This window comes from Streptomyces sennicomposti, from assembly GCF_019890635.1.
GTDB classification, from domain to species: domain Bacteria; phylum Actinomycetota; class Actinomycetes; order Streptomycetales; family Streptomycetaceae; genus Streptomyces; species Streptomyces sennicomposti.
The window spans coordinates 1-57,201 of the sequence record NZ_JAIOAB010000009.1; the positions used below are offsets into that span (position 1 = coordinate 1).

Annotated in this window: 47 protein-coding genes and 4 tRNA genes (1 of these 51 only partly in view); 24 read left to right on the forward strand and 27 right to left on the reverse strand. The window is 74.1% G+C overall.

Annotated features, from left to right (window positions below; translation table 11 throughout):
* Positions 1-81 precede the first annotated feature (81 nt).
* Positions 82-807, reverse strand: a complete 726-nt coding sequence (locus K7787_RS07765; protein WP_169438324.1) for a GAF and ANTAR domain-containing protein — start codon at positions 805-807, stop codon at positions 82-84.
* A 177-nt stretch (positions 808-984) separates the two neighbouring features.
* On the opposite strand from K7787_RS07765, the gene K7787_RS07770 reads away from it, so the two are divergent.
* On the forward strand, positions 985-1,461 hold the full coding sequence (locus K7787_RS07770) for a PPOX class F420-dependent oxidoreductase (RefSeq protein WP_223000946.1): 477 nt from the start codon (positions 985-987) through the stop codon (positions 1,459-1,461).
* 90 nt (positions 1,462-1,551) lie between these two features.
* On the opposite strand, the gene K7787_RS07775 is transcribed toward K7787_RS07770, so the two are convergent.
* The 8 genes from K7787_RS07775 to K7787_RS07810 all read right to left on the reverse strand — a co-directional run bounded on the left by K7787_RS07775 (position 1,552) and on the right by K7787_RS07810 (position 10,625).
* Positions 1,552-2,316 (reverse strand): TetR/AcrR family transcriptional regulator, encoded by a 765-nt coding sequence (locus K7787_RS07775; protein ID WP_223000947.1) that lies wholly within the window; start codon positions 2,314-2,316, stop codon positions 1,552-1,554.
* 223 nt (positions 2,317-2,539) lie between these two features.
* Entirely contained in the window at positions 2,540-4,957 is a 2,418-nt protein-coding gene (locus K7787_RS07780; RefSeq protein ID WP_223000948.1) for a glycosyltransferase family 39 protein, read from the reverse strand.
* Positions 4,954-6,585, reverse strand: coding sequence for a glycosyltransferase (locus K7787_RS07785; protein WP_223000949.1), 1,632 nt, complete (start codon positions 6,583-6,585; stop codon positions 4,954-4,956). Before K7787_RS07785 ends, K7787_RS07780 begins: the two co-directional genes overlap by 4 nt.
* A 14-nt stretch (positions 6,586-6,599) precedes the next feature.
* Positions 6,600-8,225 carry a sensor histidine kinase gene (locus tag K7787_RS07790; RefSeq protein ID WP_223000950.1) on the reverse strand — a complete coding sequence of 542 codons (1,626 nt, stop codon included), beginning with the start codon at positions 8,223-8,225 and terminating at the stop codon, positions 6,600-6,602.
* Positions 8,222-8,962 carry a response regulator transcription factor gene (locus tag K7787_RS07795; RefSeq protein WP_043261802.1) on the reverse strand — a complete coding sequence of 247 codons (741 nt, stop codon included), beginning with the start codon at positions 8,960-8,962 and terminating at the stop codon, positions 8,222-8,224. Before K7787_RS07795 ends, K7787_RS07790 begins: the two co-directional genes overlap by 4 nt.
* Before the next feature lie 170 nt (positions 8,963-9,132).
* Positions 9,133-10,017 carry a DUF2797 domain-containing protein gene (locus K7787_RS07800; RefSeq protein WP_223000951.1) on the reverse strand — a complete coding sequence of 295 codons (885 nt, stop codon included), beginning with the start codon at positions 10,015-10,017 and terminating at the stop codon, positions 9,133-9,135.
* Positions 10,018-10,157: 140 nt separating this feature from the next.
* Positions 10,158-10,230: transfer RNA gene (locus K7787_RS07805), tRNA-Arg, on the reverse strand.
* Between the two features lie 304 nt (positions 10,231-10,534).
* Positions 10,535-10,625, reverse strand: a tRNA-Ser gene (locus K7787_RS07810).
* 173 nt (positions 10,626-10,798) lie between these two features.
* Between K7787_RS07810 and K7787_RS07815 the strand changes: the two genes are divergently transcribed.
* Positions 10,799-11,371 (forward strand): SSI family serine proteinase inhibitor, encoded by a 573-nt coding sequence (locus K7787_RS07815; protein WP_247720670.1) that lies wholly within the window; start codon positions 10,799-10,801, stop codon positions 11,369-11,371.
* 332 nt (positions 11,372-11,703) lie between these two features.
* Positions 11,704-16,497: a response regulator gene (locus tag K7787_RS07820; RefSeq protein ID WP_308036307.1), complete on the forward strand. Its 4,794-nt coding sequence runs from the start codon at positions 11,704-11,706 to the stop codon at positions 16,495-16,497.
* 66 nt (positions 16,498-16,563) lie between these two features.
* Here the strand turns inward: K7787_RS07820 and K7787_RS07825 are convergent, their stop codons facing one another.
* Positions 16,564-17,142, reverse strand: coding sequence for a TetR/AcrR family transcriptional regulator (locus K7787_RS07825; RefSeq protein ID WP_043261033.1), 579 nt, complete (start codon positions 17,140-17,142; stop codon positions 16,564-16,566).
* A gap of 130 nt (positions 17,143-17,272) precedes the next feature.
* On the opposite strand from K7787_RS07825, the gene K7787_RS07830 reads away from it, so the two are divergent.
* A complete protein-coding gene (locus tag K7787_RS07830) occupies positions 17,273-18,523 on the forward strand; it encodes an MFS transporter (RefSeq protein WP_223000952.1) in 1,251 nt (416 codons plus the stop codon).
* 137 nt (positions 18,524-18,660) lie between these two features.
* On the opposite strand, the gene K7787_RS07835 is transcribed toward K7787_RS07830, so the two are convergent.
* The 3 genes from K7787_RS07835 to K7787_RS07845 form a co-directional block, all read right to left on the reverse strand.
* Positions 18,661-20,316, reverse strand: coding sequence for a long-chain fatty acid--CoA ligase (locus K7787_RS07835; protein ID WP_223000953.1), 1,656 nt, complete (start codon positions 20,314-20,316; stop codon positions 18,661-18,663).
* Between the two features lie 170 nt (positions 20,317-20,486).
* Positions 20,487-21,044, reverse strand: coding sequence for a SigE family RNA polymerase sigma factor (locus tag K7787_RS07840; protein ID WP_223000954.1), 558 nt, complete (start codon positions 21,042-21,044; stop codon positions 20,487-20,489).
* Between the two features lie 430 nt (positions 21,045-21,474).
* Positions 21,475-21,786, reverse strand: coding sequence for a hypothetical protein (locus K7787_RS07845; protein WP_009189485.1), 312 nt, complete (start codon positions 21,784-21,786; stop codon positions 21,475-21,477).
* 397 nt (positions 21,787-22,183) lie between these two features.
* Here K7787_RS07845 and K7787_RS07850 point away from each other — a divergent pair, with 397 nt between their 5' ends.
* Positions 22,184-23,059 (forward strand): bifunctional DNA primase/polymerase, encoded by an 876-nt coding sequence (locus K7787_RS07850; RefSeq protein ID WP_223000955.1) that lies wholly within the window; start codon positions 22,184-22,186, stop codon positions 23,057-23,059.
* 104 nt (positions 23,060-23,163) lie between these two features.
* Here the strand turns inward: K7787_RS07850 and K7787_RS07855 are convergent.
* Together K7787_RS07855 and K7787_RS07860 are read right to left on the reverse strand one after the other, a co-directional pair.
* Positions 23,164-23,250: transfer RNA gene (locus tag K7787_RS07855), tRNA-Ser, on the reverse strand.
* Between the two features lie 218 nt (positions 23,251-23,468).
* On the reverse strand, positions 23,469-25,235 hold the full coding sequence (locus tag K7787_RS07860) for a S1C family serine protease (RefSeq protein ID WP_223000956.1): 1,767 nt from the start codon (positions 25,233-25,235) through the stop codon (positions 23,469-23,471).
* Between the two features lie 259 nt (positions 25,236-25,494).
* On the opposite strand from K7787_RS07860, the gene K7787_RS07865 reads away from it, so the two are divergent.
* From K7787_RS07865 to K7787_RS07875, 3 genes are all read left to right on the forward strand, one after another.
* A complete protein-coding gene (locus tag K7787_RS07865; RefSeq protein ID WP_009189488.1) occupies positions 25,495-26,322 on the forward strand; it encodes a glycerophosphodiester phosphodiesterase in 828 nt (275 codons plus the stop codon).
* Positions 26,323-26,547: 225 nt separating this feature from the next.
* Complete coding sequence (locus tag K7787_RS07870) at positions 26,548-27,099, forward strand: ATP-binding protein (RefSeq protein WP_372456622.1); 552 nt, start codon at positions 26,548-26,550, stop codon at positions 27,097-27,099.
* A gap of 337 nt (positions 27,100-27,436) precedes the next feature.
* Positions 27,437-28,402 (forward strand): DUF5926 family protein, encoded by a 966-nt coding sequence (locus K7787_RS07875; RefSeq protein ID WP_169438254.1) that lies wholly within the window; start codon positions 27,437-27,439, stop codon positions 28,400-28,402.
* Between the two features lie 427 nt (positions 28,403-28,829).
* Here the strand turns inward: K7787_RS07875 and K7787_RS07880 are convergent, their stop codons facing one another.
* Both K7787_RS07880 and K7787_RS07885 read right to left on the reverse strand, forming a co-directional pair.
* On the reverse strand, positions 28,830-29,708 hold the full coding sequence (locus K7787_RS07880) for a hypothetical protein (protein WP_247720671.1): 879 nt from the start codon (positions 29,706-29,708) through the stop codon (positions 28,830-28,832).
* A gap of 55 nt (positions 29,709-29,763) precedes the next feature.
* Positions 29,764-30,429, reverse strand: coding sequence for a bifunctional DNA primase/polymerase (locus K7787_RS07885; protein ID WP_009189492.1), 666 nt, complete (start codon positions 30,427-30,429; stop codon positions 29,764-29,766).
* 501 nt (positions 30,430-30,930) lie between these two features.
* Here K7787_RS07885 and K7787_RS07890 point away from each other — a divergent pair.
* The 3 genes from K7787_RS07890 to pdxR all read left to right on the forward strand — a co-directional run bounded on the left by K7787_RS07890 (position 30,931) and on the right by pdxR (position 35,554).
* Positions 30,931-32,478, forward strand: coding sequence for a PP2C family protein-serine/threonine phosphatase (locus K7787_RS07890; protein WP_009189493.1), 1,548 nt, complete (start codon positions 30,931-30,933; stop codon positions 32,476-32,478).
* 166 nt (positions 32,479-32,644) lie between these two features.
* Positions 32,645-34,105 (forward strand): aminopeptidase P family protein, encoded by a 1,461-nt coding sequence (locus K7787_RS07895; RefSeq protein WP_223000957.1) that lies wholly within the window; start codon positions 32,645-32,647, stop codon positions 34,103-34,105.
* A gap of 84 nt (positions 34,106-34,189) precedes the next feature.
* On the forward strand, positions 34,190-35,554 hold the full coding sequence (pdxR, locus tag K7787_RS07900; RefSeq protein ID WP_169438327.1) for a MocR-like pyridoxine biosynthesis transcription factor PdxR: 1,365 nt from the start codon (positions 34,190-34,192) through the stop codon (positions 35,552-35,554).
* Positions 35,555-35,581: 27 nt separating this feature from the next.
* Here the strand turns inward: pdxR and K7787_RS07905 are convergent, their stop codons facing one another.
* The gene (locus tag K7787_RS07905) at positions 35,582-36,028 is read right to left on the reverse strand and encodes an ATP-binding protein (RefSeq protein ID WP_043261038.1); all 447 of its coding nucleotides are present in this window, start codon (positions 36,026-36,028) and stop codon (positions 35,582-35,584) included.
* Between the two features lie 248 nt (positions 36,029-36,276).
* Here K7787_RS07905 and K7787_RS07910 point away from each other — a divergent pair, with 248 nt between their 5' ends.
* The 9 genes from K7787_RS07910 (at position 36,277) to K7787_RS07950 (ending at position 46,488) form a co-directional block, all read left to right on the forward strand.
* Positions 36,277-37,170, forward strand: coding sequence for a hypothetical protein (locus tag K7787_RS07910; RefSeq protein ID WP_223000958.1), 894 nt, complete (start codon positions 36,277-36,279; stop codon positions 37,168-37,170).
* A gap of 184 nt (positions 37,171-37,354) precedes the next feature.
* Complete coding sequence (locus K7787_RS07915) at positions 37,355-38,098, forward strand: YcnI family copper-binding membrane protein (RefSeq protein WP_164394477.1); 744 nt, start codon at positions 37,355-37,357, stop codon at positions 38,096-38,098.
* A gap of 89 nt (positions 38,099-38,187) precedes the next feature.
* Positions 38,188-38,838: an SCO family protein gene (locus K7787_RS07920; protein WP_009189499.1), complete on the forward strand. Its 651-nt coding sequence runs from the start codon at positions 38,188-38,190 to the stop codon at positions 38,836-38,838.
* Positions 38,835-39,317, forward strand: a complete 483-nt coding sequence (locus K7787_RS07925) for a copper chaperone PCu(A)C (RefSeq protein WP_223000959.1) — start codon at positions 38,835-38,837, stop codon at positions 39,315-39,317. The genes K7787_RS07920 and K7787_RS07925 overlap by 4 nt, the downstream gene beginning before the upstream one ends.
* A 13-nt stretch (positions 39,318-39,330) precedes the next feature.
* On the forward strand, positions 39,331-41,295 hold the full coding sequence (locus K7787_RS07930) for a copper resistance CopC/CopD family protein (protein WP_223000960.1): 1,965 nt from the start codon (positions 39,331-39,333) through the stop codon (positions 41,293-41,295).
* Between the two features lie 6 nt (positions 41,296-41,301).
* Positions 41,302-42,606 carry an iron uptake transporter deferrochelatase/peroxidase subunit gene (gene efeB, locus K7787_RS07935; RefSeq protein ID WP_223000961.1) on the forward strand — a complete coding sequence of 435 codons (1,305 nt, stop codon included), beginning with the start codon at positions 41,302-41,304 and terminating at the stop codon, positions 42,604-42,606.
* Positions 42,607-42,801: 195 nt separating this feature from the next.
* Positions 42,802-43,734, forward strand: coding sequence for a prephenate dehydratase (pheA, locus tag K7787_RS07940; RefSeq protein WP_009189504.1), 933 nt, complete (start codon positions 42,802-42,804; stop codon positions 43,732-43,734).
* A 640-nt stretch (positions 43,735-44,374) separates the two neighbouring features.
* On the forward strand, positions 44,375-45,652 hold the full coding sequence (gene serS, locus K7787_RS07945; protein WP_009189505.1) for a serine--tRNA ligase: 1,278 nt from the start codon (positions 44,375-44,377) through the stop codon (positions 45,650-45,652).
* The gene (locus K7787_RS07950; RefSeq protein ID WP_009189506.1) at positions 45,649-46,488 is read left to right on the forward strand and encodes an HAD family hydrolase; all 840 of its coding nucleotides are present in this window, start codon (positions 45,649-45,651) and stop codon (positions 46,486-46,488) included. Before serS ends, K7787_RS07950 begins: the two co-directional genes overlap by 4 nt.
* A gap of 327 nt (positions 46,489-46,815) precedes the next feature.
* Here K7787_RS07950 and K7787_RS07955 read toward each other — a convergent pair.
* The 6 genes from K7787_RS07955 to K7787_RS07980 all read right to left on the reverse strand — a co-directional run bounded on the left by K7787_RS07955 (position 46,816) and on the right by K7787_RS07980 (position 51,207).
* A tRNA-Ser gene (locus tag K7787_RS07955) sits at positions 46,816-46,900 on the reverse strand.
* A gap of 267 nt (positions 46,901-47,167) precedes the next feature.
* The gene (locus tag K7787_RS07960; RefSeq protein ID WP_050790841.1) at positions 47,168-47,404 is read right to left on the reverse strand and encodes an SGM_3592 family protein; all 237 of its coding nucleotides are present in this window, start codon (positions 47,402-47,404) and stop codon (positions 47,168-47,170) included.
* A gap of 200 nt (positions 47,405-47,604) precedes the next feature.
* Positions 47,605-48,324: an ABC transporter permease subunit gene (locus K7787_RS07965; protein ID WP_009189509.1), complete on the reverse strand. Its 720-nt coding sequence runs from the start codon at positions 48,322-48,324 to the stop codon at positions 47,605-47,607.
* 9 nt (positions 48,325-48,333) lie between these two features.
* On the reverse strand, positions 48,334-49,245 hold the full coding sequence (locus K7787_RS07970) for an ABC transporter ATP-binding protein (protein ID WP_019981365.1): 912 nt from the start codon (positions 49,243-49,245) through the stop codon (positions 48,334-48,336).
* Positions 49,242-50,159, reverse strand: coding sequence for an ABC transporter permease (locus K7787_RS07975; protein WP_009189511.1), 918 nt, complete (start codon positions 50,157-50,159; stop codon positions 49,242-49,244). The genes K7787_RS07970 and K7787_RS07975 overlap by 4 nt, the downstream gene beginning before the upstream one ends.
* Positions 50,149-51,207, reverse strand: a complete 1,059-nt coding sequence (locus K7787_RS07980) for an ABC transporter ATP-binding protein (protein ID WP_223000988.1) — start codon at positions 51,205-51,207, stop codon at positions 50,149-50,151. The genes K7787_RS07975 and K7787_RS07980 overlap by 11 nt, the downstream gene beginning before the upstream one ends.
* Positions 51,208-51,516: 309 nt before the next feature.
* Here K7787_RS07980 and K7787_RS07985 point away from each other — a divergent pair, with 309 nt between their 5' ends.
* Together K7787_RS07985 and K7787_RS07990 are read left to right on the forward strand one after the other, a co-directional pair.
* The gene (locus K7787_RS07985) at positions 51,517-52,065 is read left to right on the forward strand and encodes an RNA 2'-phosphotransferase (RefSeq protein ID WP_164391664.1); all 549 of its coding nucleotides are present in this window, start codon (positions 51,517-51,519) and stop codon (positions 52,063-52,065) included.
* A 26-nt stretch (positions 52,066-52,091) separates the two neighbouring features.
* Entirely contained in the window at positions 52,092-52,553 is a 462-nt protein-coding gene (locus K7787_RS07990; RefSeq protein WP_164391657.1) for a hypothetical protein, read from the forward strand.
* 66 nt (positions 52,554-52,619) lie between these two features.
* Here K7787_RS07990 and K7787_RS07995 read toward each other — a convergent pair whose 3' ends face one another.
* Both K7787_RS07995 and K7787_RS08000 read right to left on the reverse strand, forming a co-directional pair.
* Positions 52,620-53,528 (reverse strand): DNA-3-methyladenine glycosylase family protein, encoded by a 909-nt coding sequence (locus tag K7787_RS07995; protein ID WP_223000962.1) that lies wholly within the window; start codon positions 53,526-53,528, stop codon positions 52,620-52,622.
* Between the two features lie 70 nt (positions 53,529-53,598).
* Positions 53,599-54,177: a TIGR03086 family metal-binding protein gene (locus K7787_RS08000; protein ID WP_164391654.1), complete on the reverse strand. Its 579-nt coding sequence runs from the start codon at positions 54,175-54,177 to the stop codon at positions 53,599-53,601.
* 125 nt (positions 54,178-54,302) lie between these two features.
* Here K7787_RS08000 and K7787_RS08005 point away from each other — a divergent pair, with 125 nt between their 5' ends.
* Positions 54,303-55,295, forward strand: coding sequence for a helix-turn-helix transcriptional regulator (locus K7787_RS08005; protein WP_223000963.1), 993 nt, complete (start codon positions 54,303-54,305; stop codon positions 55,293-55,295).
* Between the two features lie 115 nt (positions 55,296-55,410).
* On the opposite strand, the gene K7787_RS08010 is transcribed toward K7787_RS08005, so the two are convergent.
* Positions 55,411-56,313: an LLM class flavin-dependent oxidoreductase gene (locus K7787_RS08010; RefSeq protein ID WP_009189518.1), complete on the reverse strand. Its 903-nt coding sequence runs from the start codon at positions 56,311-56,313 to the stop codon at positions 55,411-55,413.
* Between the two features lie 201 nt (positions 56,314-56,514).
* Between K7787_RS08010 and K7787_RS08015 the strand changes: the two genes are divergently transcribed.
* Positions 56,515-57,201, forward strand: partial view of an HAD-IIB family hydrolase gene (locus tag K7787_RS08015; RefSeq protein WP_197073779.1) — the 5' portion only. The gene runs 240 nt beyond the window's last position; the window shows 687 of its 927 coding nt (coding positions 1-687); its start codon is at positions 56,515-56,517; its stop codon lies beyond the right edge, outside the window.

Below are 57,201 nucleotides of genomic sequence, written 5' to 3' on the forward strand. Positions count from 1 at the left end.
GCGACCGGGAACGGAACGGAACGAGGGCAGGTCCGCGTCTCGCGGGCCTGCCCTCGTCGTGTCCCGAGGCGTGTCACGCGGTCAGGTGGCGTTCCGCTTCGCGTCGACGATCCGGCGGGCGATGTCGCGCAGTTTGACGTTCTCCCGCTGCGAGGTGCGCACCAGGCTGTCGAACGCCTCGGCCGCGTCGATGTCCTTGCGCTCCATGAGGATGCCGGTGGCCTGGCCGATCAGGTCCCGGGTGCGCATCGCCTCGGTGAGCTGCTCGCGCACGGTCGCCGAGTCCAGGGCGAGGCTCACGTGCGCGGTGAACAGCCGGCCGATGCGGGTGGCGTCGGCGTCGAAGGCGCGCGGCTTGCCGGCGTAGGCGGTGAGCACGGTCAGCCGCCGCTTCTCGGCGCGCAGCCGCAGCGCGAGCGCGGAGCGCAGCCCCGCGTCGGCCAGCGACCGGCCGCCCTCCTCCGTCTCACTGTCCGTCAGCCGGACCACGGGCGCGTGCCAGAGCTGGTCCCAGCAGGACGCCTGCGCATGCGCGCCGTCGGCTTCCTCCACGGTGCGTACGACCTCGTCGGTCCGGGCGATGCTGCGGCGGTGGCCGTCGCGTTCCAGCACGGAGATGCCCGCGTGCTCCGCCCCCGGCAGCAGTTGCACCGCGAGGCGCACGGCGACCTGCAGGGTGCTGTCCGGAGTGGTGGTGTCGTGCAGTTGCTGGGCGGCCGCCGTCAGGGCTTCGGGCAGCTCGATGTCCCCCAGAAAATGGGGCAATTCAGAAAAGTCGGACGCAGGCACCACGAACCTCTTCGGCATGCACGGCGCTGAGGCCATGCGCAGGAGAGCTCCGCAGCACATTCCCGACTGCGAGCACAGGACGAACAGAACCTTATCTCGTCCGTCCGCGCGATTTACGCCTGGTAGACGGTCGGCTTGCGCCCCGGCGAACCGACATGGCACGGCTGTGTGAGGCGGTCGGTCTACGCTGCGGGCATGGCACCGAACATCGCGAGCAACACCCGCGTCTCGCGGGACGAACTGCTGGACTTCGTACGGCCCCGCCACCGCGCCCTGCTGCTGACCCGCCGCGCCGACGGCGGCCCGCAGGCCTCGCCGCTGACCTGCGGCGTGGACGACTCCGGGCGGATCGTCGTCTCCACCTACCCGGAGCGCGCCAAGACCCGTAACGCCAAGCGTGACGCGCGGGTCAGCCTGGTCGTGCTGAGCGACGAGTGGAACGGGCCGTGGGTGCAGATCGACGGCACCGCCGAGGTGATCGACGCGCCGGACTCGGTGGAGCCGCTCGTCGAGTACTACCGCAACATCGCCGGCGAGCACCCCGACTGGGACGAGTACCGCGGGGCCATGATCAAGCAGGGCAAGTCGATCATCCGGATCACCCCGGAGCGCTGGGGCCCGGTGGCCACCGGCGGCTTCCCGGCGCGCCTGGTGAACGACGAGGAGGCGTAGGCCCCTTCGGCCCCGGGCCGCCGCTCGGCCCCGGCTGATGGCCGCCCAGCCCCGGGCGGCGACCGGTCGCCGGCCGTCCTGAGCGAGCGGTCAGCCGCGGGCCGCCATCGCCTCGATGCCCGCGACCAGCAGGTCCAGGGCGAAGGCGAAGTCGCGGTCGAGGATCTCCGCCACCGTGTCGCCGCCCCGGGCCGCCACGAGGTCCCGGGACTCCTCGATCACCCCGGCGGTCTGCGGGTCCCGGCGCACCGACTCCAGGGTCTGCCGGTAGTACTCGTCCGGCGTCAGCCCCGAGTCGGCGATCCGGCCGAAGAAGTGGCCCTCGATCGTGCCGTAGCCGTAGACGAACTGGAAGACGGCCGAGATGGCACCCGTGATGCCGTGCGCGGGCAGCCCGGTACGGCGGACCACGCGCCGCACCTCGCGCGAGTAGGCAAGGGCGTTCGGGCCGATGTTCGGGTAGCGGCCGACGAGCGGCGGCAGCCAGGGGTGGCGCACCAGCAGCGCCCGGTAGCCGACGGCCAGCCCGCGCAGCTCCTCGCGCCAGTCCTCGCCGGTGTCCGGGCGGGGCGGCGGCAGCTCGCCGAAGACGGCGTCGAGGGCGAGTTCGAGCAGGTCGTCCTTGGTGTCGACGTACCAGTAGACGGACATCGCCGTGACGTTCAGCTCGGCGGCGAGCCGGCGCATCGAGAACCGGTTCAGCCCCTCGGCGTCCAGCAGCCGCACCGTGGCCTCGGTGATCCGCGCCCGGTCGAGCCCGGACGGCTGCCCGCCGCCGCGTCCGCCCCGGCGCTCCTTGCCCGCCAGCCAGACACTGCGGCGCGCCGCGCCCTCGGCCCCGGCCGTCCTCACCATGGCGCACCTTCCTCGACTTCCCGAACCGGCGGACCTGCGAAGGGGCCCGTACCCGGGCGACCGCCTCCCCGCCATGGAGTGTGCCCGCTCCGGCCGGTACGGCAACAAGGTCGTCCCGGGGAGAGGGGAGGCGGGCGGAACGCGGGCGGGCGGGACGCGGGGAGGCGGCGGCCGGATCGGCCACCGCCTCCGTGGGCGCCGCGGTCGGTGCGGCGCGGGGCCGTCAGCTGCCGGTCACCGGCTGGGTGAGGTCGTAGAAGGTGGCCGAACCGGCCGTCACCTTCTTGAAGTTCTTCTCCACCCATGAGGTGATCTGCGCGGACGTGCCGTTGCCGCTGCCGCCCATGCCGCCTCCCATGCCGCCGCCCGAGACGAAGTAGTGGATCTTGCCCTGCTCCACGTACTTCTTGAACTGCGCGAGGGTCGGGGCCGGGTCGGTGCCGTTGAAGCCGCCGATCGCCATCACCGGGTCGCCGGTGGCGAGCTGGTAGCTGGCCGCGTTCTGGGAGCCGATGGAGGCGGCGACCCATGTGTACTTCGACGCGTCCTGCTCCAGCAGCTTCTTGGCCGCGGAGCCGACCTGGGCGCCGTCGAGCAGGCCGCCCATGCCGCCGCCGCCCATACCGCCGGTGCGGCCGCGCTCGCCGCCGGTCCAGCCGCCGCCGGGGAGGCCGGTGCCGCCGTTCTGCTGCCCCTGGCCGGTGCCGCCGTTCTGCTGGCCCTGGCCGTTCTGGCCCGGCGTGCCGCCGCCGGGGAAGCCTCCGGTGCCGCCACCCGGGAAGCCGCCGGTGCCGCCTCCGCCGGGGAGGCCGTTGCCGTTCTGCTGCCCCTGGCCGTTCTGCCGGCTCTGGCCGTTGGCGCCGCCGCCTCCGGGGAAGCCGCCGCCCATGCCGCGACCGCCGCCGCCGAAGCCCATCCGGCTCGCGCCCGCCGGTCCGGCCGTCGGGATGGACCCGGTGTGCGCGGTGTTCACCGTGCTCAGCGTGTACGCGGTCGGACCGGCCAGGCAGGTCACCAGGGCCGCGGCCACCGTGGCGAGCGCGAGCCGGCGGCCGAGCCGCCCCGCGAAGACCAGACCCAGGGCCGCGGTCAGCCCGCCCACCAGCACCAGCCACTTCAGCCAGGGCAGGTAGTCGGAGGTGCGGTTCAGCAGGACGTAGCCCCAGGCCGCGGTCGCCGTGACCGCGGCGGCCAGGGCGAGCGACGCCCACAGCCGGGAGCGCCGGGCCCACAGGGCGGTCGCGCCCATGCCGACGACGGCGGCGAGGTAGGGCGCGAGGGCCACCGTGTAGTACTGGTGGAAGATGCCCGCCATGTAGCTGAAGACGGCCGCCGTCATCACCAGCGAGCCGCCCCAGGCGAGGAAGGACGCGCGGGCCAGGTCGGTGCGCGCCGCCTTCCGGGTGAGCACCAGCCCGGCGACGAGCAGGATCAGCGCGGCCGGCAGCAGCCACGAGATCTGGCTGCCGATCTCGGAGTTGAACATCCGGTCCCAGCCGGTCTCGCCCCACTGGCCCGTGCCGCCGCCCCCGCCGCCACCGCCGCCCACGCTGCCGGTCTCGTCGCCGTTGATCCGGCCGAGGCCGTTGTAGCCGAAGGTCAGCTCCAGGAAGCTGTTGTTCTGCGAACCGCCGATGTACGGCCGCGAGGACGCGGGCCACAGCTCGACGATCGCCACCCACCAGCCGCCGGAGACGACGATCGCCGCCGTCGCGAGCGCGAGCTGCCCCAGCCGCTTCTTCAGCCGCACGGGCGCGCAGACGCCGTAGAGCAGGGCCAGCGGGGGCAGGATCAGGAAGGCCTGCAACGTCTTGGTGAGGAAGGCGAAGCCGACGGCGACGCCCGCCCACACCAGCCACTTGGTGCGGCCGTCCTCCAGGCCCCGGACGACGAGGTACACGGTCAGCGCCATCAGCAGCGCGAGCAGCGCGTCCGGGTTGTTGAACCGGAACATCAGCGCCGCGACCGGCGTGAGCGCGAGCACCGCGCCCGCGATCAGTCCGGCGGCCGGGCTGAACCGGCGGCGTACGGACGCGTAGACCACGGCGACCGTGAGGACGGCCATGATCACCTCGGGGACGAGGATCGCCCACGAGCTGAGCCCGAAGATCCGCACCGACAGGGCCATCGGCCACAGCGCGGCCGGGGGCTTGTCGACGGTGATGGCGTTGCCTGCGTCCAGCGAGCCGAAGAAGAACGCCTTCCAGGACGTGCTGCCCGCCTGTACGGCCGCCGAGTAGAAGGAGTTGGCGTAGCCGGACGCGCTGAGGTCGTAGAGGTACAGGAGCCCGGTGGCGAGCAGCAGGGCGAGGAAGGCGGGGCGCACCCAGCGCGGGTCCTCGGGCCGGCCGCGCCAGAGGCGGCGCGCGAAGGGCTGCTTCGGCTCGCCGGCTCCGGGGGCGGGGGCGGTTGCGGGCGGGGGCGCGACTCCGGGGGCGTGCGCCGGGGGCGGCGGGACGGCGGGGGCCGCGGGGGCGATGGTGGCCGTGGCCGCCGTAGCCGCCGTGGCCGCCGTGGCCGCCGTCGTGGCCGTGGTCGTCGTCGTGGTCGGGGCCGGGGTCGGGGGAGCGGTCGGAGGCGGACCCCAGGACGAGGGCCCCGCGCCTTCCTTCCGGCCCGTCCGGTCGTGCTCAGTGGTCATCGGGAGTCCTTCGCTTCGGTGTCGTTCGGACGCACCGGCCGCAGTCGCGTGGTCGCGTCCCCCCGGGTGCGTCCGGCGCCGTCACCGACGCGGAACGGGGTGGTGTCGTAGGCGGCGGTGTCGCGGCCGGAGGTGCCGTGGACGGAGGTGTCGTAGGAGCCGCCGTGCGGGGCGTCGTACGAGGTGCGGGCCGGGGCGTCGTACGCGGTGCGGGCCGGGGTGTCGTACGAGGTGCGCGGGGGTGTGGGGCGCTGCGGGAGCGGGCCGGGGACCGGGGACGGGCGGCCGCCGTCGCCGCTCGTGACGTACACCCGTGCGGACGACCCGCGTACGTCGCCGTCGGCGCCGGAGGTACCGGTGGTACCGGAGGCCGGGGCGGGCGGGGGCGGCTGGCGGTCGGGGAAGACCCAGGCCCGGAAGAGCAGGAAGCGCAGCACGGTCGCCGCGAGGTTGGCCGCCACCAGCACCGCGAGTTCGGTGGAGTGCGCCGGGCTGCTGGTGGCCGCGTTCAGGGCGGCCAGCGAGCCGCTGGTCAGGACGAGGCCGATGCCGAAGACGACGAGTCCCTGCGCCTGGTGGCGCACGGCGCCGCCCCGGCCGCGCACCCCGAAGGTCAGCCGCCGGTTGGCGGCGGTGTTGGCGACCGCCGAGACCAGCAGGGCCGCCGCGTTGGCGGTCTGGGAGCCGGCGAACTGCCGGAAGAGGCTGTAGAGCAGCAGATAGAAGAGGGTGGACAGGACGCCGACGACGCAGAACCCGACGAGCTGGCGGGCCAGTCCCCCCGGCACGTCCTGGATCTCGCGGTCGCGCGGGTCGTCGCCGAACGGCCGGGCCAGCCGGTCCAGCGGCAGCGAGCCGGTGGCCAGCGCCTTGCCGACCCGCCACACGCCCTTCAGGTCGTCGGTCGCCGTCCTGACGATGTGCACCGTGGAGTCCGGGTCGTCGACCCAGTCCACCGGCACCTCGTGGATGCGGAGCCCGGCCCGCTCGGCCAGCACCAGCATCTCGGTGTCGAAGAACCAGCCGGTGTCCTCCACCAGCGGCAGCAGCGCCTGGGCGACATCGCGCCGGATCGCCTTGAAGCCGCACTGCGCGTCGGAGAAGCGGGCCTGGAGCGAGCCGCGCAGGATGAGGTTGTAGGTGCGGGAGATGAACTCGCGCTTGGCCCCGCGCACCACCCGCGAACTGCGCGCGAGCCGCGAGCCGATGGCCAGGTCGGAGTGGCCGGAGATCAGCGGCGCCACCAGCGGCAGCAGCGCGTTGAGGTCGGTGGACAGGTCCACGTCCATATAGGCGAGGACCGGCGCCTCGGAGGCGGACCAGACGGTCCGCAGGGCGCGGCCCCGGCCCTTCTGCTCCAGCCGGAAGCTGTCCACCTCGGGCAGCTCGGCCGCCAGCCGGGCGGCCACCTGCGGGGTGCCGTCCGTGGAGGCGTTGTCCGCGACGGTGATGCGGAACGCGTACGGGAAGGTGCGCGCGAGGTGCTCGTGCAGCCGCAGCACGCACGGCCCGAGGTCCTTCTCCTCGTTGTAGACGGGGATCACTACGTCCAGGACAGGCGTACCGGCGTCGCCGGCCGGGAGGTGCTCCCGCGCCGGCAGGGTGCCGGGAGAAGAGTCGGTTCGCATGTCCCTGACTCTCCTCAACTGCCCTGTCGCACCGGTGTGGTGACGCTGTGGCGTGCCTGTGAGTGGGGTTGTGGAAGAGCCTGTGCGCGAACCTTGGTGCGGGCGTCCGGCTCCGGATGGAGGGCGGGCAGGTGGACCGTGAACACGGTCCGGCCGGGTTCGCTGTCGACGGTGACGGCGCCGCCGTGCGCGGTCGCCACGGCCTGCACGATGGCCAGGCCCAGCCCGGTGGAGCCGGTGGCGCGCGAGCGCGCCGAGTCGCCCCGGGCGAACCGTTCGAACACGCGCGGCAGCAGCTCGGCCGGGATGCCCGGCCCGTCGTCCTGGACGTCCACGCACAGCCACGGCCCGGCGTGCCGCACGCGCGCGGTGACGGTCGTGCCGGGCGGGGTGTGGGTGCGGGCGTTGGCGAGCAGGTTGACGAGCACCTGCTGGAGCCGGGCCGCGTCGGCCGAGACGAGGGCGGGTTCGTCGGGCAGGTCCAGCCGCCAGTTGTGGTCCCGCCCGGCGGCCCGCGCGTCGCTGACGGTGTCGACGACGAGCGGGACGAGGTCGGTGTGCTCGAACCGCAGCGGCCGGCCCGCGTCCAGCCGGGCGAGCAGCAGCAGGTCCTCGACGAGCAGCGTCATCCGCCCCGCCTCGGACTCGATGCGGCCGAGCGCGTGCCGGGTGTCCGGGCCGACCTCCTCGCGGCCGCGCCGGGTCAGCTCGGCGTAGCCGCGGATGGAGGCGAGCGGGGTGCGCAGCTCGTGGCTGGCGTCCGCGACGAACTGCCGTACCCGGGTCTCGCTCTGCTGCCGGGCGTGCAGCGCGCCGTGGATGTGGTCGAGCATGCGGTTGAGCGCGGCGCCGACCTGGCCGACCTCGGTGTGCGGGTCGGTCTCCGGCTCCGGGACGCGCTCGCTGAGGTTCACCTCGCCGGTGTGCAGGGGCAGTTCGGAGACGCGGGTGGCGGTGGCGGCGACGCGGCGCAGCGGGCGCAGGGCGACGCCGACGATGGCGGCGCCGGCCAGCAGGGCGGCGACGAGTCCGGCGGTGGTGACGCTGATCTCGACCAGGATCAGGGTGGTGACGGTGTTCTCGACGTCGGCGGTGGGGACGGCCACGTAGTAGGTGCCGTTGGGGCCGGACACGTACTGGACGCGGTAGCCGCCGAGGCCGGGGACGTCCACCGTGTGCTTGCGGTAGTCGCGCGGGACCGTGTCGAGCACGCCGAGCTGGGTGCCGGTGAGCGGCTTGGCGTCCATCACGGGGACGTTGTTGTCGCCGTTGACCTTGGTGCCGACCTCGGCGTCGGTGACGGTGCCGTTGTCGACCTTCGCGACGATCGTCTCCTCCGGCTGCGGGCCCCGGGTGACGAACTCGACCAGGTCGACGCTGCTGCCCTGCCGCTGGGGCGTCAGGCCGCCGCCCGTGCGGCCGTCCGGCGGCCGTGGGCCGCCCGCCGCCCGCATGGCGACCTCCGTGAGCCGGCCGTCCAGCTGCTCGTAGAGGTGGGAGCGCAGGGCGAGCGTCGTCACGGCGCCGATCACCGAGCAGACCACGGCGATCAGCACCACGGACGCGACGACGAGCCGCGTCCGCAGCGTGCGCGGCTTGGGGGCTCGCCGCTGCGTGCGCGACCGTCGCCGCCCGCTCATGAGACCGCGGGCTTGATCAGGTAGCCGGCGCCGCGCCGGGTGTGGATCATCGGCTCCCGCCCGGCGTCGATCTTGCGCCGCAGGTAGGAGATGTACAGCTCGACGACGTTGGCCTGCCCGCCGAAGTCGTACGACCAGACGCGGTCCAGGATCTGCGCCTTGCTGAGCACGCGCCGCGGGTTGCGCATGAGGAAGCGGAGCAGTTCGAACTCGGTGGCGGTGAGGTGGATGTCCTGCCCGCCGCGCGAGACCTCGTGGCTGTCCTCGTCCAGGGTGAGGTCGCCGACGACCAGCACGGACTCGGAGCGCCGGTCGGCGGCGCCGGCGCGCCGGATCAGTCCGCGCAGCCGGGCGACGACCTCCTCCAGGCTGAACGGCTTGGTGACGTAGTCGTCCCCGCCCGCCGTGAGCCCGGCGATCCGGTCCTCCACGGCGTCCTTGGCGGTCAGGAACAGCACGGGCACGTCGGGCAGCTCGCGGCGCAGCCGGCCGAGGACGGTGAGGCCGTCCATGTCGGGCAGCATCATGTCGAGGACGACGGCGTCGGGCCGGAACTCGCGCGCGGTCTGCACGGCGCCCTGGCCGTCCCCCGCGCTGCGGATCTGCCAGCCCTCGTAGCGCAGGGCCATGGACAGCAGTTCGGTGATCGACAGCTCGTCGTCCACCACAAGCACCCGGACGGGGCTCCCGTCCGGCCTCAGCAGTTCGGTGCGCCCCTGGGGCGAGGTCGTGGTCATGGTGGACACCTTGTCGGCGCCCTCTGAGAACACGCTTGCACTAATCTGTGATTTCCCTGAGAAACGCACAGGCGCCTCTCAGGGAACACCTGGGAACGGGGCGGCCGGTGACGGGGCGGCATCTGCCGGGCGGCCGGGGGGACGGGGGGCGGGGGCCCGGGGGGACGGCCTCAGAACAACCCGTCCTGCACGTCCCGCGCCGCCTCGAACTCCCGCACCGGCAACGTGAGTCCGCCGCCCTCCGCCGCCCACGGACCGAGCCCCCACCCGGTCATGAGCCGGGTGTCGAGCACGACGATCCCGCCCCGGTCCCCCACCGCGAGATGCAGATCGGGCCCGGCGGCGGCGACCAGCTCCCCGCTGACGCCCCCGCCCGCGACCAGCTCGCTCACCGCGCCGACGGGAGCGGGCAGCCCCGCGAGGCCGAACACGTCCAGGTGGTCGACGGGCCGGAACGGCGCCCGCTCCAGCGACTCCGGCCAGCCGGTCAGCGCGGTCGCCCGCCCGTGCAGTTCCCGGATCTCGGCGGCCCGCTCCGCCGCACCCGCCGGCAGCGCGGACCGGACGGCGCGCTTCAGGGCGTAGGGGATCCGGTCGGGCACGCCGAGCGCGGCGCGCAGCAGCTCCTCCGTCCGCCGGGCCGCCATCAACGGCCCGGCGCCGAGCCAGCTGAAGCAGACGGCGCCCTGTTCGAGCAGCCGCGCCGGGCCCCGTTCGACCGCGGTGATCCCCACCTTGGCCATCCCGGGCCCGAACCAGGCGAGATACACGCGGTACGGCCGCGGGTCGTCCGCCATCGTGTCGGCGGCCACCGAGTGCGCGCGGTCCAGCCGCGCGCACTCCTCGCACCGCGCCCCCGTACTCCGGCCCGGCACCGGGGCCCGTACGGGACACGCGTGCCCCCGCGCCCCCACGCACGCCCGCGCACCCCCTTCGGCGACCCGGAAGGCCACCCGCTTGCCCCACGGCAGCGCACTGGTCCGCCCGTCCCGCCACACCAGCACGGGCCCGTCCACGGACCACCGCAACCCCGAGCACTCCCACACCTGCGCCATCACCCCGACCCTACGAGCCCCCACCGACAACACGGGCCCTCACGTCGCGGCCGGACATCGCCACAGCACGCGGAACCACAGAAACGCAGAAACGCAGAAACACCAGAGGCCCCGGATCTCTCCGGGGCCTCTGGCCTGTGTGCACTCGGCAGGATTCGAACCTGCAACCTTCTGATCCGTAGTCAGATGCTCTATCCGTTAAGCTACGAGTGCTTGTTCTGTTTTTCGTCTTCGCTCCCGGTCCTTTCGGCCCGCTCGCGGCGACAGGAAGAACATTACATGACTGCCGCCGTCATGTGAAATCCATTCCCCCCATCCGGCCTGACCTGCGGAAACGTCGTTCGGGGGTGGGGTGCGCGCCGGGGGTCGGGGAGCGGGCCCGGGGGCGTCGGGTGGCGGAAAGTGACGGGGGCCACGCAGCACCCGGACGCGGGCGGGAGAGGGCGGTGCCGGGGGCGCGGCCGGCCGGGAAACGCCGAAGCCCCGGTCCTGGGACCGGGGCTTCGGGGATCTTGCGCGGAGGCGGAGGGATTTGAACCCTCGATGGGCTTTAAGGCCCAAACCGCATTAGCAGTGCGGCGCCATAGACCGGACTAGGCGACGCCTCCAGCACAACCGCTCACGCGAGCGCGCGATCGGTGCGTGCAGATGATGACACAGACTTGCGGGGTGCCACCAATCGCCACCCACGGTACTAGGCGGTCGGGGCCCAGGGCAAAGCCCTTGTCCCGCTGTGTCGGCCCCGGCGCAACCTCCGGTGCTCTGCCGCGTTGGTCCGGACATGGTGCAGGTCAGCTCTTCTTCGTCGTCGTCCGCTTCCGTCTCGTCGTCCGTCTCGTCGTCCGTCTCGCCGTCCGTCGCCTCGTCCGCCTCTGCGTCCGCTGCCTCCGTCCCCTCCGTCTCCCCGGTGCGGCTCCTGGTCCGGGCCGTCGTCTCCGCCGGGGCGTGCGCCGCGCTCACCGCGCTGTTCGCCGGGACGGCCGCCGCCGGGGTCGGGGCGCCGCCGCCCGTCCGGGACGAGGACCGGGCCGGTGATCACCTCACCGTCACGGTGCGGGACGCGGGCGACGGCCGGGACGGGACGTACGAGCTGTCCTGCCACCCCGCGCACGGCAGCCATCCCGATGCGCGGGGCGCGTGCGCGGCGCTCGACCGCGACACGCGCTGGGGGCGTGACACCTTCGCGCCCGTGCCCGACGGCACCGTCTGCACCCTCCAGTACGGCGGCCCGGCCACCGCCCGGGTCACCGGTATCTGGGCCGGGCGTCCCGTCGACGCCCTCTACACCCGCGGCAACGGCTGCGAGATCGCGCGCTGGAAGCGGCTTGTGCCCCTCCTGCCCGACCTCGGGTGATCCGCCGGGCGCCGACCTCGGGTGATCCGCCGTGCAGGGGCTCCGGGGATCCGCCGCGGGGGGGGCTCCGGTGACCCCCGTCCTCCGGCTCCGGCGCCCCCGTCCTCCCGTCCCGGTGGCCCCCGTCCTCCGGTTCCGGTGGTCCGCGGAGCGCGCCCCGTGCGAGGGCGGGGCGGCGCGGGGCCGGCGTCACCTCGTCGTGCGACCTCCCTCTCATCCGCCGTCGCGAGCGCAACCCCAGCGCTTAGACTCCTTCGCGTGACACGCTGCGGGCCGGTTGGCAAGATGGCCCCCGCGGTCGGCAAGGTGCGGTAACAGGGAGGAAGCGTCTCGTGAGCAGCAGGCCATCCCGAGGCGCTGCTCGCCTCGCTGCCATACTCGACGCGCTGCCCGACGCCTTGGTGCTGGTCAACGCCAACGGCACGGTCGTCAACGCCAACACCATCGCCCTGGAGGCCTTCGAGACCCCGGGCACCGCCCTGGTGGGGCGCGGGCTGCTCGATCTGCTGCCGCAGTTCGACTCCAAGCTCATCCCCGGCTCCATGCGCCGCCCCGACCACATCGACCCGCGCGCCCGCACCAAGCCGACCCGGATGATCGCCCGGCGCACCGACGGCACCGAGTTCCCGGTCGAGGTCACGAGCGCGAATCTGCAGAACGGCCAGCAGGCGTACGACACCTCCGGCTACACCGGCGACGAGCTGCTGATGCTGGTCGTGCGCGATCTGTCCGGCACCGTCGACACCGAGGCCGAACTGGCCCGTTCGCAGCGGCAGACGGAGATGATCCTTCGGGCCGCCTCCGAGGGCGTCGTGGGCACCGACACCGACGGGCGGATCGTCCTCGTCAACCCCGCCGCCGCCCAGATCCTCGGCTACCGCGCCGGCGAACTCGGCGGCCGCGAGCTGCACACGCTCGTCCTGCACTCCCGCGCCGACGGCTCCCCGTTCCCGTACGAGGAGTCGCCGCTCGCCGACACGCTGCGCTCCGGGCGCAAGCACCGGGTGCGCGGCCAGGTGCTGTGGTCCAAGGCCGGGGACAAGGTGCCCGTCGACCTGACCACCGCGCCGGTCCGCGACGGCGACCAGCTCGTCGGCGCCGTGATGACCTTCACCGACCGCCGCCCCTACGACGCCCTCGCCGACGAGAAGGCCGCCGCCGAGAAGCGGCACGAGGAGCAGTTGGAGCGCCTCGCCGAGGAGCACGGCTCCGAACTCACCGCCCTGCGCCAGCGGCACGTCGCCGAGATCGAGGAGCTCACCGAGCGGCACGCGGAGGAACTCGCCGCGAACGAGGAGCGGTACGCCGCGCTCGGCGAGCGCGAGAAGGACCGCTACGAGGCCCTCGCCGCCCGCCACGAGCAGCTGCTGACCCTGCTCGGCGGCTCCCTGCGCGGCCCGCTGGACGAGCTGCGCCGCGAACTGGCCGCCCTCGCCGCCGACGACGCCGGCCAGCTGTGGCCCGAGGCCAACCAGGTGCTGCACCACCTGTCCGCCGGCTACTCGCGGATCACCACCCTCATCGACAACGTCCTCGGCTACCAGCGCCTCGACGTCGGCAGCGAGGAGATCACCCGGACGAAGGTGATGCTCGACGCGGTCGTCGCCGCCGGGGTGGACGGCGCAGTCGAACTCGTCGGGCCCGGCCGGGTGCAGTTCGCCGTGCACGCCCCGCCCATCGAGGCGGAGGTCGATCCGCAGCGCCTGGCCACCGCCCTCGCCCATCTCGTCGCGGACGTCGCGGGCGTGGACGCCACCGGCAACTCGCCCGTCTCCGCGGGCGGTTACATGGACAACACCGTCGTGGTCGCGGCGGCCCAGCGCGGCAACGTCGTCCGGATCGAGGTGCGCGGCCCGTACGCGGGCGGCGACCCGGTGCACGAGCCGATCGTGCGCGGCATCGTCCGCGCGCACGGCGGCGTGCTCCAGACGGTCGAGGTGCCGGGGATGAGCGGCAGCGCGTACGTCCTGGAGGTGCCCATCGGCGACGGGGCGGGGGCCGTGGCCGCCGGTTACGTCCCGGAGTACGCCCAGGAGGCGGCGAGCGCCGGCGCGGACCCCGCGGCCCTGGCCGCGCGGCCCGCCGAGGGCGTCGGCGCCGAGGTCGCGCTGCCCGCGCAGGCCACGGCCGGCGGGCGGCGGCGGGCCCGGCGCAGCTCCACCGACGCGTTCCTGGACGCCGACGACGTCGAGGGCGAGACCCCGGCGGACGGCGACGCCCGGCCCGCGCCGACCGGACGACGCCGGCGGCGCGCCGCGGACGCGCCCGCTTCCGGTCCCGCTCCCGCTTCCGCTTCCGGTCCTGCTTCCGGTTCCGCTCCCGCTCCCGCTTCCGCGCAGATTCCGGCGCAGAGCGCGGGCGAGGGCCCGGCTCAGGGCGCCGGGGCGTCCGGCGGTACGGGGCGCCGGCGGGGCCGGCCCGCCGAGATCGCCCCCGCGGGAGCGACAGGGGTCGCCGACGGCGCCGGTGTCTCCGAAGGGGCCGTGGTCACGGCGGCCGAGCACGCGGCCGGCGCCGCGGCGGCCGGCTCCGGGCTGGGCGGCACGGTGCCGCCGCAGGGCGTGCCCGCGCCCACCGGACGGCGCGCCCGGCGCGAGATCGGTGAGCCCCAGCCGTCCCAGCCGCCCCAGCCCCACGCGCTGCCCCCGGCGCTTCCGGCGGCCGACCAGGCCGGTTCCCCGGCCGGCGTCCCTGGGGACTCCGCCGCCGAGGGCGCTCCCGGCCCCGGTGACTCCGACGGTTCCAACGGCTCCGGTGCGCAGCCGACCGGACGACGGCGGCGTGCCCTCGCGGCGGCGAACGAACGTGCCGCCGCGCAGGAGGCCGCCCCGCGCACGGTCTTCGCCCTGCCGCCCGCCGACGCGGACCGGCCGGAGTCCGAGGCCGCGCCTTCGGTACGCGTTCCCGCCCAGGGCGCGGGTCCCGGCGCCGCCCCCGTGGCGGGGCGGCACGACGCCGTACCGCTCGACCAGGCCGACGACGACCGCACCCCGCCGCAGCCGCACCCGACCACCGCGCCCACCGGGCGTCGGCGGCGCGCGGTGGCCCCGCCGCAGTCCGCGCCGGCCCCCGCGGCGACTCCCGCGGGGGCGGACGCGGCGCCCGTGCCGGGCGCGCCCGCGCAGGAGACGGTCGTCGGGCAAGGGGTCGCGATGCCCGGCGCGCCGGGGGTGCCCGGCATGACCGGCGTGCCCGTCGGCCCCAGCGTGCCCTTGCAGGGCGGGCCGGTGGCCGGTGGCCAGGTGCCGGGTGGGCCGGTGCCCGGTGTCGCGGTGCCGGGTGGGCCTGCCGTTGCGCCCGGTGCGGCGGTGACCGTGGCTCCGCAGGGCGTGCCGCAGGCGGCTCCCCAAGCTGCTCCTCAAGCCGTTCCTCCGGTCGGTCCCGGTCAGCCGGGTGCCGGACCGCAGGTCGCGGGCGTGACGCCGCCGCCCGGTCAGGGTGCCGCGGCCGTGCCCGCTCCCGGGACGCCCGTCGCGCAGCCGCCCGCCGTTCCGGGGCAGGGCGCCTCCGGTGGGCCGCTGCCGGCCGAGTCGCCCGGCACTCCGCCCCAGGGCGTTCCCGCCGCGCCTCCCGCGCAGCCGGTCCCGGCTCCCGGTGCTCCCGCCCCCGCTCCCGTCGCCCAGCAGTGGCCCGCAGGCACCGACGGCACCCAGGGCACCGGCATGCCCGTACCCCCGGTGCCGCCCACCGCCCCCGTACCGCCGAACGCCCCCGTCGGCCCCGCCGCTCCCCTGCCCCCGGCCGCCGCCCCCGGCACCCCGCCGCACGGCACCCCGGCCCCCGGCGTCCCGGCCGCCGCCACGCCCGCCACCGGCACCCCGCTCCCGCCCGAGCAGACCGCCGCCCCGGCGACCGGCCAGACGCCCGCCACCCCGGCGGCGCCGGCCCGCAACACCCCCCGCGCGGCGCAGCCCCTGCCCGCCGAGGCCGCCGCCCCGGTCGACCCCCACTCCACCCAGGGCCGGGCGATCAGCGTGCGGACGCTCGGTCAGGGCGTGCCCTTCAGCCGTCAGGCCGCGCAGGTGCAGCAGGCGACCCCGCCCCCGCACGCGCCCGGCGGTTCCGGCCGCCGCCGCAAGCTGGGGACCCCGCCCGACCCGGCGGCCGGCCGCGGCGAACAGCGGCCGGAGCAGGTCGCCCGCCCGCACTCCCCGGCGGCCGAACCGGCCCCCGCCCAGCCCGCGTCCCCGGCCGCGCCGCCCGCGCAGGCGCAGCCGCCGCACCCCTCGTCGCCGTCCCTGCCCGGACAGCCCCGCCTCGCGCCGGGCACCGAGGGCGCCGGACGGTCGTACGCCATAGGCGCCCCGGACGAGAACGCCGCCGAGGGGCCCGAACCGCTGGACGGTCCCGGCGGCGCCGTGGAGATCGCGGACACGCCGCGCCCGCAGCCGATGGACGACGAGCTGCCGCCCGAGCCGCTGGACAACCCGCGCCGGCTGCTGGTGTGGCCGGCTCCCGACGTCACCACGCAGCAGGCGCTCAGCGACCGCGGCTACCGGCCCGTCATCGTGCACTCGCGCGAGGAGGTGGACGCGCAGATCGCGGCCTTCCCCGCCGCGCTGTTCGTCGATCCGCTGACCGGGCCGATCACCCGGACCGCGTTGCAGTCGCTGCGCCAGGCCGCGGTCGCCGCGGAGGTCCCCGTGCTGGTCACGGCCGGTCTCGGGCAGGCGACGCGCGAGGCGGCGTACGGCGCCGATCCGGCCGTGCTGCTGAAGGCGCTCGCGCCGCGCGACAGCGAGCAGCACCCGCCGCGGGTCCTGCTGGTGGAGGAGCACGCGGAGATCGCGCTGGCCCTGACGGCGACGCTGGAGCGGCGCGGCATGCAGGTGGCGCGGGCCGCGAGCGACAACGACGCGGTGACGCTGGCGGGGCAGTTCCGGCCCAACCTGGTGGTGATGGACCTGATGCAGGTGCACCGCCGGCAGGCCGGGATCCTGGACTGGCTGCGCGCGAACGGCCGGCTCAACCGCACCCCGCTCGTGGTCTACACGGCCGCCGTGGACCCGGCCGAGCTGCCCCGGCTGGCCTCGGGCGAGACGGTGCTGTTCCTCGCGGAGCGGTCCACCAGCGCCGAGGTGCAGACGCGGATCGTCGACCTGCTGGCCCGGATCGGCACCAACTGACGGCCCGGGTCGGAGCATCCTCCGGACCGGGTGAGTCGCCCGCTGCTACTGCTGCTACTGCTGCTCCTACTTCGCCACGAGTCTGCGGGCCGCCTCCTTGACGGACGCCCGCAGCCGGTCCTGGTCGGTGTCCGCCGCGCCGACCAGGATGCGCTGGATCTGGGGCACGACGGCGGCCCAGTCGGCCAGCGCCATCAGCAGGAACATCAGGTCCCGCGCGGGGATCGCGTCGCTGAGCACGCCCCGGTCCTGGCCGTCCTGGACGGCGGCGACCTTGCGCGCGTAGTGGTCCTGGCGCTCGGCCTCGTCCGGCAGTTCGGCGGCGCCGTACTCGATGCCCTCCCAGAACAGCAGGCGCAGGAACTCCGGGTGGGCCGCGTGGTAGTCCAGCAGTCGGTCGATCCAGCCCTCGATGTCGTCCGCGTCGACCGGCACGGCCGCCGCGAGGTCCACCATCGAGCGGCTCAGCACCTGGGAGAACAGCTGGTCCTTGTTGCCGAAGTAGGCGTAGATCAGCTGCTTGTTGGCCTTGGCCTGCGCGGCGATGCGGTCGATACGGGCGCCCGCGACGCCGTGCCGGGCGAACTCGGCGACCGCCGCCTCGTAGATCCGGGCCTTGGTGGCCTCTGGGTCCCTTGCTGCCATGGGGACAGGGTACGACGCTGGCAACCAACTATTTGGTTGACGGGGAATCCCTCGCCGCCGCAGACTGTTCCCCGTTCCAACCAACCAGTTGGTTGCCAATCTGTACGCACGCATCGGAGGCCCACAGCCCATGCCGTCGTCGTCACCCGCCCCCGCTCCCGCCCCCGTCCCCACCACCACGGCGTCCGCGCTCACGCCCACGCCCGCCACCACCGCCGGGACCGGCCCCCGCCGGGGCCTCGGTCCCAACGCCTTCCTGGCCCTCATCGCCCTGTGCACGGCCGTCACCGCCGGGAACATCTATCTCGCGGCCCCGATGCTCCCCCTCATCGCCCGGGACTTCGGCTCGGTGCCCTCCGCCGTGGCCTGGATCGCCTCGGTGGCCCAGTTCGGATACGCGGCCGGGCTGCTGTTCTTCGCGCCGCTCGGCGACCGGGTGAACCGGCGTCCGCTGGTGGCCGGGCTGTCCCTGGCGACGACGGCGGCGCTCGTCGCGGCCGCGCTGGCGCCCGGCACCGCGGCCCTCGCGGCGGCGGTGTTCGCCGCCTCCGCCGCGACCGTGGTGCCGCAGCTGCTCGTCCCGATGGTCGCCGAACGCGCCCCCGCCGACCGCCGCGCGCGGCACGTGGCCGCGGTGATAGCCGGTCTGTTCACGGGCATCGTCGCCGCCCGGGTGCTCGGCGGGCTGGCCGGGCAGGCGTTCGGCTGGCGCTGGGTGTTCGTGGGCGCGGCCGTGCTGACCCTCGCGCTCGGTCTCGCGACCGCGTCCGCCCTGCCGTCGGAGCGCCGCCGGGGCGCCGGTCCGCTGCTGTCCGGCGTCGCCGCGCTGCCCGGGCTCGTCCGCCGCTCGCCCGACCTGTGGCGCGCGTGTCTGCGGCAGGCCGGCATGTTCGGCGCCTGGAGCGCGCTGTGGACCTCGCTCGCGCTGCTGCTGACGGGCCGGCCGTACGGCCTGTCCACGGCGACCGCCGGCCTCTTCGGCCTGTTCGGCCTCGCCGCGAGCGCGGTGGCCCCGCTGGCCGGGGGTCTGGTCGACCGGTTCGGCGCGACCAGGGTCGTACGGTCGGCGTACGTCCTGGCCGCCGCGTCCGTGCCGCTGTTCTGGCTGGGCGGGCGGACGATGGCGGCGCTGTTCGTGGCCGCCGTGGCGATCCACGCGGCCCTGGTGGCCTCCCACGTCGCCAACCAGACCCTGGCCCTGACGACCACCTCCTCCCCGGCGACCGCCAACACCGCCTACGTCGTCTCCGGCTTCGCGGGCGCCGCCCTCGCCTCCTCGGCCGCCGCCCCCGCCTTCGCCCACTGGGGCTGGTCCGGGGTGTGCGCGGTGGCGGCGGTGTGGCTGGTACTGGGGTGGACTACGACGGCGGTACGGCGGTGAGGCGCCTGACGGGGCGGCGGCTACGGGGGCGGGAGCGGCGCGGGGGACGGCGGCTACGGGGGCGGGAGCGGCGGCGTACGGCCGCCACCACCCGCGAACCCGCCGCCCGCGAACCCGGCGTCCGCGAGTCCGCCGCCTCAGAACCGGGTGACGTCCAGCTCGCCCGCCGCGTACTGCCTGCGCAGCACCTTCTTGTCGAACTTGCCGACGCTGGTCTTCGGCACCGACTCGATGATCGTCCAGCGCTCCGGGAGCTGCCACTTGGCGATCTTGCCCTCCACGGCGAGGAAGTCGCGCAGCGTCTCGAAGCCGACGCTGGCGCCCTCCCTGAGGACGACGGTGGCCAGCGGGCGCTCGCCCCACCTGTCGTCCGGGACGGCGACGACGGCGGCCTCGGCGACGTCCGGGTGGGACATCAGGGCGTTCTCCAGGTCGACCGAGGAGATCCACTCGCCGCCGGACTTGATGACGTCCTTGGCGCGGTCGGTGAGGGTGAGGAAGCCCTCCGGGCTGATGGTGCCGACGTCGCCCGTCTTCAGCCAGCCGTCCTCGCTGAACTTGTCGGCGGGGCGCAGCGGTTCGGCGTCGGGGCCGTTGTAGTAGGCGCCGGCGATCCACGGGCCGCGCACCTCCAGCTCGCCGGCGGACTCGCCGTCCCAGGGGAGGCGTTCGCCGCCGGGGCCGGTCAGGCGGGCCTCGACGCCGGCCGGGAAGCGGCCCTGGGTGAGGCGGTAGCCGAACTCCTCGTCGGTGCCGACCGCGTGGGCCGGCGGCCGGGCCACCGTGCCGAGCGGGGAGGTCTCCGTCATGCCCCAGGCGTGGCAGACCCGCATGCCGAGCTTGTCGAACGCCTGCATGAGCGAGGGCGGACAGGCGGAGCCGCCGATGGTGACCTGGGCGAGGGAGGACACGTCGCGCGGACGGGCGGTCAGCTCGGCGAGCAGGCCCTGCCAGATGGTGGGGACGGCGGCGGCGTGGGTCGGCCGCTCGCGCTCGATCATCTCGGCGAGCGGGGCGGGCTGCAGGAACCGGTCCGGCATCAGCATGTTGACGCCGGTCATGAAGGTGGCGTGCGGCAGCCCCCACGCGTTGACGTGGAACTGCGGGACCACGACCAGCGAGGTGTCCTGGTCGGTCAGGCCCATGGACTGCGTCATGTTGACCTGCATGGAGTGCAGGTAGATCGAACGGTGGCTGTAGACGACGCCCTTGGGGTCGCCGGTGGTGCCGGAGGTGTAGCACATGGCGGCGGCCTGGCGTTCGTCCAGCTCGGGCCAGTCGTAGGTGGTCGGCCGGTCGGCGATCAGGTCCTCGTACTCGTGCACGCGCGCGTGGACGCCGTCGAGCGGGGTGCGGTCGCCGGGGCCGGAGACGACGATGTGCTCGACCGTCGTCAGCTGCGGCAGCAGCGGGGCGAGCAGGGGGATCAGGGAGCCGTTGACGATGATCACGCGGTCGGCGGCGTGGTTGACGATCCAGGCCAGCTGCTCGGCGGGCAGCCGCAGGTTGAGCGTGTGCAGCACCGCGCCCATGGCGGGGACGGCGAAGTACGCCTCGACGTGATCAGCGTTATTCCACATAAGAGTGGCAATTCGATCATCGCCCCGGACGCCGAGTTCGTCGCGCAGGGCGTTCGCGAGCCGCACCGCGCGGGCGCCCGCCTCGGCGAAGCTGCGCCGCTGCGGCTCCCCCTCGCCGGTCCAGGTGATGATCTGGGACCGTCCGTGCACCCGTACCCCGTGCAGGAGGATGCGGGTCACGGTCAGCGGTACGTCCTGCATGGTGCTCAGCACGGCGGCGTCCTCCCGAGGCGGCGTTGCCTACGCGGTGGTAGGGGGCTGCGCTGATTCTGCGCACATACCACGCGGTATGTCACTAGGCCCGGGGGAACATGCGGCGCAATATTGCCCACATCGGCGTCGGACATCGATGTCCGGGCTGGGACCGTAGCCGGGGCCGGGGCTCAGCGGGCGAGCGCCAGTTCCGGGTCCTCGCGCAGCTTGCCGAGCGCCCGCGACACCGCCGACTTCACCGTGCCCACGGACACCCCGAGCACCTCGGCCGTCTGCACCTCGGAGAGATCCTCGTAATACCTGAGGACGACCATCGCCCGCTGCCGGTTGGGCAGCTTGGCGATCGCCCGCCACATGGCGTCGCGCAGCGCCTGCTGCTCGGCGGGGTCGGCCGTGCCGGCCACGGACTCCGGTTCGGGCAGCTCGTCGCAGGCGAACTCGTCGACCCTGCGCTTGCGCCACTGGGAGGTGCGCGTGTTCAGCAGCGCGCGGCGGACATAGCCGTCGAGGGCGCGGTGGTCCTCGATCCGCTCCCACGCGACGTACGTCTTGGTGAGCGCGGTCTGCAGCAGGTCCTCCGCGTCGGCCGGGTTCGCGGTCAGCGACCGTGCGGCGCGCAGCAGCGTCGGCTGGCGGGCCCGCATGTACGAGGCGAACGACGGATACGCCGGATCGGGCGTCGCCGGCAGGGCGGCGGTCGACGCGCCGGCGCAGACGGGTGTGGTCATGGCTTCCACGCTAGGAGCGGCGCCCGGGCGGCGGATCGCCCGCAGGTCCCGAAGCGTCGTCCCCCTCAGGTTGTAGGGGTGGGGCTGTCCGCACCTCCTGAAGGTGGACGAGGGGGAGCCGGGTACTGCGGGTTCCCCCCTGGGTGACGGCCGGTGAGTCCCCGGCGTGGCACCACACCACGGCGTGCCACCTGCCCGCTGCCGCCGCACGCCGCCGTACGCCCCTCGCCTGCCGTACGACTCTCGCACAAGCGCCTGCCCGACACCCCTGGCACGCGTGCCTGCCCGCCCCCCTCCTCGTACGCACGCCTGCGCGGCGGCGCCGGAGCACCGCCGCGCAGGCGTGTCACATCCCCACAAGCACGTCCCGGGGTGTCCCCGGGATGTCAGGGCCGGCGGTTCCCCACGAAGCGCACCGGCCCGCCCCGGCTCACCACAGAGGGGTGAAGTGGACGGCGAGGTTCCTGTTGCCCTGCTGGACGCCGGTGAAGGCGGAGCCGTCGACCTGGGCGCTGTTGCTCTGGTTGGAGGCGCCGGTGCCGACCGCCTGCTGCTGCGCGGTGGAGGAGTTGCCGGCGTTGTCGCGGCCGACACCGCTGCCGGCGACGCTCGCGGCGCCCGCGTTCGATCCGTTGTCCGCGAAGGCGCCGTTGTCCGCGGCCGCGACGCCGGTGAAGAGGGCGGCGGCGAGTGGGAGCGCGGTGACGGCGGCGAGAAGGCGGACGGTACGGATGCTTGCCATGGTGCTCCTTCAGTGAGAGGTGCTGAAGTTCGGCTGTCACCAGGGAGGTCGGCCGACCGCCCCGGCGCTCTGTGCGACGTCGCGAGACCAGGCTTGCCCACCGGTCCCCCGCGTACCACCCCGGAGATCCCGATTCCCACGCAAGCGTGAGGACAGGTCAATAAACCCCTTTCGCGACGTTTCGCGCCCTCGGGGCCGACGCGGACTCCCTGCGGAGGGACCGGGACCCCCCTCGGCCACCCAGCCCCCGCAAGGGCCGAAACGTCCCTGCACCAGCCCCGGGAACCGGCCGCCGACCACCCCGAAACCCCGGCAAGACGCCCCGCGACCCCGCACCCCCGGGCGTGCCGCCTCACCCCCTCTTCCCTTTTTCGAACGCACGTACGACCATCGATCCATGGCCACCCTTGACCGGCAGGCCACGACGCTGGCCCTCGCGCACGCCCTGTCAGCCGCCGAACGCGGCCTGGCCGTGATCCCCCTGTCCCGGACGAAGCTCCCGGCCCTGCGCTCCCCCCACCGCGACGACCCCGACCCCGGCCGCCCGCCCTGCCGCGGCGAGTGCGGTCGCTTCGGCCACGGCGTCCACGACGCCTCGGCCGACCCGGCGCGCGTGCGCGCGCTGTTCGCCGCCGCGCCCCGCGCCACCGGCTACGGCATCGCCTGCGGGCTGCCGCCGTACCACCTGATCGGCGTCGACCTCGACACCAAGGCCGGCACGGACGCCGTGGCCGCGCTGCGCGGCCTCGCCCGGCGGCACCGGTTCACCGTCCCCGCCACCGTGGTCGTCCTGACCCCGAGCGGCGGCCGTCACCTGTGGCTGAGCGGGCCCGCGGACGTGGTCGTCCCGAACTCCGCGAGCCGGCTGGCGCCCGGCATCGACATCCGGGGCGCGGGCGGCTACCTGGTCGGCCCCGGCTCGCGCACCGAGCGCGGCGTCTACGCCGTCGCCCCCGGCACCGCCCACCTGCCGCCCGCCCCCTGCCCGCGGGCCCTGCTGCGCCTCCTCCTGCCCCCGCCGCACGCCCCCGGCCAGCGCGCGCACCCGCCCGGTGACCGCTCGGGCGAGAGCCTGGTGCGGTTCGTCCTCGCGGCACACGAGGGCCAGCGCAACGCCCGCCTGTTCTGGGCCGCCTGCCGCGCCTACGAGACGGGCATCGGCCCCGCCCTCACCACCGCGCTCACCCTCGCGGCCACCACCACCGGCCTCACCGAACGAGAAGCCCGGGCAACCATCGCCTCAGCGGCCCGCCGAACGGACCGACGCCCATGAGCCCCCGGCCACCGTCCCCGGAGGACCACGGCCGCCCGCGGCGAGGGAAAAGGAAACAGGAGAGCCCCCGACCGATCCTGCCGGTCAGGGACTCTCGACCACTGCGGTGGGTGTGGGATTTGAACCCACGGAGACATCGCTGCCTCGACGGTTTTCAAGACCGTTCCCTTAGGCCGCTCGGGCAACCCACCTCGCTCCTCGCCCACCTGGGGCGGAGCGGGTACAGACTACCGGCCTCTCGGTGCGTGCGGGGGTGAGGTCCGCACGGGGGATCAAGTCGGCCTGCCCGTAAGGGAAGCCGCGTGGCTAGTCCTCGCTCCGTCCCCGCGCCGTCGATCGCGTACGGCGCGGGGACGGGGCGAGGCGGGCGTTCAAGCGGCCCAGGGGGCCGCCCTCGTCAGGCCGGCGGTCAGTTGTCGCCCACGCGGGAGCCGAGCGTGACCGTGGTGGTGTGCTCCTTGCCGCCGCGCTTGTAGGTGATCGTGACCTTGTCGCCGGGCTTGTGGGTCCAGATCTCGCCGATCAGGGTGGGCCCGGAGTCGATCACCGAGTCGTCGAGCTTGGTGATCACGTCGCCGGACTTGAGACCCGCCTTGTCGGCCGGCCCGCCGGACTCCACCGACGCCGCACCGCCGACACCCTGGTCGGTGATGGTCGCACCGCCCGAGCCGTCCTCCAGCGACACCGAGGCGCCGATCTTCGCGTAGACCGGCTTGCCGGTCTTGATCAGCTGCTGGGCGACGTACTTGGCCTGGTTGATCGGGATGGCGAAGCCCAGGCCGATCGAGCCGGACTGGCCCGAGCCGCCGAGGCCGCCGCTGCTGGAGGACTGGATCGCGGAGTTGATGCCGATGACCGCCCCGCGCTCGTCCAGCAGCGGGCCGCCGGAGTTGCCCGGGTTGATGGAGGCGTCCGTCTGCAGGGCGCTCATGTAGGACGCCTTGCTGTCCGAGCTGCCGTCACTGGAGGCGACCGGCCGGTTCTTGGCGCTGATGATGCCCGTCGTCACCGTGTTCGACAGGCCGAAGGGCGCGCCGATGGCGATCGTCTCGTCGCCGACGGCCACCTTGTCCGAGTCGCCGAGGGCGAGTGGCTTCAGGTCCGACGGGGCGTTCTTCAGCTTGATCACGGCGACGTCGTAGCCCTGCGCGTGGCCGACGACCTCGGCGTCGTACTTCTTGCCGCTGGGGAACGTGGCGGTGAGCTTGCCGCCGTCCACGGCGTCGGCCACCACGTGGTTGTTGGTGACGATGTGGCCCTGGGTGTCGAACACGAAGCCGGTTCCGGTGCCGCCCTGGCCGTTGGCGCCCTCGGACTCGATGGTGACGGTGCTCGGCAGCGCCTTGGCGGCCACGCCCGCGATCGAGTTCGGGTCGCGCTTGACCTGCGCGGCGCCGGAGTCGGAGGCGGAGACCGTGGTGGAGCCGCTGTTGTCGTCGTTCTTCGCCAGGGTGTAGCCGAGGCCGCCGCCCAGGCCGCCGGCGACCAGCGCGGCCACCAGCACCGCGGCGATCAGCCCGCCGCGCCGGCCGCGCGCCTTCTGCTCGGGCTGCGCCGGCGCTCCCCAGCCGGCGCCCCAGCCGGGTCCCGCGCCATGACCACCGCCGTGACCACCGCCGGGTCCCGCGCCCTGACCCGTTCCGTAGCCCTCGCCGGAGCCCGGGCCGTGACCCGTTCCGTAGCCCTCGCCGGAGCCCGGGCCGTGACCCGATCCGTAACCCTCGCCCGAGCCCGCGCCCTGGCCCGCTCCGTACCCCTCGCCCGCACCGGGGCCCGTGCCCGTGCCCGTGCCGCCGCCGGCCGCGTAGGCGGGCGTGGCGGGGGGCGGGGGCGGCCAGGAGCCGTCGGCGGGCGAGCTGCCGTAGCCGGGGGCGTCCGGGGCCGGGGCGCCGGTGGCGGTGGGGGCGTCGGAGAAGCCCGGCCCGCCCTGAGCGCCAGGGCCGCCGTCGTGAGCACCGGGACCGCCGCTCGGAGCACCAGGGCCGCCGGGGGTCCCGGCCGGGGCGGACTGGTGCGCGGCGCCCGGCACGTGCGGGGGCGTGCTGGGCGGCGGCGGGGTGGGCGCACCGCCGCTCCGCGGGGCGGCCTGCTGCGGGGAGGCTGCGGACGGGTCCACCGGCACGGGAGGCGCGGACGGGGCCGGGGGTACCTCGTTGCCCTCGTTCTCGGTGCTCACAGCTCTTCTCCTCGATCCACGGCTGTTGTTGTCGGTCGCACTAGGTCACGCTCGCTCATGCCTGCCGACGACCCGGCGTGCTCCAGCTGTGCATGTACATGTGTAGGTAGTCAGCTTTTCCCACAGGCCGTCAGAGCACCATAAGCCGTGGCTGTGGGTCCGACCCTGTTCCTTATATAGGTCATCTCACATGAAACGGACACATCATCGACACCCGTTCGCCGTCACGCCTACCCCACGACGATGGCACCATGACGCGGTGACCCACGCACGGCAGCACCACCCCCAGGTAGTCGCCCACCGCGGCGCCTCCGAGGCCGCCCCGGAGCACACGCTGGCCGCCTACCGGAAGGCCATCGAGGACGGCGCGGACGCGCTCGAGTGCGACGTGCGCCTCACCGCCGACGGCCATCTCGTCTGCGTGCACGACCGCCGCGTCAACCGTACGTCCAACGGCCGCGGCGCGGTGTCCGCCCTGGAACTCGCCGACCTCGCCGCCCTGGACTTCGGCGCCCTGCGGACCCGGGCCTCCTGGCGGGGCCGGGACGAGGAGCCCGACTGGGAGGTGCGGCCCGAGGACCCCGAGGACACCTCCGTCCTCACCCTGGAGCGGCTGCTCGAACTCGTCGCCGACGCCGGCCGGCGCGTGGAGCTGGCGATCGAGACCAAACACCCCACCCGCTGGGCCGGGCAGGTGGAGGAGAGGCTGCTGGAGCTGCTGAAGCGGTTCGGGCTGGACGCCCCGGCCTCCGCCGCCGAGTCGCCGGTGCGGGTGATGAGCTTCTCGGCGCGCTCCCTGCACCGGGTGCGGGCGGCCTCGCCGACGCTGCCGACCGTCTACCTGATGCAGTTCGTCTCGCCCCGGCTGCGCGACGGGCGCCTGCCGGCCGGGGTGCGGATCGCGGGTCCCTCCCTCCGGATCGTGCGCGGCCACCCGGCGTACGTGGAGCGGCTCAAGCAGGCCGGGCACCAGGTGCACGTGTGGACGGTGAACGAGCCCGAGGACGTCGATCTCTGCGTCGAGCTGGGCGTCGACGCCATCATCACCAACCGCCCGCGCGCGGTGCTGCAACAGCTCGGCCGCTGATCCGTCACCGATGCGTCGCGGCTCTTGACCGGGGCGGTCCCCTGCCACCAAGCTCCGGTTTCGGCCACACCGTAGAAATCCGGCCATGTGTCGACAGGGAGTGCTCCGGCGCGTTCGGTGCGTGTTCGACCTCGGCGAGTGCGTCGCCGGGCGGGGAACGGCCGGTTTCCGGTTCAGGCCGATGGGGCATCCACACCGTGGCGTGGGGCGAAGGAGGTCTCGGGGGTGGCGTTGGTGGTGGCACAGGAGGTGCCCACGTCGTCGTGCATGGCCGTATCCCATGGCCCTGCGGGCGTGGGAGAGGCGCGGCGCCGGATGCGCGAGCAGCTGCGCGGCGGCGGCGTGGCGGAATCGGTGATCGACGACGCCGTACTGATCCTTTCCGAACTGTTGAGCAACGCCTGCAAGCACGGCAGGCCGCTGGACGGCGCGCTCGCCGGTGACGGCGACGTGCGGGCGGCCTGGCGCGTGGACGCGGGCGGCCGGCTGATCGTCGAGGTGACGGACGGCGGCGGCCCGACCCGCCCGGCCCCGGCCACGCCCTCGGTCACCGCCCACGGCGGTCGCGGTCTGAACATCATCTCGGCGCTCTGCGACGACTGGGGAGTACGGGACGACGTCCGCGGCGAGGTCACCGTCTGGGTGGTCGTCCACGACGACGTGCACGACCCGGACGCCGGCCACCGCCGCGACGACTTCGCCACCCGCGTCGCCGCCCCGGCGGTGGCGGCCCTGCCCGAGCTGGACTTCGCGGACGCCTTCGACGACCTGGACTGAGCCGCCGCCCGCAGACGGCCGGGCGACACCACGACGACAGCCCTGCGACACGTACGGCTACGGCACGTACGGCTACGACGCACGTGCGGCTACGACACGTACGACGCCGTGCATGCCGTAGCCGTGCCCGTCCGCACGTGTGGCAGCCGTAGCCGTCCACGCGGCCGGAACGCGCCCCACCGCGCCCACCGCACCTCTCGCCGCTCGTCTCCCCCTCCCGCCCCACCCGCTTCCCGTGTCCACATTCACCGAGTTGTCCACAGGCTCCCCGTCGTCGGGGGCGTGAACGACTAGGCTCCCGCCCGTACGAGACGAGCCGTAACCGGGAGACACCCAGATGGCCAAGAAGCGACCCCAGACGGGGGCCAAGCGCCCGCAGCTCACGGACGGGGAGATCCCGGCCGTCGGCGCCCGCGAGCCGTGCCCCTGCGGCAGCGGACGGCGCTACAAGGCCTGTCACGGCCGGGCCGCCGCGCACGCGGTGACCGAGCTGGTGCAGCGGCCGTTCGAGGGGCTGCCCGGCGAGTGCGACTGGGTGGCGCTGCGCGAGCTGGTCCCCGCCGCCACCGTCGCCCTGACGCTGCGCGAGGGCCTGCCCGAGGGCGTCCCCTCGGTCACGCTCGCCACGGTGCTGCCGATGGCCTGGCCCGCGCTGCGCCGGGACGACGGCTCGGTGCTGATCGGCCTGCAGAACGACACGGCGTCCGGCGACATCAGCCGCGACCTCGCCGACACCCTCCTGCGCGCGCTGGAGGCCGAGCCCGGCAGCCCGGTGCAGGGCCGCCGCGCCCCCGCCGAGGGGCCCCGGCTCCAGGATCTGCTGGACCCCGAGGCCCCCTTCGAGCCGGTGGTGCACGAGGGCTTCGAGTTCTGGGTCCCGGACGCGCAGAACGCCACGCCGGAGGTCGCCGCCTCCCTGGAGCGCGCCAACGCCGCGGCCATCCCGACCGTGCGTCTGGAGAGCGTCGACGCGGCGTACTGGTGCCGGACGCCGGAGAAGAACCACCTGCGCTGGGTCATGCCGCACCCGGAGGAGCGCCTGCTGGACGCGCTGGCCCGGCTGCACGCGGCGGGCCGCTCCCGCCTCGGCGAGGGCACCCGCCTCGTCGGCTCCTTCCGCGCCCACGGTCTGACGGTGCCGGTCTGGGACCTGCCCGGCGAGATGGGCGCGCAGGACGTGGAGAAGCCGGCCGCGGAGTTCGCCGAGCGGCTGGCCGAGGCGCTGGCCGCCGAGGCGCCGCTGACCGGTGACGAGCGCCGGGCCCGCGGCGGTCTGACCAACCGGCAGGTCACGCTCAGCTGACCGGCCCCCGGACGGGTTCGGCTGACCGGTCGGTCAGCCGAACACCTTCGCACGGAACGGCCGCCTCCGCCACAACTCCCCCTGTACAGAGGTGAGTCGGTGTCCGGAAAGGCCACCAAGGCGGTGACCGGAAAGCCGAGATGGAATTTGCGAACCGGCGATCTCTTGTTACCGTTCCAGTAGCCCGGTTGCTGGTGCATCCCCCGTCGCCAGCAACCGGGTCTTTCCATGCGCGCGGCAGCTCACCGAGCGCTGCCTGAGATCAACAGCGCGTCGGCGAACCGGCGGCCGATGACCCGACGGAACATCAACTTCCGCCCCCGGCGCTCACGTTCCGCCCTCCGGGCTCAGCTCGCGCCCTCCGCGCTCAGCTCGCGCCCTCCGCGCTCAGCTCGCGCTCCCCGCGCTCAGCTCGCGTCCTCCGTGTTCACCTCGTGCCCTCCGCACTCATGTCGCTCCCGGCCCGCAGCAGCAGCGCGCCCTCGCCGCCCCGCCGGGCGAACTCCGCGACGGCCGTGTAGTCGGCCGGCGTCCCCCGGGTGTGTTCGCGCGGGGTCTCGCACGTCTCCGGCTCGTCGTCGCCGCCGGGCGCGCAGCGGGTGCGCACGGTGCGGTCGCCGGGGCCCATGAGGGTCAGGGCGGCGGCCAACGGCTCGCCGGTGGTGTTGCGGTAGTAGGTGCGCGCCCAGGTCTCGTCGCCCTGGTTCACCACGCAGGTCTGCGCCTCCACGCCGTCGGGCGCGGAGACCTCCGGCCCGCAGCGGACGGCGGTCGCCGGGCCGATGCCGAGCAGCGGCGTGGAACGGCGCGGTGCGGTGGGGATCTTGTCGTCGTCGCCCGCCAGGGACCGCACGGCGGACCACGCGGACGCGCCGCCCGGACCACTCGGACCGCCCGCCCGGCCGGCGGACGCCTCGCCCCGGCCGCCGGTCGTCCGGCCGCCGGTCGTCCGGCCGTCGGTCCGGCGCGCGGTCGCGTCGTCGATGTCGTGAGCACGCCCGGCGGACGCGCCGCCGGCGCCGCCGGTCCGGCCCGCGGACGCCTCGCCGGGTCCGCCCGCGCGGCCCGCGACCGCACCGGCCGGCGTACCGGCCCGGCCCGCCGTCACCTCGTCCCGGTCGCCCACCTGGCCCGCCGACGCGACGGCCAGCGGCAGCACCGCGGTGCCCACGACGACGGCCGCGAGCGCGAGCAGCCGGACCCGTCGGGGGTCCGGCCCGCCGCGCCGCGGCGACCGGCTTCCGTTGCCGTCCCCGGAGCGGAACGCGGACCGGGGCTGGGGCTGGGGTGAGGGCTGGCGCGGCATAAGGGGACGATAACGACCGGAACGGACAACGCCGTTCCCCCGCGCCCGACGCCCCCTACAACTCGGGCGCGCTCACACCCGTACGAGTGAGGGCGTCCACGACGGCGTCCACCACGGCCTCCACGTCGGGCGCCCAGGGCGCGGCCGAGCCGGGCAGCGGTGCGCGCTCCCAGCGGACCGGACCGGCGCCGGTCTCGGACGGCGGCAGGGCGAGGTAGCCGCCCTCGCCGTGGAAGCGGAGCGAGCCGGGCACGAAGTCCTTGGCGTAGAGGAGTTCGCCGAGCTGCTCCATGGAGTATGGCCGGACGAGGAGGGCCCAGCGCGTGGGCGTGGCGACGACCGGGCCGAGGCGCACCCCCGCGCGGTCGAGCGCGGCCAGGGCGCGGGCGGCGGCGAGGGCGGGCAGGCTCACCGCACAGGGCGCGTTGCCGCCGGTGGCCAGGACGATCGGCGCGGTGGGCCGGTTGGTCCACCACCAGCGCACCATCCGGGCGTCCGTGGTGGCCGCGAGGAGCCCCGGGTCGAAGGGGTGGGCGCCGGGCACCGTGCATTCCGCGTCGGGGCAGCCGCACCGGCCCGGCCGTCGTGGGTCGGGCGCCACGCCCGGCACCACCGGCCACTGCCACCGGGTCGCGAAGGTCAAAGCCGCTCCGATCGGCTCGGTCCCGTCCGTACCGCGCCGGGACAGGAGCCTGCGTCGCCTTCCGGGGATCTCGCGCATGAGCGCTCGTCCTTTCCGTTGCACCGCTGGCAACACCGTGGTCACATCACACCATGTGTCGATCACTTCACTGTGCGTACCTGATGGCGCATCACACCCCTGCCTGCGGGCACGGGGAACCCCTATGGGCCGAGCATCGGCTGCTGTCGCGGCAGCCCGCCCGTACTGCGATTTCCGAGAGCACGGGCGTGGCGTGGGGTGGCGGAGCCTGGCGTTTCGCCGTCGCGCGTTCTGCTCTCCGCCGCCGTCACGCGAGGATGGGGCACGGTCGTCGGTGGATAGGACGCCCGGGTCCGTCGCCGGGTTCCGGGTGGCTGCCAACCACCCCCGGCCTTCTCCGAGTACGTACCCATCACGACCGCTGTGACGCTCTGTGGAGCAAACCCAGTCGACCGCAATAGGTCGTTACCCGAGGCAGTTTCAAGCCAACTTCGTTGTGACGCAAGAGGTTCGAAGGAAGACCCGGCACGGCCCACTGACACCAGGAAACCCAGCAGGACAATGCTGGACATCCCCTCACGAGTGCGTGTACATGTGGAGACACTGCCGGCCGCGCAGAATGACATGGGGGTTTGCGATGCTTTCCAGCAGTACGCACCGGTCGGAAAGCCGGACGCCATGAACGCCCCTCACCCCTCGAAAGTGGCCGGAATCGACTCGACGGTCCCCGCACCGGCACACACTGTCGCGCCCGCGACCTCGGCCTCCGGCACCGTCCCGACGGCCCCGGCGGCCACCGGCGGCGCCCCGCACCACCCCGACCCGCCGGGCGCCCTCCTCCAGGACCGCCTCGCCGGCTGGGTCTCCGACCTCACCACCCTGCACGAGCTGACCGAGCGGCTGAACCGCACCAGCCGGCTGGACACCGCCCTGACCGAACTGCTGCGCGCCGGCGCCGCGCTCGTGGGCGCCCGGCGCGGACTCGTCGTGCTGGAACCCGACGACGGCCTCGGCCCCGACACCACCGTCGGCCTGGGCCTGGGCCGCGCCGACCTCGGCCACATCGAGACCGTGCCGCGCGACGCCATGCCCTACGGAGTGCTCCTGGACACCGCCGCCGGGCTGCCCGGCGGCGCCGGCGAGGTGGTGTGCCCCGACCTGTTCGCCGAGGAGGGCCTCGACGCCCGCCACCGCGAGGTGGCCGCCCGGCTCGGCTACGCCGCCGGCTACGCGCTGCCCCTGTCCACCGAGGCCGCCGGCCGCCTCGGCGCCGCCGGCTGGCTCTACGACGAGCCCGCCGAGCCGACCGAGCGGCAGCGCCACCTCGCCGGCCTCTACGTCCGCTTCGCCACCGAGCACCTGGCCCGGCTGCTGGAGGGCGAGCGCACGCGCGCGTGCATGGCGACGGTCCACGAGGAACTGCTGCCCTCCCGGCTGCCCCGCGTCCCCGGCGTCCAGCTCGCCGCCCGGCACCGCACCGGACCGCGCGGCGGCGGCGACTGGTACGACGCGCTGCCCCTGCCCGACGCCGCGCTCGGCCTCGCGGTCGGCTCGGTCACCGGCGCGGGGCCCGGCGCCGTCGCCGCGATGGGCCGGATGCGGGCCTCGCTGCGGGCGTACGCGGTGATGGAGGGCGAGGACCCGGTCGCCGTCCTGTCCGATCTGGAACTGCTGCTGCGGCTGACCGAGCCTGCCCGCAGCGCCACCGCCCTGTTCGCCTACTGCGAGCCCGCGCTGCGCCGGATCACCCTGGCCGGCGCCGGCCACAGCCCGCCGCTGCTGGTGGGCGAGCGGCGCACCGAGTACGTGGAGACCTCGGTGTCCGCGCCGCTCGGCATGCTCTCCTGCTGGGAGGCGCCGAGCGTGGAGTTCCAGGTCGCCGCGGGCGAAACGGTGCTGCTGTACACCGACGGGCTGCTGCACCGCACCGGCGACCGGGTCGACCGGGCCTTCGCCCGGCTGCACGCCGCCGCGGCGACCGTCCCGCGCGCCGCGCGCCAGGACCCCGGCGCGATCGCCGACCACGTGCTGCGCACGGTGCTGCCGGACGGCCTGGACGCCAGCGACGGCGCGGAGGACGTGGCGCTGCTGGCGGCGCGCTTCGAGTAGGGCGGGCGCGCTTCGAGCGGCGCGGCGGCGCGCGTCCGGCCCGATGCGCCCCCGGCGCGGGCCCGTTGGGCCGCAGGCCTCCGGTAACAGGCACTACCGCCGTCGGCCCCCTTCCGTACGACCGTACGATGGGTGGTGGTCCAGTGCCGTATCGAGGAGGAACACCGTGGCGGAGGAGCTGCCGGAGACCCCGGAGACTTCCGAAGAAGAGCAGCCGATCAAGCAGCGCAAGAACGGCCTGTACCCGGGCGTGTCCGACGAGCTCGCCGAGAACATGAAGTCCGGCTGGGCCGACACCGAGCTGCGCGACCTCGCGCCGGTGGAGCAGGCCGAGCACACCGCCCGCCGCCGCGCCGCGCTGTCCGCGCGGTTCCCGGGCGAGCGCCTGGTGATCCCCGCGGGCAACCTGAAGACCCGCTCCAACGACACCGACTACCCCTTCCGGGCGTCGGTGGAGTACGCGTACCTCACCGGCGACCAGACCGAGGACGGCGTCCTGGTCCTGGAACCCGCCGCCGGCGGCCACCGGGCGACGGTCTACCTGCTGCCCCGCTCCGACCGGGAGAACGGCGAGTTCTGGCTCTCCGGGCAGGGCGAGCTGTGGGTCGGCCGCCGCCACTCCCTGGCCGAGGCCGAGAAGCTGTACGGCATCCCCGCCTCCGACGTGCGCGAGCTGCCGGAGAAGCTGCGCGAGGCGACCGGCCCGGTGCGCGTCGTGCGCGGCCACGACGCCGGCGTCGAGGCGGCCCTGACCGACAAGGTCACCGCCGAGCGCGACGAGGAGCTGCGCGTCTTCCTCTCCGAGGCCCGCCTGGTCAAGGACGACTTCGAGGTCGGCGAGCTGCAGAAGGCCGTCGACTCCACGGTGCGCGGCTTCGAGGACGTGGTGAAGGTCCTCGACAAGGCCGAGGCGACCAGCGAGCGCTACATCGAGGGCACGTTCTTCCTCCGCGCGCGCGTGGAGGGCAACGACGTCGGCTACGGCACCATCGCCGCCGCCGGCCCGCACGCCTGCACGCTGCACTGGGTGCGCAACGACGGCCCGGTCCGCTCCGGCGACCTGCTGCTGCTGGACGCCGGCGTGGAGACGCACTCCCTGTACACCGCCGACGTCACGCGCACACTGCCGGTGAACGGCGCGTACAGCGAGATCCAGCGCAAGATCTACGACGCCGTGTACGAGGCCCAGGAGGCCGGTATCGCGGCGGTGCGCCCCGGCGCCAAGTTCCGCGACTTCCACGACGCCGCGCAGCGCGTGCTGGCCGAGAAGCTCGTCGCCTGGGGCCTGGTCGAGGGCCCCGTGGAGCGGGTGCTGGAGCTGGGTCTGCAGCGCCGCTGGACGCTGCACGGCACCGGCCACATGCTCGGCATGGACGTGCACGACTGCGCCGCCGCGCGCACCGAGACGTACGTGGACGGCACGCTGGAGCCGGGCATGGTCCTCACCGTCGAGCCGGGCCTGTACTTCCAGGCCGACGACCTGACGGTCCCGCAGGAGTACCGCGGCATCGGCGTCCGCATCGAGGACGACATCCTCGTCACCGAGGACGGGAACCGTAACCTCTCGGCGGGGCTGCCGCGCCGCGCCGAGGAGGTCGAGGCCTGGATGGCCCGGCTCACGGGCTGATCCGGGAGCCGATCCGAGAGCGACGGCCGGGCACCCGCGCGGTGTCCGGCCGTTCACGTGCCCAGGGGGAGGGGTGTCGTGGACGTGCACGACTTCTGGTCCGGTGTCGGGGTGGACCTGCATCTGGAACCGGACGCGGCGGCGGGCCGCCGGGCGGGCCTGGAGAAGGCCATCCGGGACGCGGTGCGCGACGGGCGGCTGAGACCGGGCGCCCGGCTGCCGGCGACCCGGCGGCTGGCCGGCGAACTCGGCATCTCGCGGGGCACCGCGAAAGCCGCGTACGACCAGCTGGTCGCCGAGGGGTATCTGACCGCCCGGCAGGGCTCGGGGACCCGGGTCGCCGAGCTGCCCGCCGTCCCCGCCGAGGAGCCGGATCCGACGGCACGCGCGCGTGCGCCCCGCTTCGATCTGCGGCCGGGCAGCCCGGACGTCGGCGCGTTCCCGGCGGCGGCCTGGCTGCGGGCGCTGCGCCGCGCCATCGCCACGGCCCCCTCGCTGGCGTACGACTACGGCGATCCGCGCGGCCGGATCGAACTGCGCACCGCGCTGTCGGGCTACCTCGGGCGGGCCCGCGGGGTGATCGCGCCGCCGGAGCGCATCGTGATCACCTCCGGCTATGTGCAGGGGCTGGCGCTGCTGACCCGGGTGCTGGAGGGCGGCGCCGTCGCCATGGAGGACCCCGGGCTGCCGTTCCACCGCGAGGTGGTGCGGCGCGGCGGCGGCACCGTCGTCCCGGTGCCGGTGGACGCGCGCGGGGTGCGGGTGCGGGACCTCGGCGACGAGAGGGCCGTCGTCGTCACGCCCGCCCACCAGTACCCGACCGGGGTCACCCTGCACCCCGAGCGGCGGCGGGCGCTCACCGACTGGGCACGCGCGCGTGGCGCGCTGATCGTCGAGGACGACTACGACGGCGAGTTCCGCTACGACCGCCAGCCCGTGGGCGCCCTCCAGGGCATGGCGCCGGGCCAGGTCGCCTACCTCGGCACCGCCTCCAAGACGCTCGGTCCGGCGCTGCGGCTGGGCTGGATGGTGCTGCCGCCGCACCTGGTGGACGCGGTGGCCGACGCCAAGCTGCACAGCGACCACCACACCGAGACCATCGGCCAGCTGGCGCTCGCCGAGCTGATCGACAGCCACGCCTACGACCGGCACGTGCGCGCGTGCCGGCTGCGCTACCGGCGGCGGCGCGACCAGCTGCTGGACCGACTCGGCTCCCGCCGGGTGCGCGGGATCGCCGCCGGGCTGCACGCCCTGGTCGACGTCCCCGACGAGGCCGAGGTCCTGGCCCGCGCCGAGGCGGAGGGCCTGGCCCTCGGGAGCCTCGCCGCCCACTGGCACACCCCGCGCGAGACCCGCCCCCAGGGCCTGATCGTCGGCTACGGCACCCCGAGGGAGCGGCTGTACCCTCAGGCGCTGGACGCGCTGGCGAAGGTGCTGCACGGGGGCTGAGAGGCGGGGCGCCGGGGCTTTTGGCCCCTACACCGCCATCAGCGGAGCGTCCTCGCGCCACTTGAGGATCTTGTCGAAGCTCACCACCGCGCCGCCCCGGCCCGGCCGGTTGGCGAAGTGGACGTGGTCGGCGAGTTCCCGGATGAGGCACAGCCCGCGGCCGTGCTCGGCGTCGGTGTGCGCGGTACGCGCCGGGGCGCGGCGCACGCCGGACGGGAAGCCGGGCCCCGCGTCGGCCACCTCGATACGGCACTTCTCCCCGTCGAGGTAGGCGGTGACGCGGTACGCCTCGGAGCGGTCGCCGTCCCCGCCGTGCTCGACGGCGTTCGCGCACGCCTCGCTCAGGGCGAGGGACAGGTCGAAGGAGATGTCGGGGTCGACGCCCGCGGTCTCCATGGCGCCGAGCAGGAGCCGCCTGGCCAGCGGCACACTCGCAGCGTCACGCCGCAGATGGAGTGACCACCAGATGCTCATGCTCTCCAGCCTCCCGGCCGCGGCTCGACATACCGTTACGTATTGCCCGGTGCGCTCGAACGTAAGCACAGCGTTCGCACCCGGCCGCCCGATCGGCGGATGTGGGGGAAACGGAACCGGTGTATGCCCGGTGGCCACCGGACGAAAAGCGGACGGCCCTGGGACGAAAAGGGGACCCAGCGGTACGTACCTCATTTCACGGACCTGGCGTACGGCGCGGGCGGGGTCGGTGGGATGATGGGGCCGCCATGACAGCCCCCCACGCGCGCACGGCCACCGCCGGACGCGATCTTCGCCTGCTGCGGGCCGCGGTGTTCGCCGCGGTCTGCGTCGTGCTGGCCGCGGCCGGGCACACGCTGGCCTCCTGCGCCACGGTTCCGCTGTGGACGCTCGCCGTGGGGTTCCTCGGCTCGCTCGTCCTGGTGGCGCCGCTCGCCGGCCGCGCGCGTTCGCTGCCGGGGATCGCGGCGCTGCTGGCGCTCGGGCAGACCGTGCTGCACACGCTGTTCGGGCTGGGACAGCACGGCATGGGCGCCGCGAACGGCATGAGCGGCATGGCCGGGATGCCCGGCATGGCCTCCGGCTCGACGGCGGGCATGGGCTCGGGGTCCATGGCGGCCATGGACCACGCGCACGCGCTGTCCGACGCCACGCTGGTGGAGCGGGCCGCGCACTACGTCTGCGGCGGCACCGGCGCGGCGATCAGCCCCGCCCGCGCCTACCGCATCCTGGTCGACGCGCACCTCTACTCCGGTCCCGCGCCGTCCGCCGCGCGGCACCCGGCGGACGCCCTGACCACGGGCGGCGCGGCGGCCTCGCTGCTGCCGTCCCTGCCCATGCTGCTCGGCCACGTGCTGGCCGCGCTCGCCGCGGGCTGGCTGCTGCGGCGCGGCGACCTCGCCCTGCTGCGGCTGATCGAGCTGTCGGCGCACGGCGTCGCCGAGGGCGCGCTCATGCGGTCGCTGCGCGGGGCGCTCGCGCTGGTGTGCGCCCTGTGCGCCGGACTGCCCACCGCGCCCGGAACGGGCCCGCGCTTCGCCCGCACGGCCGACTCCACGCCGCTCACACCCCCCACCACCGCACTCCTGCACACGGTGATCCGCCGCGGCCCGCCGGCCGCCGGCCTCGCTCTCGCCGCCTGACGCGACGCGACCAGCACCCCATCGAGTCCGGCGAGCCCGCCGAGCGGGCCCGGCCGGGGGAGCGGGCCGCCGTCGCGCGGCACGCGCGCGTGCCCGTGCCCGGCAGGCCGTACGGCCGGCCGTCCCGCGCACGCGCCTCTCCCCGATCACCGGAACACCCACTCGCATCGGAGTGCACTTCGCCATGAAGGCCATCACCCGCAGGACCTCCCGTCTCGTCACCGTCGGCGCCCTCGCCGGCACCGCCGTCCTCGCCGTGTCCGTCCCCGCGTTCGCGCACGTCACCGTGCAGCCGGAGGGCGCGGCCGCCAAGGGCGGTTACGCGGTCGTCGACTTCAAGGTCCCCAACGAGCGCGACAACGCCTCCACGACCAAGCTCGAGGTCAACTTCCCCGCCGACCACCCGCTGGCCTCGGTGATGCCGCAGCCCATCGACGGCTGGAAGATCCAGGTCACCAAGTCCGCGCTGGCCAAGCCGCTGGAGATGCACGGCAAGAAGATCACCGAGGCGGTCACCAAGGTCACCTGGACCGCCGACGGCAAGGGCATCGAGCCGGGCTACTTCCAGAAGTTCCCCGTCTCCCTCGGCGCGCTGCCCGAGGACACCGACCAGCTCGTCTTCAAGGCGCTGCAGACGTACTCCAACAAGGAGGTCGTCCGCTGGATCGAGGTGCAGCAGAAGGGCCAGGAGGAGCCCGACAACCCGGCGCCCACGCTCCAGCTGACCGCCGCGGCCGACGGCCATGACGCGGCGGCCCCGGACGCCACCGCCGCCGCCGACGCCAAGCCCGCGGCCCAGAGCACCGCCTCCGCCAAGAGCGGCACCGACACCACGGCCCGGGTCCTCGGCGTCGTGGGCATCGTGGTCGGCGCGGCGGGCGTGGCGTACGGCGTGTTCGCCGGGCGCCGGCGGACCACGGCCGCCTGATCCGCCGTCCGCAGCGCGCACCGGGGTCGTGCGACTCCGTTGTACGACCCCGGTGCGCGCCGGATTCCTCACTTCTGGGACATTTCTCTATGCGCAAGAAGACGTACGCCGCGACGGCGCTGCTCGCCGCCGCCCTGATGGCCCTCTCCGCCTGCGACAGCAGCGGCGGCGGCGACAAGCCCGCCACCGTCGTCGCCGAGCAGTCCTCGCAGCAGGCCGCCACGGTCCTCGACCAGCCGTTCGAGAAGCCGGATCTGGTGCTCACCGACACCCACGGCGAGAAGTACGACCTCCGCAAGGAGACCGCGGGCCGGCCCACGCTGATCTACTTCGGCTACACCCACTGCCCCGACATCTGCCCGCTGACGATGAGCAACATCGCCGTCGCCAAGAGCAAGCTGCCCAAGGCGGAGCAGGACAAGCTGCGGGTGGTGTTCGTGACCACCGACCCGGCCCGTGACACCCCCGCCGAACTCGGCAAGTGGCTCGGCATGATGGACCGCCAGTTCATCGGGCTGACCGGCGACTTCGCCACCATCCAGGCCGCGGCGCGCAGCGTCGGCATCGCCATCGAGCCGACGAAGAAGGACAAGAACGGCAAGCTCGTTTCCGTGCACGGCACCCAGGTGATCGCCTTCTCCCCGAAGACGGACGCCGGCTACGTGGTCTACGGCGAGAGCACCACCGTCGAGGACTTCACCAAGGACCTGCCCAAGATCGTCAAGGGACAGAACCCGTGAGGCGCGCGACGACGGCTCTCCTCACGGCCGGCGCGCTGGCCGGCACCGCCCTGCTGAGCGGGTGCGGCGGCTCGGCCTCCGCCTCCGGCGACGGTTCCGGCGCCCGGCCCGACCTGTCCGTCGGCTCCGCCTACATGCCCCAGCCGGTGTCGGACTCCATGGCGGCCGGCTTCCTGACGATCGTCAACAAGGGCGGCGCCGCCGACGAACTCACCTCGGTCACCAGCGACGCGGCCGGCTCCGTCACCGCGCACGAGACCGTCGGCGGGACGATGCGGGAGGCCGACCGGCTCACCGTGCCCGCGCACGGCCGGCTGGAGTTCAGGAGCGGCGGCGACCACCTGATGTTCGACGGCCTCAAGCGCAGGCCCGAGCAGGGCCAGATGGTCTCCGTCGTCCTGCACTTCGCCAAGTCCGGCGAGCTGAGGGTCGAGATGCCGGTCAAGCCGGCCACGTACAACCCGTCGACCGGACACTGAGGGAGGGACCACCTTGACGCGGACCATCACCCCCCGGGCCGCCCGGCCCCTGGTGCTGCTTCTCCTGGCCGTCGCCGGCCTGCTGCTGGCCGGGGCGGGCCCCGCCGCCGCGCACGCCGCGCTGACCGGCAGCGACCCCCAGCAGGGGGTGGTGGTCCCGCAGGCGCCCGCCCAGGTGTCGCTGACCTTCTCCGAGCAGGTCGCCATGGGCGACGACTCGCTGCGCGTGCTCGACCCCGCGGGCAAGCGGGTCGACACCGGAAAGCCCGCCAACATCAGCGGGACCACGTACGCCGTGCGGCTGCGCGGCGGCCTGGCCAAGGGCACCTACACCGTCACCTACCAGGTGATCTCCGCCGACAGCCATCCCGTCGGCGGCGCCTACACCTTCTCCATCGGCGCCCCCTCCAAGACGTCGGTCGTCACCGGCGGCCAGGAGGTGGGCGGCGGACTCGTCGGCCTGCTGTACGGCGTGGGCCGCTACGCCTCGTACGCCGGTTTCATCGTGCTGGCCGGCGGCGCCGCCTTCGTGCTGGCCTGCTGGCAGCGCGGGGCCGGGGTGCGGGCCGTGCAGCGACTCGTCGTCTCCGGCTGGCTCACCCTCACCACGGCCACCCTCGCCCTGCTGCTTCTGCGCGGCTCCTACACCACCTCCGGCAAGGCCGGGGACATCGTCGACCTGGACCTGCTCGGGCAGGTGCTCCAGACGAAGACGGGCGCCGCCCTGGTCTCCCGGCTGCTACTGCTCGCCGCAGCGGCGCTGTTCGTGGCGGTGCTCTTCGGGGTGTACGAGAAGCGCGAGGACGAGGAGAAGCGGGACCTGACCTTCGGGCTCGCGATCGGCGGGACGGTGGTCGCCGCCGGGCTCGCCGCCAGCTGGGCGATGGCCGAGCACGCCTCGGTCGGCCTCCAGCCGGGCATCGCGATGCCCGTCGACGTCGTCCATCTGCTGGCCGTGGCCGCCTGGCTCGGCGGGCTCGCCGCACTGCTGGTCGCGCTGTACCGGGCGCCCGCGGACCGGCCGGTCGAGCCCGCCGCCGTACGCCGCTTCTCCCGCCTGGCCTTCGGCTCGGTCGTCGCGCTGATCGCCACCGGCGTCTACCAGTCCTGGCGCCAGCTCGGCTCCTGGTCCGCGCTGACCGGGACGCGCTACGGGCAGCTGCTGCTGGTCAAGGTCGCCCTGGTGCTGGTGCTCGTCGCCATCGCGTCGTTCTCCCGGCGCTGGACCGCCCGGCTGGCCGAGGCGGCGACGGACAAGGCCGCGGTGAAGGCGGGCAAGGCCGCGGTGAAGGCGGGCGCGGGCGCCGGAAAGGCCGGTGCGGGCGCTGGGAAGCAGGCCACGGGGGCCGCAGCGAAGGGGAAGCACGCCACGGAGGCCGCGGCGGCCGGCGGCGACGCGCGGCGGGCCGCTCAGCTCGCCCGGCAGCGGGCCGCCATGGACGCGGCCCGGCTCAAGCGGCAGCGCGACGCCGACCCGAACCGCTCCGGGCTGCGCCGCTCGGTGCTGGCCGAGGCGGGCGTCGCCGTGGTCCTGCTCGTCGTCACCACCGTGCTGACGCAGACCGAACCCGGACGCACTGTGGAGGAGGCCGCGGCGGCCACCTCGTCGTCCTCGTCCTCCTCGTCGTCCTCGGCCGGGACCGTCACCCTCGACATGCCGTTCGACACGGGCGGCCAGAACGGCAAGGGCGTCGTACGGCTCGACATCGACCCCGCGCGCGTGGGCGGCAACGAGATGCACCTCTATGTGCAGCGGCCGGACGGCAAGGCCTTCGACGTTCCCGAGGTCAAGGTCGCCTTCACCCTGACCGCGAAGAGCATCGGGCCGCTGCCGGTGGCCCCCGACCACATCACCACCGGACACTGGGCGGCGAGCGGGGTGGAGATCCCGATGGCGGGCGACTGGCAGGTCGCCGTGACCGTGCGGACCTCCGACATCGACCAGGTGACCGTCACCAAGAACGCGCAGATCGGCTGAACCACCATGACCGACCGGACCCTCCAGGACCCGTCCGCGCTGCCCGAACAGGACCCGTCCGCGCTGCCCGAACCCCGGCAGGCCGACACCCCCGCCGCCGCGGGCGTGTCACGCCGGCGGCTGCTCGGCACGGCCGGTGCCACCGGTCTCGTCCTGGGCGCCGCGGGCGCCGCCGCCGGGTACGCGGCGGCGCCCGCCGGGGCCACCCCGCTCACCTCGCTCGGCGCCGGGCGGGCGATGTTTCACGGGAAACATCAGCCCGGCATCACCGAGGGCCTCCAGGCGCGCGGCCATCTCGTCGCCTTCGACCTGGCGGCCGGAGCGGGCCGCCGGGAGGCCGCCGCGCTGCTGCGCCGCTGGTCGGCGACGGCCGAGCGGCTGATGGCGGGCGAGCCCGCCGCGCACGGCGACACGGACGTCGCCCGGGACGCGGGACCGTCCTCGCTGACGATCACCTTCGGCTTCGGACGCGCCTTCTTCGACCGCACCGGCCTCCAGAAGCAGCGCCCGGCCGCCCTGGCCCCGCTGCCGGACTTCTCCTCCGACCGGCTCGACAAGGCGCGCAGCGACGGCGATCTGTGGGTGCAGATCGGCGCCGACGACGCGCTGGTCGCCTTCCACGCGCTGCGCGCGATCCAGAAGGACGCGGGCAGCGCCGCCCGGATCCGCTGGCAGATGAACGGCTTCAACCGTTCGCCGGGGGCCACCGCGCACCCCATGACGGCCCGCAATCTGATGGGCCAGATCGACGGCACCCGCAACCCCAAGCCGTCCGACTCCGACTTCGACCGCCGGATCTTCGTCCCCGCCGACGGCGACCCGGCCTGGATGGCGAACGGCTCCTACGCCGTCGTCCGCCGTATCCGGATGCTCCTGGACGACTGGGAGAAGCTGTCGCTCAGCCGCCAGGAGAACGTCATCGGGCGGCGCAAGGCCGACGGCGCACCGCTCAGCGGGGGCGACGAGACCACCGAGATGGACCTGGAGAAGACGGGCCCGGACGGCTCCTATCTCGTCCCGGTCAACGCCCACGCGCGGATCACCCGGCCCGACCGGAACGGCGGCGCGGCGATGCTGCGGCGGCCCTTCTCGTACCACGACGGCTTCGACGACCGCGGGGTCCCGGACGCGGGCCTGCTGTTCATCTGCTGGCAGGCGGACCCGCTGCGCGGCTTCGTGCCGGTGCAGCGCAAGCTGGACCGCGGCGACGCGCTGTCGCCGTACATCCGGCACGAGGCCAGCGGGCTGTTCGCCGTGCCGGGCGGTGCGGCGAAGGGCGAGTACGTGGGGCAGCGGCTGCTGGAGGGGTGAGGCGGGCGTCCCGCCGGAGGCGGCGCGGGGGTGAGGCGGGCGTCCCGCCAGAAGTGGCGCGGGGGTGAGGCGCGTGCCGCACCGGAGGCGCTGGAGGGCGGCCGGCTCGGCCGCCCGGGCTTGCGGGTTCACCCGCCGGAGGGGTGGGCGTGAGACACGCGGGCCGAGCCGGTGCGGGGCCATTAGGGTGAGGTCATGCCAGCGAGCTACGCGTATCTCGGTCCTGAGGGCACCTTCACCGAAGTCGCCCTTCGCACGCTTCCCGAGGCGGCCACGCGGGAGCTGATCCCGTACGTCTCGGTGCAGTCCGCGCTGGACGCGGTCCGCACCGGGGAGGCCGAGGCCGCGTTCGTGCCGATCGAGAACTCCGTCGAGGGCGGCATCACCACGACGCTCGACGAGCTCGTCGCGGGCCAGCCGCTGATGATCTACCGCGAGGTGCTGCTGTCGATCACCTTCGCGCTGCTGGTCAGGCCGGGTACGAAGCTTTCCGACATCAAGACGGTCACCGCCCACCCGGCGGCCCAGCCGCAGGTGCGCAACTGGCTGAAGGCGAACCTCCCGGAGGCCGTCTGGGAGTCGGCCGCCTCCAACGCGGACGGCGCCCGGCTGGTCCAGGAGGGCCGCTACGACGCCGCCTTCGCGGGCGAGTTCGCCGCCGCCCGGTACGGCCTGGAGGCCCTGGAGACGGAGATCCACGACGCGGAGAACGCGCAGACCCGGTTCGTCCTGGTCGGCCGGCCCGCCCGGCCCGCGGCGCCCAGCGGCGCGGACAAGACGTCGGTGGTCCTGTGGCAGCGCGCCGACCACCCCGGCGGGCTGCGCGACCTGCTCGGCGAGTTCGCCACCCGCGGGATCAACCTCATGCTGCTCCAGTCCCGTCCGACGGGCGCGGGCATCGGCAACTACTGCTTCTGCGTCGACGCCGAGGGGCACATCGCCGACCGCCGGATGGCGGAGGCGCTGATGGGCCTGAAGCGGCTGTGCCTCCAGGTGCGTTTCCTCGGCTCGTACCCGCGGGCGGACATCGGGGTCGCGGATGTGCGGCCGCCGTTCACCGGGACCTCGGACGAGGAGTTCGTGGCCGCCGCGGACTGGGTGGCCCGCTGCCAGGACGGCCGTTTCTAGCCGGTCCGGTCCATTTCGCGGGGTCCGACGGGTCCGACGGGTCCTGCGGGTCCCGCGCGGGTCCGGCGGGGTCCGACGGGGTCCGCTTCCGGCCAGTACCGGCCCTTTCACGGGGGTCGCGGGCGTGGCGCCGTTATCCACAGAAGTTATCCACAGGCTGGCCGATCGACCTGGGGACAAGTCGACACGGAGGCGGGACTCAGTCGACAAATCGGTCCCTGGCGCTCAAGTCGGGCCACCGTCCCACAGGTCACCCTTCGTCCACCCGTTTCCTCCGGTTCATCTTTTGGGGCGACCTTTTTCCACCCGAAAGTGGCCGTCGGACCGGTTTGGGGCAGGAATTCTTCCTTCCGGCCGCGCTTCACGGATGATCAATTCCGAAGTCCACAGATCTTCCACACAGCCTGTGGACAACTCTTCGGCCGAGGGGGATTCCTGTGGACAAGAGGGCCGCCAAGTCCCCTGTCCCACAAGGAAATCCGGTCAACCGGACGATCGCGGCCTGCCTCCTTCCGGGGAGCGGAAGCCGCCTTATTGACACTCCGCCGCAATTCCGCCCCAACGGTATGCGGCGGCACGCCGGGCGCGGTTCGGAATACTGGGTCGTGGGCGGCGACGGCGCACGGGTAGCCTTGACCGCGTGATTGACCTTCGCCTGCTCCGTGAGGACCCCGACCGTGCGCGCGCCTCCCAGCGCGCCCGTGGAGAGGACGTCGCGCTCGTCGACTCCCTCCTGTCTGCCGACGAGCGGCGCAGGTCGTCCGGCGTCCGCTTCGACGAGCTGCGCGCCGAGCAGAAGGCGCTGGGCAAGCTCATCCCCAAGGCCTCCGGCGACGAGAAGGCCGAGCTGCTGAAGAAGGCGAGCCAGCTGGCCGCCGACGTCAAGGCAGCCGACGCCGAGCGCGACGCGGCCGACGCCGAGACCCAGGAACTGCTGCTCCAGCTCGGCAACCTCGTCCACCCCGACGTGCCCGTCGGCGGCGAGGAGGACTTCGTCACCCTGGAGACGCACGGCACGATCCGCGACTTCGACGCCGAGGGCTTCGCGCCCAAGGACCACCTGGAGCTGGGCCAGCTCCTCGGCGCGATCGACGTGGAGCGCGGCGCGAAGGTCTCCGGCTCGCGCTTCTACTTCCTCACCGGCGTCGGCGCCCTGCTGGAGCTGGCCCTGGTGAACGCGGCGATGGCGCAGGCCACCGCGGCCGGCTTCACGCCGATGCTGACCCCCGCGCTGGTGCGCCCCCAGTCGATGGCCGGCACCGGCTTCCTCGGCCAGGCCGCCCAGGACGTCTACCACCTCGACAAGGACGACCTGTACCTGGTCGGCACCTCCGAGGTGGCGCTGGCGGCCTACCACATGGACGAGATCATCGACGCGGAGCGGCTGCCGCTGCGCTACGCCGGCTTCTCGCCGTGTTTCCGCCGCGAGGCCGGCTCGCACGGCAAGGACACCCGCGGCATCTTCCGCGTGCACCAGTTCGACAAGGTCGAGATGTTCTCCTACGTCACTCCCGAGGAGTCGCAGGAGGAGCACCGGCGGCTGCTGGAGTGGGAGAAGCAGTGGCTGACCTCGCTGGAGCTGCCGTTCCGCGTCATCGACGTCGCCTCGGGCGACCTGGGGTCCTCGGCCGCGCGCAAGTTCGACTGCGAGGCGTGGATCCCGACCCAGGGCAAGTACCGCGAGCTGACCTCGACCTCGGACTGCACCGAGTTCCAGTCCCGGCGGCTGTCGATCCGGGTGCGTGACGGCAAGCAGGTGCGGCCGCTGGCCACGCTGAACGGCACCCTGTGCGCCGTACCGCGCACGATCGTCGCCATCCTGGAGAACCACCAGCAGGCCGACGGCTCGGTGCGGGTGCCCGAGGTGCTGCGTCCCTACCTCGGCGGCCGGGAGGTCCTGGAGCCGCAGGCCAAGTGACCGCCGCCGCTCCCACGGCCGCCGGCGACGAGACGTCCGGCGGCCTGCCGTACCGGCTGATCGCGACCGACCTCGACGGGACGCTGCTGCGCTCCGACGGGTCGGTCTCGCCGCGTACCCGGGACGCGCTCGCCGCGGCGACCGAGGCGGGCGCCGCCCACCTCGTGGTGACCGGCCGCGCGGTGCCGTGGACCCGGCACATACTCGACGACCTCGGCTACCGGGGCCTCGCGGTCTGCGGCCAGGGCGCCCAGGTGTACGACGCCGGGGCGCACCGGCTGCTGACCTCGGTGACCCTGGACCGGCGGCTGGCCGGGGTGGCCCTGGCCAAGATCGAGGCGGAGACCGGGCCGCTGTACCTGGCGGCGAGCCGGGACGGCCTCGACGGCGACGTCGTGGTCGGCCCGGGATACGCCCTCACCGGGTCCCTGCCGGCCACCCCGTTCACGGACGCCTCCGATCTGTGGAGCGCGCCCCTGAACAAGATCTACATCCAGCACCCGACGCTCACGGACGACGAGCTGGCCGACGTGGCCCACCGCACCGCGGGCGGCTTCGTCTCGGTCACCATGGCCGGCGAGGGCATCGTGGAGCTGCTGCCCCTCGGCCTGTCCAAGGCCACGGGACTCTCGCTCGCGGCCCGGCGGCTGAAGGTCAAGGCGGCCGACACGCTCGCCTTCGGCGACATGCCCAACGACATCCCGATGTTCACCTGGTCCGCCCGCGGCGTGGCCATGGCCAACGCCCACGAGTCCCTGAAGGCGGTCGCCGACGAGGTGACGACGTCGAACGACGACGACGGGATCGCGGCGGTACTGGAGCGCCTGCTGCCCTGAGGGCGCGCGCCCCGGCGGGGCCTTCCGTTTCGGCGGGTGCCGCCCGTTTTCCGGGGCACGCCTGCCCGGCGAGACTTCTGCCGCGTGGGCGCGCCTCCGGGCCGGGTGCGTGCGCGCCCCGGTGGGCGTTCTCCCCTCCCGGGGCACGTCCGGCGTCTCCGACCGAGGCTTCCGGATTCGGCGAGCGCCTTTCGCCCCGGACCCGCTTGCCGGCCGGGCTTTCGCCGGGCGGGCGGGGCCTCGGCCGGAGTTTTCCTCGACCTCGGACAGAGTTTCCCTCGACCTCGGCCGGAGGCCTCTTCGGACTCGGCCGGGGTTCTTCGTCTGCGGAGGATGCACGGATCGAACGTGCGCGGAGTTTCCCCCGACCACGGCTTAGCAAGCCGGTGCCTTGCCACTCGGCCAATCCTCCGGGTGGGCGGCCCACGCGACAGCGGATCGCGTGCTCGAAGCGGCCGCCCCGGGCAGCTCCCGTACGGAGCGGACTCGACGGAGCGGGTGACTACTCCGGAGCCCGCCGCGGGCTGCCCTGCCGGGAGCGCGGCGTACTGCCGTGCATCGACATCGCCCCGCTCCTCTCCCAGAACGTGGCGCCGGCTCGATCCGGCGCTGCGGACACGACCACTGTGCCGCTCCGCCGAGGCCCGCGCCACCGAATTTCCGCCCCGCCGGGCACGGCTCAGCGGCGTCGCCACCGCCGTCTGCGCGCCTTGCTGAAGAACCATCCCGCGGGCGGCTCGTCGGAGCGCCACGGCTGCGGCTCGGGCTGCTCGCGGCGCCAGCGGGCGGCCAGCATCCGGGCCCGCGCGGACGGCTCGGCGGTCGCGGCGGCCCGTATGAAGTCGGCGTCCAGGACGACGTCGTCCCAGCCGCCACCGTCCCCGGCCCCGGGCGGGGTCTCGCCTGCCCCGGGCACGGTCCCGTCCGCCCCGGGCGCGCCCTCGTCGCGCCCCTCGCGCCCCGGTGTCGCGCCCGTCATCCCGTCCTCCTTGGTCCTCCCGGTCCTCCCGGTCCTCCCGGTCGTCCCCGTCGTCCGCTGCGTCCAGTGTGCGCGGCCGTGGGGTGAAGCCCCCGTCAAGAACCCGCGGGGCGGCCCGCCGAGGCCGCCCCGCCCGCTCACTCCTCGCCCGCGAGCGTCAGCGACCGCAGCTTCTGCCCGGCGTACCAGGTGGCCAGCACCGTCACCGCGACCAGCAGCACCGTCGCCGTCGTCAGCCCGACGTCGGAGGTCACCAGGTCCCCCTCGGCGACCCGGTGCGCCACGGCCAGCGACCACTGCTGGATGCTGAGCGTGCGCGCCCCCGGCACCAGCGAGCCGAACAGCGCCTCCCAGACCAGCGCGTAGACGAGGCCGAAGACCACCGCGTGCCGGGACACCGTCCCCAGCAGCAGGAACAGGGCGGAGTAGGCGATGGAGGCGACCAGCGCGGCCACCGTGTAGGCCACGGCGATCTGCTGTCCGTTGCCGTTGAGGATCAGTCCGGCGACCAGGGTCGGCACCGCCGAGAACACCATGGTCACCGCGATCGCCACGATCAGCTTCGTGAGGATGATCGTCGGCCGCTTCAGCGGCTTGGACAGCAGGTACACCACCGAGCCGTCGTCGATCTCGGGGCCGATCGCCCCGGTGCCGGCGATGACGCCGACGATCGGCACCATGGTGGCGAGCGCGAACCCGCCGAGCACGTTCGACGCCGTCTGGTCGTCGGCGCCGGTCAGCGCGCGCACCACCACGGAGATCACGATCAGCAGCAGCGGCAGCGCGCCGAGGATGAGGGCCCGGCGCCGGCCGAGCAGGGCCCGGTAGGTGAGCCGGGCGACTGTGGGGTCGTACATCAGGGCCTCCTACGCCGCGACGAGGTACGAGAAGACGGACTCGAGGGACTCGTCGGACGGCGAGACCGTGAGCAGCCGGATGCCGTGGTCCCGTGCCACCCTCGGCAGCAGGGCCGTGAACCGGCCGAAGTCGACGGCCTGGATGCGCAGCGCGCCCTCGGCGAGATCGACCTCGATGCCGGACGTCGACGGGTCCGCGATCAGCGCGGCGGCCAGCGCACGGTCGTCGCTGGAGCGCACCAGGTAGCGGTGCGGGCGGTCGGTCATCAGGCGGCGGATCTTGCGGAAGTCGCCGCTGGCCGCGTGCCGCCCGGCGACGACGACCTCGATGTGCCGGGCGAGCTGCTCGACCTCCTCCAGGATGTGCGAGGAGAACAGGACCGTGCGGCCCTCGTCGCCCATCCGCCGCAGCAGGTCCATCAGCTGCATGCGCTGGCGCGGGTCCATGCCGTTGAACGGCTCGTCCAGCAGGAGCAGCGACGGATCGTGCACGAGGGCGCTGGCCATCTTCACGCGCTGGCGCATGCCCTTGGAGTAGGTGGCGACCTTGCGGTCCTGCGCGTACTCCATCTCGACCGTGGCCAGCGCCTTCTGCGCGGCCTTGGCGCCGAGTCCGTGCAGTTCGGCGTTGGCGAGGACGAACTCGCGGCCGGTGAGGAAGTCGTACATCGCCTCCCGCTCGGGGACGACGCCGATGTGCCGGTAGATCTGCTCGTTGCGCCACACCGGCTGCCCGTCCAGGGTGACGGTGCCGGTGGAGGGGGCGAGGAAGCCGCCCATCATGTTGATCAGCGTGGACTTGCCGGCGCCGTTGGGGCCGAGCAGGCCGGTGACGCCGGGGCCGATCGTCATGGTGATGTCGTTGACGGCGACCACGTTGCCGAACCAGCGGGAGACGTGGTCGATGCGCAGGGTTGTCACAGTCCCACCTTCTTGTAGCGGCGCAGCAGCAGGCCGTAGGCGGCGGCGATGAGGCCGAGGACGACCAGGACGTAGACGGCGCCCTGTCCGGTGTCCGGGCCGACGGCTCCGGGCGCCGAGGAGGTGGCCCCCAGGAAGGCGGTCTGCACCCCGTCGATGAGGGTGACCGGCGAGAACAGGCCGATCCACGGGATGGCCGCGGTGTTGTTCTGGGCGTCGGCGATGGCCTCCAGGGTGGAGACCGCGCCGTAGGAGATGACCAGGACGGCGATCACGGCGGCGATGCCGAAGCCGCGGCGCGGGGTGACGGCGGCGATGACCAGGCCGATGCCGGCGAACAGGAGCGAGAGCAGGGCCACGGAGACGAGTCCTTCGGCGAATCCCTTGGTCTGGTCGGCGAAGTCCAGCTTCGCCAGCAGCGCGCCGACGTAGAGCACGAGCAGCGGCGCGGCGGTCAGGATGAACAGCGCGGAGGCCAGCGCCGCGTACTTGGCGCGGACGTAGTCGGCGGTCTCGATGGGCCGGGAGAAGTACAGCGGCACCATCTTGAAGCGCAGGTCGCGCGAGACGGACTGGGGCGCCTGCGAGGCGACGTACAGGCTGATCAGGCCCTGCATGATGATCGCGTAGCGCGTGTACTCGACGGGCAGGTCCTTGGCCTTGGTGGTGACCGTGACGGCGACCAGGATGGCCGCGACCAGGCACATCACCGCGAACAGCAGCATCGGCAGCACCTTGGACCGGGTCGAGCGGCCGAGGCCGAAGGCGCCGCGCAGGGACTGCGAGTACAGCGACCTGCGGGCGTAGGCGCGGCCGAGCCGGGGGCCGTCGTAGCTGCGGTAGCCGATGTTGTGGATGCGGGTCTGGTCGCCCGCCGTGGTCACCGGTGTGCCGGTGGGCCGCTCAACCGTCATGGCCGACCGCCTCCTTCCGCTCTCCGTCGCGCTGTCCGCCGTCGCCGTCCCGGACGTCCCGGGCGTCTCCGCCGTCTCGGGCGTCTTGGTCGCCTTGGTCGTTCTGGGGGGCGCTTCGTTCGTCGTGGTCCCGGAAGACCTCCGAGATGTGGTGCCGGCGCTGCTCCATGCGCACCAGGCCGAGCCCGAGGTCCGCGATCACGTCCCGCACCAGGTCGTACGTCTCCTCGCCCTGCGCGGTGAGCAGCAGCACGTGTCCGGCGCCCGGCAGCCCGCTGCCGTCCTCGGTGCGCACCCCGCGCGCGTGGAGCGCGTCGCGCACCGCGCGGGTGCCGTCCGGGTGCTCGTCGGTGTCGGTGACCTCGACGGCGAGGGTCGTCGTGGTCTGGGTGAAGTCGGTGGTGGAGCTGGAGCGCAGCAGCTTGCCGCCGTCGATGACGACGACGTGGTCGCAGGTGCGCTCCAGTTCGCCCAGCAGATGGGAGGTGACCAGGACCGAGATGCCGAAGTCGGTGTGGATGCGCCGGATCAGGCCGAGCATCTCGTCGCGGCCGACCGGGTCGAGGCCGTTGGTCGGCTCGTCGAGGAAGACCAGGCGCGGATCGTGCACCAGGGCCTGCGCGAGCTTCACGCGCTGCTTCATGCCGGTGGAGTAGCCGCCGATGGGGCGGTAGCGCTCCTCGTACAGGCCGACGTGGCGCAGGGTGTCCGCGGTGCGTTCGCGGGCGGCGGTGGGCGGCAGCCCGGACATGCGCGCCATGTGGACGACGAACTCGGTGGCCGAGACGTCCGGGGGCAGGCAGTCGTGCTCGGGCATGTAGCCGACGCGCTCGCGGATGGCGGCGCCCTCGGTGGCGATGTCGAGGCCGAGCACCTCGGCGCGGCCCTCGGTGGCGGGGGACAGACCCAGCAGGATCTTGATCAGTGTGGACTTGCCGGCTCCGTTGGCGCCGACGAGTCCGGTCACACCGGGTCCGACGTCCACGGAGAGCCGGTCAAGCGCGGTCACCCGGGGGAACCGCTTGCTCAGGCTTTCGGTCGCGATCACAGTCACATCGACGACAGTAGTGACGCGCGCCACGCGGATCGTCAGACTCCAGAGCCGTCTTGGCCCTCCGGGCATCAGACTCCAGTAGTACGAGGCCCTAGGGGAACCCGGGAGAGCCCTGAGCCGGCGCGGTTGTCCACAGAATCGCGGATTCCGCTGTGGATAACGTGACGTTGCTGTGGATCAAACCTCCCCGCGAAAAACAACCTGCGTGATGCTCGTCTCTCCCGGCACGCTGGTGGCATGACTGAACGACACAACCGCGGAACAGCGGAACGAGGTGAGAGGGACGAGCGGCGTTCCTTCGAGATGGACGAGCGACGTGCCGTGAAGGTGTCGAAGTACCTCTCCAAGCACCTGCGCCACCAGCCGGAGCGGATCGGCCTCACGCTGGACGAAGGGGGCTGGGTGGCCGTCGACGCGCTGATCGCGGCGGCCGCCGCCCATGGCTTCCCGTTCACCCGGGACGAGCTGGACCGCGTGGTGGCGGCCAACGACAAGCAGCGCTTCGCGATCGACGGCGACCGGATCCGGGCCAGCCAGGGACACACCGTCGAGGTCGATCTCGGGCTGCCCCCGGCGACCCCGCCGCCGTACCTCTACCACGGCACCGTCGCCCGCTACGTCGAGCCGATCCGCGCCGAGGGGCTGCGGCCCATGAACCGGCACGACGTCCACCTCTCGCCCGACCGGGAGACCGCCACCCGGGTCGGCGCCCGCCGCGGCCGGCCGGTCGTGCTCTTTGTGGACGCCGCCGCCATGCACCGCGACGGCCACGTCTTCCACGTCAGCGCCAACGGCGTCTGGCTGACCAGGGCGGTCCCGCCGCAGTACCTGAGGTTCCCCTCGGGCCACTGACACTCGGCCGCCGCCGTCGGTCCGGCATGATCGACGTCATGGACAGCCACCTCCCCACCACCGAGGCCGCCGTCACGGCGTGCCGCGCCCTCGCCGACGAATACCTGCGGGAGATCGAGGTGACCCATGACATCGGCGCCGACCAGACCTCGCGCCGCAGCGCGGCCGGCGTCGGCGTCACCACCGACCCGGACGGCACGCTGCCGCACGAGGCCTACGTGGAGTTCGGCGGCCTGCCCCGCGTGACGGTGCGGCTCTACCCGGAGGACGACGCGCTGATCTCGGTCGAGGGCGTCGAGTTCCCCGATGTGCCCCGCGACGAGGTGCCCGCCTTCCTCCGGTCCGTCTTCGCCGACCGGGCGTTCGTCAAGGCGCGCCGCTTCCCGCCCGGCTACCGCCTGGTGGTCCCCCTGCCCGGGGACCGCACATACAAGGAACGCGTCCCGATGATCGGGCTCACCGCATGGCTGAGCGGCAAGGTGCGGTGATGTTGGGCGAGGTGCGGTGATGTTTCACGTGAAACAGCGGTGCCGCCGTCCCGTTCCGGCCCGCCGTCAGCCGCCGACGCGCAGATAGTGCCCCCAGTAGCCCTGCCACCGACCGTAGTGGCCGGCCAGCCGCCGGAAGGCGTCCTCGTCCACCGGGCGGCCGTAGACGCGTTCGACGGCGCGGCTCATCTCCTTGTCGAGAGCGAGGTGTTCCATCCGGCCGAGACCGCGGATCAGCAGGAACGACGCCGACCAGGGGCCGATGCCGGGAAGCGCGAGCAGTTCCTCCCGCACCTCCTCGTACGGGCCGGTCCGCAGGAATCCTTCGTCCAGGTCCAGCCACCGCCGCACCGCACCGTACAGATACGCGGCCTTGCGCTGGTTGCCGATCAGCCGGTGCAGCTCCGCCTCGTCGAACGCGGCCAGCTGCTCGGCGTCCGGGAACGCCCATCGCACCGCGCCGTCGAGTTCTACCCGGTTGCCGACCGCCTCGACGAGCGCCTGCTTCATCGACCGTGCGACCGGCAGGGGGACCCGCTGGCAGAGGATCGCCCAGCACAGCAGTTCCAGCGGTGAGGGGAACTTGACCTGGTGGTATCCGTGCAGCCGCTCCCGGACGCGCGCGAAGGGCGCGTCCTGGTCGGCCAGCCGGTAGAACTCCGTCAGGTCGTCGCTCAGACCGAGGTGGAAGTCGAGCCGGTCGACGGCCGCGGTGACCGTGTCGGGGGCGATCGGGCCGGCCGCGGTCAGCCGGCAGTCGAGCGCCGGCTCTCCGGGAACGGCCCGCAGCCGGGCGCCGAGCGTGCTGCCGTTCTCGCGCAGGGCCAGGGTCAGGACACCACCCTCGATGCCCTGCTGTCCCGTCATCGCCGGGAACGCCCCGATGAAGGCGAGAGAGGGCCGGAAGTCGAACGGCTCCCGGGCAGGCAGCCGTACGCTCATCGAACTTCCGGACGCCGACTCGGCGGTGGTCATGATTCTCTCCCTGTCGTCTTCGGCCGGCCCACGGGTTCGTCCTCGGCCGGCCGTTCGTTCGTGGCGCTGGTCAGACAGTCCGGCCGAGCCAGCCGGCCAGCCGGGTGTGGACATCGGCGTCGTCCGGCACCGGCCGGACCTCACCGAACGGGACCTCCCCGCCCCGAGGCTCGGGCGGCAGCACCTTCTGCGCGATGTCCAGGGCCGCCTGGGAGAGCCGCTCGTCCAGCTCCGCCGCCGGGTCGATCACCTGGGCGATGTCCCAGGTGTGGGTCACCACCTCCATCACATAGCCGCTGAGGGCGATCCGGCCGGGGACCAGTCCCCACGGCACCTCGACCTCCCGGTCGAGCTTCGCCTCGTCGGCCCAGGCGGCGGCCAGCCGCCGGTGCGCCCGGCCTACGGCGCCGCCCCAGTCGGTGTCCGCGATCCGGCCGGCCGCCGCCGCCACGTCCAGGCCCCGGCCGCCCTCGCCGACGTACGCGATGCGGTGGACCGCGCCGACGGTGTGGCCGAGCAGAGCCCGCAGGTCGTACTCGGCGCACGGGGTCTCCCGGTCGAGCCGCGCGGTGTCCAGGCGGCCCACCAGCCTCTCCAACTGGTCCAGGGCACTCAGCAGCAGGGGGCGGGGGTCGAACGTGCGGTCCATCGGAGGCGCTCCTCGGTCGGTGGGCCGGGGCCGCGTGCCCCGGCCGACGTGAGTCCACAGTGGCAACCGATCCATGACAGCCCCCGTCAGGTTTTAAACTCGTCCCCCATGAAGGCCGGTCCCCCATGAAGGCCGACAGGCTGTTGTCGATCCTGCTCCTGCTCCAGACGAGAAACGGCGCCTCGGCCCCCGAGCTGGCCCGCCGTCTGGAGGTGTCGGTCCGCACGATCTACCGGGACATCGAGGCGCTCTCCGCGGCCGGCGTCCCGGTATGGGTCGAGCGCGGCCGCACCGGCGGCGTACGGCTGCTGCCCGGCTACCGCACCGACGTCCCCGGGCTGACCGGCGACGAGGCCCGCGCCCTGTTCGTCCTCACCGCCGACGGCGCGTACGAGGAGCTGGGGCTCGGCACGGCCATCGGCTCGGCGCTGCGCAAGGTGATGGCCGCGCTGCCCGCCGGGCACCGTCCGGCGGCGGAGCTGACCAGCGAACGGATCCTGGTCGACCCCGTGCGCTGGAAGCGCGGCGACGGCGCGGCCGAGGTGGATCTGGGCACGCTCCAGCAGGCGGTGTTCGCCGACCGGCGGCTGCGGCTGAGCTACCGCCGCAGCGGCGAGACGACGCCGCGCGACTACACCGTCGATCCGTACGGCCTGGTGAACAAGGCCGGGGTCTGGTACCTCGTGGCGGACCGGGACGGGGAGCCACGGCTGTTCCGCGCGGACCGGGTGGCGGCCGCCGAGGTGTCCGACGAGCCGGTGCGGCGACGCCGGGGGCACGGGCTGGCCGAGGTCTGGGCGACGCTGCGGGAGCGGGTGGAGCGCACGTCCGACGCGGTACGGGTGACCTGCCGGGTGCGCCAGGAGCTGACGGACATGTTCCTGCGGATCCAGGCCGCGAACGTGGCCGCCGCCCCCGTGCCCCGCGACGGCGGATGGACGGAGGTGGAACTCGCGTTCCCCGCCCTGCGCGCGGTCCGCGCGCTGCTCGCCTTCGGCCCCGACGTCGAGGTGCTGGAGCCGCCGGAGGCCCGTGCGGAACTGGCCTCGGCGGCGGCCGCCGTCGTCGGGCTGTACGCACCGGAGCCCGGCGGCGGCGGCCGAGCCGGCGATCTTTGACGCCTCCCCTCGGACGAGCTTTGACACCTCCCCTCGGACGCGGGGCGGGCGAGGCCCGCTCCGGGCGCCCGAGGAGGCGAGCCTCAGCGCGGCTGTGGGTTCGGCGAGGCGAACCTCAGCGCAGCTGTGCGGCGGTCTCGGTGGCGATGCGCTCGAAGACCGCCTGGTCCGCGGCGAAGTCCGAGTCCGGGATCGGCCAGTGCAGCACGATCTCGGTGAAGCCCAGCTCGCGGTGGCGGCCGGCGAAGTCGACGAAGGCGGCCGGCGAGTCCAGCATCGTGTTCCGCTCCGGGGTGAAGCCGGTGAGCAGGATCTTGTCGATCTCCGAGACATCGCGGCCGATCTCCGCGCACGCCTTGCCCAGCTTCTCGATCTGGCCGCGCAGAGCCGCCACCGACTGCTCCGCGGTCCCCGTCTCGAACAGCGCCGGGTCGCCGGTGGTCACCCACGCCTGCCCGTACCGGGCGGCCAGCTTCAGCCCGCGCGGCCCGGTGGCGGCCACCGCGAACGGCAGCCGGGGCCGCTGCACGCAGCCGGGGATGTCGCGCGCCTCGTGCGCCGAGTAGAAGTCGCCCTCGTAGGACACCGAGTCCTCGGTCAGCAGCCGGTCGAGCAGCGGTACGAACTCGCCGAACCGGTCCGCCCGCTCCCTCGGCGTCCACGCCTCCTGGCCGAGCACCGTGGCGTCGAAGCCGTTGCCGCCCGCCCCGATGCCGAGGGTGATTCGCCCGCCGGAGATGTCGTCGAGCGAGATCAGCTCCTTGGCGAGGGTGACCGGGTGCCGGAAGTTGGGCGAGGTGACGAGGGTGCCCAGGCGCAGGCGGTCCGTGGCCGTGGCGGCGGCGGTGAGGGTGGGCAGGGCGCCGAACCAGGGGCCGTCGCGGAAGCTGCGCCAGGACAGGTGGTCGTAGGTGTAGGCGGCGTGGAAGCCGAGTTCCTCGGCGCGCTGCCACTTGGCGCGGCCCGCCTCGTGCCAGCGGTCGACGGGCAGGATCACGGTGCTCAGGCGCAGACTCATGGCAATGAGCCTACGTCGGGCCCGGCGGGGGCCTTCCCGTGTTCTCGGCCGGTTCTTCCTCCCGGATTCCCGCGGCGATGGAGCGTGTGGTGACGGGGTGCCGAGACGGCACACATGGGTCCCGACCGTCGTGCCCGGCGAAGCCGACACGGCACGGGAGGCGACTCAAATGTGCGCACTGTCGCACGCACGTGCGGGCATATGCGCGACAATGGCGCGGTGACCTCAGCGACCCGACAGTCCGAGACCCCGGCTTCCCCCCAGCTCTCGACCTCGCTGGAGCAGGGGGACGCCCCGTTCGTTCCGCCGCGGCTGATCGCCACCGACCTCGACGGGACCCTGCTGCGCGACGACAAGTCGGTGTCGCCCCGCACCGTCGCCGCCCTCGCCGCCGCCGAGGAGGCCGGCATCGAGGTCTTCTTCGTCACCGGCCGCCCCGCCCGCTGGATGGACGTCGTCGCCGACCATGTGCACGGCCACGGCCTGGCGATCTGCGGCAACGGCGCCGCCGTGGTCGATCTGCACGGCGGCCCCGGCGCCCACCGGTTCGTGAAGGTGCGGGAGCTGACGCCGGAGCACGCCCTGGACGCCGTACGGCTGATCCGGGACGCCGCGCCGGGCACCGTCTGCGCGGTCGAGCAGACGTACGGCTTCTACCAGGAGCCGGAGTACCCGAAGCTGCACATGGAGGCGCCGGACCACCTCGCCCCGGCGGAGGAACTGCTGGCGCCGGACGGGGTCGCCGTCGGCCAGCCGATCCTGAAGATCCTCGCCTACCACCCGACGCTGGACCCCGACGCGTTCCTCACCGTCGCCCGGCTCGCCGTCGGCGCCCGCGTCACCATCACCCGCTCCAGCCCGAGCGCCCTGCTGGAGATCAGCGGCCCG

Coding starts and splice junctions, on each gene's coding strand:
- K7787_RS07825 (WP_043261033.1), bottom strand. CDS start 17,142: ATGGCAGCAAGGGACCCAGAGGCCACCAAGGCCCGGATCTACGAGGCG.
- K7787_RS07880 (WP_247720671.1), bottom strand. CDS start 29,708: ATGCCGCGCCAGCCCTCACCCCAGCCCCAGCCCCGGTCCGCGTTCCGC.
- K7787_RS07975 (WP_009189511.1), bottom strand. CDS start 50,159: ATGACGGTTGAGCGGCCCACCGGCACACCGGTGACCACGGCGGGCGAC.
- K7787_RS08010 (WP_009189518.1), bottom strand. CDS start 56,313: ATGAGTCTGCGCCTGAGCACCGTGATCCTGCCCGTCGACCGCTGGCAC.
- K7787_RS07915 (WP_164394477.1), top strand. CDS start 37,355: ATGAAGGCCATCACCCGCAGGACCTCCCGTCTCGTCACCGTCGGCGCC.
- K7787_RS07910 (WP_223000958.1), top strand. CDS start 36,277: ATGACAGCCCCCCACGCGCGCACGGCCACCGCCGGACGCGATCTTCGC.
- K7787_RS08005 (WP_223000963.1), top strand. CDS start 54,303: ATGAAGGCCGACAGGCTGTTGTCGATCCTGCTCCTGCTCCAGACGAGA.
- K7787_RS07775 (WP_223000947.1), bottom strand. CDS start 2,316: ATGGTGAGGACGGCCGGGGCCGAGGGCGCGGCGCGCCGCAGTGTCTGG.
- K7787_RS07780 (WP_223000948.1), bottom strand. CDS start 4,957: ATGACCACTGAGCACGACCGGACGGGCCGGAAGGAAGGCGCGGGGCCC.
- K7787_RS07845 (WP_009189485.1), bottom strand. CDS start 21,786: ATGGCAAGCATCCGTACCGTCCGCCTTCTCGCCGCCGTCACCGCGCTC.
- K7787_RS07840 (WP_223000954.1), bottom strand. CDS start 21,044: ATGACCACACCCGTCTGCGCCGGCGCGTCGACCGCCGCCCTGCCGGCG.
- K7787_RS07995 (WP_223000962.1), bottom strand. CDS start 53,528: ATGACCACCGCCGAGTCGGCGTCCGGAAGTTCGATGAGCGTACGGCTG.
- K7787_RS07785 (WP_223000949.1), bottom strand. CDS start 6,585: ATGCGAACCGACTCTTCTCCCGGCACCCTGCCGGCGCGGGAGCACCTC.
- K7787_RS07905 (WP_043261038.1), bottom strand. CDS start 36,028: ATGAGCATCTGGTGGTCACTCCATCTGCGGCGTGACGCTGCGAGTGTG.
- K7787_RS07985 (WP_164391664.1), top strand. CDS start 51,517: ATGGACGAGCGACGTGCCGTGAAGGTGTCGAAGTACCTCTCCAAGCAC.
- K7787_RS07800 (WP_223000951.1), bottom strand. CDS start 10,017: ATGGCGCAGGTGTGGGAGTGCTCGGGGTTGCGGTGGTCCGTGGACGGG.
- K7787_RS07790 (WP_223000950.1), bottom strand. CDS start 8,225: ATGAGCGGGCGGCGACGGTCGCGCACGCAGCGGCGAGCCCCCAAGCCG.
- K7787_RS07770 (WP_223000946.1), top strand. CDS start 985: ATGGCACCGAACATCGCGAGCAACACCCGCGTCTCGCGGGACGAACTG.
- K7787_RS07885 (WP_009189492.1), bottom strand. CDS start 30,429: ATGCGCGAGATCCCCGGAAGGCGACGCAGGCTCCTGTCCCGGCGCGGT.
- K7787_RS07765 (WP_169438324.1), bottom strand. CDS start 807: ATGCCGAAGAGGTTCGTGGTGCCTGCGTCCGACTTTTCTGAATTGCCC.
- K7787_RS07890 (WP_009189493.1), top strand. CDS start 30,931: ATGCTGGACATCCCCTCACGAGTGCGTGTACATGTGGAGACACTGCCG.
- K7787_RS07830 (WP_223000952.1), top strand. CDS start 17,273: ATGCCGTCGTCGTCACCCGCCCCCGCTCCCGCCCCCGTCCCCACCACC.
- K7787_RS07990 (WP_164391657.1), top strand. CDS start 52,092: ATGATCGACGTCATGGACAGCCACCTCCCCACCACCGAGGCCGCCGTC.
- K7787_RS07815 (WP_247720670.1), top strand. CDS start 10,799: ATGGTGCAGGTCAGCTCTTCTTCGTCGTCGTCCGCTTCCGTCTCGTCG.
- K7787_RS07850 (WP_223000955.1), top strand. CDS start 22,184: ATGGCCACCCTTGACCGGCAGGCCACGACGCTGGCCCTCGCGCACGCC.
- K7787_RS07875 (WP_169438254.1), top strand. CDS start 27,437: ATGGCCAAGAAGCGACCCCAGACGGGGGCCAAGCGCCCGCAGCTCACG.
- K7787_RS08000 (WP_164391654.1), bottom strand. CDS start 54,177: ATGGACCGCACGTTCGACCCCCGCCCCCTGCTGCTGAGTGCCCTGGAC.
- pheA (WP_009189504.1), top strand. CDS start 42,802: ATGCCAGCGAGCTACGCGTATCTCGGTCCTGAGGGCACCTTCACCGAA.
- K7787_RS07795 (WP_043261802.1), bottom strand. CDS start 8,962: ATGACCACGACCTCGCCCCAGGGGCGCACCGAACTGCTGAGGCCGGAC.
- K7787_RS07920 (WP_009189499.1), top strand. CDS start 38,188: ATGCGCAAGAAGACGTACGCCGCGACGGCGCTGCTCGCCGCCGCCCTG.
- K7787_RS07965 (WP_009189509.1), bottom strand. CDS start 48,324: ATGTACGACCCCACAGTCGCCCGGCTCACCTACCGGGCCCTGCTCGGC.
- efeB (WP_223000961.1), top strand. CDS start 41,302: ATGACCGACCGGACCCTCCAGGACCCGTCCGCGCTGCCCGAACAGGAC.